The organism is Kitasatospora phosalacinea (assembly GCF_000716545.1).
In the GTDB taxonomy this organism is placed as follows: domain Bacteria; phylum Actinomycetota; class Actinomycetes; order Streptomycetales; family Streptomycetaceae; genus Kitasatospora; species Kitasatospora phosalacinea.
This window is the reverse complement of the sequence record NZ_JNWZ01000048.1, coordinates 1-50,079: the sequence shown is the minus strand read 5'-3', so window position 1 is coordinate 50,079 and position 50,079 is coordinate 1. Positions and strand designations below refer to the sequence as shown.

45 protein-coding genes and 1 riboswitch are annotated in these 50,079 nt (G+C 74.1%); of the genes, 17 read left to right on the top strand and 28 right to left on the bottom strand.

The window, feature by feature from the left end:
• Window positions 1-248 precede the first annotated feature (248 nt).
• On the top strand, window positions 249-944 hold the full coding sequence (locus tag OO48_RS23275; protein ID WP_033219417.1) for a nicotinamide mononucleotide transporter family protein: 696 nt from the start codon (window positions 249-251) through the stop codon (window positions 942-944).
• Window positions 945-1,442: 498 nt separating this feature from the next.
• On the opposite strand, the gene OO48_RS23270 is transcribed toward OO48_RS23275, so the two are convergent.
• A complete protein-coding gene (locus tag OO48_RS23270) occupies window positions 1,443-2,681 on the bottom strand; it encodes an erythromycin esterase family protein (RefSeq protein WP_033219415.1) in 1,239 nt (412 codons plus the stop codon).
• An 81-nt stretch (window positions 2,682-2,762) separates the two neighbouring features.
• On the opposite strand from OO48_RS23270, the gene OO48_RS23265 reads away from it, so the two are divergent.
• Window positions 2,763-3,458 (top strand): MerR family transcriptional regulator, encoded by a 696-nt coding sequence (locus OO48_RS23265; protein WP_033219413.1) that lies wholly within the window; start codon window positions 2,763-2,765, stop codon window positions 3,456-3,458.
• A 293-nt stretch (window positions 3,459-3,751) separates the two neighbouring features.
• Here the strand turns inward: OO48_RS23265 and OO48_RS23260 are convergent, their stop codons facing one another.
• Together OO48_RS23260 and OO48_RS23255 are read right to left on the bottom strand one after the other, a co-directional pair.
• Window positions 3,752-5,350, bottom strand: a complete 1,599-nt coding sequence (locus OO48_RS23260; protein ID WP_033219412.1) for an amidohydrolase — start codon at window positions 5,348-5,350, stop codon at window positions 3,752-3,754.
• 46 nt (window positions 5,351-5,396) lie between these two features.
• A complete protein-coding gene (locus OO48_RS23255; protein WP_033219410.1) occupies window positions 5,397-6,878 on the bottom strand; it encodes an APC family permease in 1,482 nt (493 codons plus the stop codon).
• Between the two features lie 175 nt (window positions 6,879-7,053).
• Here OO48_RS23255 and OO48_RS23250 point away from each other — a divergent pair, with 175 nt between their 5' ends.
• Together OO48_RS23250 and OO48_RS23245 are read left to right on the top strand one after the other, a co-directional pair.
• A complete protein-coding gene (locus OO48_RS23250; RefSeq protein WP_033219408.1) occupies window positions 7,054-7,650 on the top strand; it encodes a TetR/AcrR family transcriptional regulator in 597 nt (198 codons plus the stop codon).
• A gap of 170 nt (window positions 7,651-7,820) precedes the next feature.
• Window positions 7,821-9,038: a beta-ketoacyl-[acyl-carrier-protein] synthase family protein gene (locus OO48_RS23245; RefSeq protein WP_033219406.1), complete on the top strand. Its 1,218-nt coding sequence runs from the start codon at window positions 7,821-7,823 to the stop codon at window positions 9,036-9,038.
• 14 nt (window positions 9,039-9,052) lie between these two features.
• Here OO48_RS23245 and OO48_RS23240 read toward each other — a convergent pair whose 3' ends face one another.
• Window positions 9,053-10,027: a helix-turn-helix transcriptional regulator gene (locus tag OO48_RS23240; RefSeq protein WP_033219405.1), complete on the bottom strand. Its 975-nt coding sequence runs from the start codon at window positions 10,025-10,027 to the stop codon at window positions 9,053-9,055.
• Between the two features lie 63 nt (window positions 10,028-10,090).
• On the opposite strand from OO48_RS23240, the gene OO48_RS23235 reads away from it, so the two are divergent.
• From OO48_RS23235 to OO48_RS23225, 3 genes are all read left to right on the top strand, one after another.
• A complete protein-coding gene (locus OO48_RS23235) occupies window positions 10,091-10,477 on the top strand; it encodes a VOC family protein (protein WP_033219429.1) in 387 nt (128 codons plus the stop codon).
• A gap of 171 nt (window positions 10,478-10,648) precedes the next feature.
• Entirely contained in the window at window positions 10,649-11,803 is a 1,155-nt protein-coding gene (locus OO48_RS23230; RefSeq protein ID WP_033219404.1) for a methyltransferase, read from the top strand.
• A 188-nt stretch (window positions 11,804-11,991) separates the two neighbouring features.
• Window positions 11,992-12,924, top strand: coding sequence for a rhomboid family intramembrane serine protease (locus OO48_RS23225; RefSeq protein ID WP_033219403.1), 933 nt, complete (start codon window positions 11,992-11,994; stop codon window positions 12,922-12,924).
• Window positions 12,925-12,931: 7 nt separating this feature from the next.
• On the opposite strand, the gene pdxR is transcribed toward OO48_RS23225, so the two are convergent.
• Entirely contained in the window at window positions 12,932-14,302 is a 1,371-nt protein-coding gene (gene pdxR / locus OO48_RS23220) for a MocR-like pyridoxine biosynthesis transcription factor PdxR (protein ID WP_033219402.1), read from the bottom strand.
• A 206-nt stretch (window positions 14,303-14,508) separates the two neighbouring features.
• Here pdxR and OO48_RS23215 point away from each other — a divergent pair, with 206 nt between their 5' ends.
• The 3 genes from OO48_RS23215 to OO48_RS23205 all read left to right on the top strand — a co-directional run bounded on the left by OO48_RS23215 (window position 14,509) and on the right by OO48_RS23205 (window position 17,410).
• Window positions 14,509-15,384, top strand: a complete 876-nt coding sequence (locus OO48_RS23215) for a DMT family transporter (protein WP_033219400.1) — start codon at window positions 14,509-14,511, stop codon at window positions 15,382-15,384.
• A 147-nt stretch (window positions 15,385-15,531) separates the two neighbouring features.
• On the top strand, window positions 15,532-16,383 hold the full coding sequence (locus OO48_RS23210) for a polysaccharide deacetylase family protein (protein WP_033219399.1): 852 nt from the start codon (window positions 15,532-15,534) through the stop codon (window positions 16,381-16,383).
• Window positions 16,384-16,414: 31 nt separating this feature from the next.
• Complete coding sequence (locus OO48_RS23205; protein ID WP_033219397.1) at window positions 16,415-17,410, top strand: ketopantoate reductase family protein; 996 nt, start codon at window positions 16,415-16,417, stop codon at window positions 17,408-17,410.
• A gap of 54 nt (window positions 17,411-17,464) precedes the next feature.
• Here OO48_RS23205 and OO48_RS23200 read toward each other — a convergent pair whose 3' ends face one another.
• Window positions 17,465-18,283 (bottom strand): SDR family NAD(P)-dependent oxidoreductase, encoded by an 819-nt coding sequence (locus OO48_RS23200; RefSeq protein WP_033219395.1) that lies wholly within the window; start codon window positions 18,281-18,283, stop codon window positions 17,465-17,467.
• Window positions 18,284-18,526: 243 nt separating this feature from the next.
• Here OO48_RS23200 and OO48_RS23195 point away from each other — a divergent pair, with 243 nt between their 5' ends.
• Window positions 18,527-19,393: a 3-hydroxybutyryl-CoA dehydrogenase gene (locus tag OO48_RS23195; protein ID WP_081952316.1), complete on the top strand. Its 867-nt coding sequence runs from the start codon at window positions 18,527-18,529 to the stop codon at window positions 19,391-19,393.
• Window positions 19,394-19,514: 121 nt separating this feature from the next.
• Window positions 19,515-19,826: a hypothetical protein gene (locus tag OO48_RS23190; RefSeq protein ID WP_157845517.1), complete on the top strand. Its 312-nt coding sequence runs from the start codon at window positions 19,515-19,517 to the stop codon at window positions 19,824-19,826.
• On the opposite strand, the gene OO48_RS38485 is transcribed toward OO48_RS23190, so the two are convergent.
• Window positions 19,811-20,212, bottom strand: coding sequence for a hypothetical protein (locus OO48_RS38485; RefSeq protein WP_033219389.1), 402 nt, complete (start codon window positions 20,210-20,212; stop codon window positions 19,811-19,813). The two genes, OO48_RS23190 and OO48_RS38485, sit on opposite strands and share 16 nt — an antisense overlap.
• A 197-nt stretch (window positions 20,213-20,409) precedes the next feature.
• Window positions 20,410-21,279: a chitosanase gene (locus tag OO48_RS23180; protein ID WP_033219386.1), complete on the bottom strand. Its 870-nt coding sequence runs from the start codon at window positions 21,277-21,279 to the stop codon at window positions 20,410-20,412.
• A gap of 213 nt (window positions 21,280-21,492) precedes the next feature.
• Here OO48_RS23180 and OO48_RS23175 point away from each other — a divergent pair, with 213 nt between their 5' ends.
• A complete protein-coding gene (locus OO48_RS23175) occupies window positions 21,493-21,984 on the top strand; it encodes a GNAT family N-acetyltransferase (protein ID WP_033219384.1) in 492 nt (163 codons plus the stop codon).
• Here the strand turns inward: OO48_RS23175 and OO48_RS23170 are convergent.
• Window positions 21,965-23,170, bottom strand: a complete 1,206-nt coding sequence (locus OO48_RS23170; RefSeq protein WP_051732559.1) for an MFS transporter — start codon at window positions 23,168-23,170, stop codon at window positions 21,965-21,967. The genes OO48_RS23175 and OO48_RS23170 overlap by 20 nt on opposite strands.
• A gap of 172 nt (window positions 23,171-23,342) precedes the next feature.
• Between OO48_RS23170 and OO48_RS23165 the strand changes: the two genes are divergently transcribed.
• Complete coding sequence (locus OO48_RS23165; protein WP_157845516.1) at window positions 23,343-23,714, top strand: hypothetical protein; 372 nt, start codon at window positions 23,343-23,345, stop codon at window positions 23,712-23,714.
• Window positions 23,715-23,787: 73 nt separating this feature from the next.
• On the opposite strand, the gene pheT is transcribed toward OO48_RS23165, so the two are convergent.
• From pheT to infC, 7 genes are all read right to left on the bottom strand, one after another.
• Complete coding sequence (gene pheT / locus OO48_RS23160; protein ID WP_033219382.1) at window positions 23,788-26,298, bottom strand: phenylalanine--tRNA ligase subunit beta; 2,511 nt, start codon at window positions 26,296-26,298, stop codon at window positions 23,788-23,790.
• Window positions 26,298-27,419 carry a phenylalanine--tRNA ligase subunit alpha gene (gene pheS, locus OO48_RS23155; protein WP_033219381.1) on the bottom strand — a complete coding sequence of 374 codons (1,122 nt, stop codon included), beginning with the start codon at window positions 27,417-27,419 and terminating at the stop codon, window positions 26,298-26,300. Before pheS ends, pheT begins: the two co-directional genes overlap by 1 nt.
• Window positions 27,420-27,546: 127 nt before the next feature.
• On the bottom strand, window positions 27,547-28,635 hold the full coding sequence (locus OO48_RS23150; RefSeq protein ID WP_033219379.1) for a sensor histidine kinase: 1,089 nt from the start codon (window positions 28,633-28,635) through the stop codon (window positions 27,547-27,549).
• Between the two features lie 44 nt (window positions 28,636-28,679).
• The gene (locus OO48_RS23145; protein ID WP_033219378.1) at window positions 28,680-29,549 is read right to left on the bottom strand and encodes a TrmH family RNA methyltransferase; all 870 of its coding nucleotides are present in this window, start codon (window positions 29,547-29,549) and stop codon (window positions 28,680-28,682) included.
• Between the two features lie 103 nt (window positions 29,550-29,652).
• On the bottom strand, window positions 29,653-30,039 hold the full coding sequence (gene rplT, locus OO48_RS23140) for a 50S ribosomal protein L20 (protein WP_033219377.1): 387 nt from the start codon (window positions 30,037-30,039) through the stop codon (window positions 29,653-29,655).
• Between the two features lie 104 nt (window positions 30,040-30,143).
• Window positions 30,144-30,338: a 50S ribosomal protein L35 gene (rpmI, locus tag OO48_RS23135; RefSeq protein WP_030268653.1), complete on the bottom strand. Its 195-nt coding sequence runs from the start codon at window positions 30,336-30,338 to the stop codon at window positions 30,144-30,146.
• A 133-nt stretch (window positions 30,339-30,471) separates the two neighbouring features.
• Window positions 30,472-31,182 (bottom strand): translation initiation factor IF-3, encoded by a 711-nt coding sequence (gene infC / locus OO48_RS23130; protein ID WP_051732557.1) that lies wholly within the window; start codon window positions 31,180-31,182, stop codon window positions 30,472-30,474.
• Between the two features lie 456 nt (window positions 31,183-31,638).
• On the opposite strand from infC, the gene OO48_RS23125 reads away from it, so the two are divergent.
• The gene (locus OO48_RS23125) at window positions 31,639-32,013 is read left to right on the top strand and encodes a DUF1844 domain-containing protein (RefSeq protein ID WP_033219374.1); all 375 of its coding nucleotides are present in this window, start codon (window positions 31,639-31,641) and stop codon (window positions 32,011-32,013) included.
• 268 nt (window positions 32,014-32,281) lie between these two features.
• On the opposite strand, the gene gcvP is transcribed toward OO48_RS23125, so the two are convergent.
• Complete coding sequence (gene gcvP / locus OO48_RS23120) at window positions 32,282-35,152, bottom strand: aminomethyl-transferring glycine dehydrogenase (RefSeq protein WP_033219372.1); 2,871 nt, start codon at window positions 35,150-35,152, stop codon at window positions 32,282-32,284.
• 219 nt (window positions 35,153-35,371) lie between these two features.
• Window positions 35,372-35,475: riboswitch (glycine riboswitch) on the bottom strand.
• Window positions 35,476-35,662: 187 nt separating this feature from the next.
• Between gcvP and OO48_RS36560 the strand changes: the two genes are divergently transcribed.
• On the top strand, window positions 35,663-36,916 hold the full coding sequence (locus OO48_RS36560; RefSeq protein ID WP_081952315.1) for a PRC and DUF2382 domain-containing protein: 1,254 nt from the start codon (window positions 35,663-35,665) through the stop codon (window positions 36,914-36,916).
• A 164-nt stretch (window positions 36,917-37,080) separates the two neighbouring features.
• Window positions 37,081-38,550 (top strand): MFS transporter, encoded by a 1,470-nt coding sequence (locus tag OO48_RS23110; RefSeq protein ID WP_033219369.1) that lies wholly within the window; start codon window positions 37,081-37,083, stop codon window positions 38,548-38,550.
• 114 nt (window positions 38,551-38,664) lie between these two features.
• Here OO48_RS23110 and OO48_RS23105 read toward each other — a convergent pair whose 3' ends face one another.
• From OO48_RS23105 to clsA, 11 genes are all read right to left on the bottom strand, one after another.
• Window positions 38,665-40,044: a DNA polymerase IV gene (locus OO48_RS23105; protein ID WP_033219367.1), complete on the bottom strand. Its 1,380-nt coding sequence runs from the start codon at window positions 40,042-40,044 to the stop codon at window positions 38,665-38,667.
• Window positions 40,045-40,079: 35 nt separating this feature from the next.
• Window positions 40,080-40,811 carry a SanA/YdcF family protein gene (locus OO48_RS23100; RefSeq protein WP_081952314.1) on the bottom strand — a complete coding sequence of 244 codons (732 nt, stop codon included), beginning with the start codon at window positions 40,809-40,811 and terminating at the stop codon, window positions 40,080-40,082.
• 65 nt (window positions 40,812-40,876) lie between these two features.
• Window positions 40,877-41,554: a MerR family transcriptional regulator gene (locus OO48_RS23095; RefSeq protein WP_081952313.1), complete on the bottom strand. Its 678-nt coding sequence runs from the start codon at window positions 41,552-41,554 to the stop codon at window positions 40,877-40,879.
• A 272-nt stretch (window positions 41,555-41,826) separates the two neighbouring features.
• Window positions 41,827-42,300 (bottom strand): bifunctional nuclease family protein, encoded by a 474-nt coding sequence (locus tag OO48_RS23090; RefSeq protein ID WP_033219366.1) that lies wholly within the window; start codon window positions 42,298-42,300, stop codon window positions 41,827-41,829.
• Between the two features lie 96 nt (window positions 42,301-42,396).
• The gene (ftsR, locus tag OO48_RS23085) at window positions 42,397-43,143 is read right to left on the bottom strand and encodes a transcriptional regulator FtsR (protein WP_033219365.1); all 747 of its coding nucleotides are present in this window, start codon (window positions 43,141-43,143) and stop codon (window positions 42,397-42,399) included.
• Between the two features lie 65 nt (window positions 43,144-43,208).
• Window positions 43,209-44,069 carry a double zinc ribbon and FHA domain-containing protein gene (locus OO48_RS36555; RefSeq protein ID WP_081952312.1) on the bottom strand — a complete coding sequence of 287 codons (861 nt, stop codon included), beginning with the start codon at window positions 44,067-44,069 and terminating at the stop codon, window positions 43,209-43,211.
• Window positions 44,070-44,250: 181 nt separating this feature from the next.
• The gene (locus tag OO48_RS23075; RefSeq protein WP_033219361.1) at window positions 44,251-45,174 is read right to left on the bottom strand and encodes a DUF881 domain-containing protein; all 924 of its coding nucleotides are present in this window, start codon (window positions 45,172-45,174) and stop codon (window positions 44,251-44,253) included.
• 9 nt (window positions 45,175-45,183) lie between these two features.
• The gene (locus OO48_RS23070; protein WP_030463668.1) at window positions 45,184-45,516 is read right to left on the bottom strand and encodes a small basic family protein; all 333 of its coding nucleotides are present in this window, start codon (window positions 45,514-45,516) and stop codon (window positions 45,184-45,186) included.
• Window positions 45,513-46,565, bottom strand: a complete 1,053-nt coding sequence (locus OO48_RS23065; RefSeq protein ID WP_051732554.1) for a DUF881 domain-containing protein — start codon at window positions 46,563-46,565, stop codon at window positions 45,513-45,515. Before OO48_RS23065 ends, OO48_RS23070 begins: the two co-directional genes overlap by 4 nt.
• 128 nt (window positions 46,566-46,693) lie before the next feature.
• Window positions 46,694-49,189 carry a mannose-1-phosphate guanyltransferase gene (locus tag OO48_RS23060; RefSeq protein ID WP_033219357.1) on the bottom strand — a complete coding sequence of 832 codons (2,496 nt, stop codon included), beginning with the start codon at window positions 49,187-49,189 and terminating at the stop codon, window positions 46,694-46,696.
• A 125-nt stretch (window positions 49,190-49,314) separates the two neighbouring features.
• A complete protein-coding gene (clsA, locus tag OO48_RS23055; protein ID WP_033219355.1) occupies window positions 49,315-49,926 on the bottom strand; it encodes a cardiolipin synthase ClsA in 612 nt (203 codons plus the stop codon).
• Window positions 49,927-50,079 lie beyond the last annotated feature (153 nt).

Below are 50,079 nucleotides of genomic sequence, written 5' to 3'. Positions count from 1 at the left end.
CCGAGATCTACACAAGGAGTATCGTCGGCAGCGTCAGATGTGTATAAGAGACAGTCCCCACACAGGGCGGCCGCCCCTCCCCCACCACCTCGCTCCGCAACGAACCCTCCCCGACTCCCCGGCACGCACCCCCGCCCCCACCCCCACCACTGCGCCGATGCCCGCGTACCCGGCCGGCCTCCCCTTCCCCACACAGGTCGGCCGCCCCTCCCCCACCACCTCGCTCCGCACGAACAAAGGTGTGAGTCATGAGCGCATTCCACTGGCTGAACGAGCAGTTCAGCTTCTTCGGCCTCTTCCCCGTCTACTGGTCCGACTTCCTGGGCAACATCCTCGCGCTCGCCACCGTCTGGCTGGCCCTGCGCCGTTCGCTGGTCGCCTGGCCGGTGCAGATCCTCGGCTCGGTGTTCCTGCTGATCGCCAGCCTGAACGTGCACCTCGGCGGCAACGCCGCCCGGCAGGTGGTGATCATCGTCTCGGCGACCTGGGGCTGGGCGACCTGGAAGCGCAGCCGCGAGCAGGAAGGCACCATCAACGTCCGCTGGGCGAACTGGAACGAGCGCGCGGTGCTGGCAGCCGCGATGGTGTTCGGCACGATCGCGTTCGCGGCGGTGCTGAAGTGGCAGGACGCCTCGTTCTACCCGGGCGCGCCGATGTGGATGGTGAGCGCGGACGCCTGGATCTTCGTCGGCTCGATCATCGCGATGTACAGCCAGGCCCGGCGCTACATCGAGTTCTGGTTCGTCTGGCTGGCGGTCGACCTGGTCGGCGTGCCGCTGGCGGTGCACTCGAAGCTGTACTTCTCCGGCATCGTGTACTCGATCTTCTTCGTGATGGTGGTGCTCGGCATCCGCGACTGGGCCTCGCGCAGCAAGCCGCAGGAGATCGCCTCCCCGCTGGAGCCGGCCGTCCTGGTCGAGGGCCGCGAGGAGACCACCCGCTGAATCCCCTCCAGCCCGGCACGGGCCGTCCCACCCCGGGGGCGGCCCGTGCCGGCTCCGGCCCGTGAACCAGCCGTCCGCCCTTCCCGGCGAGCCCGTCCTGGCCGTGGCCGACCGGTCCCGCCGCCTGCTCGCCGCGGCCTGCGCCGACGCGTACGGCGAGGCCGCGGTCCTCTGCCTGCCCGAGACCGGCGCCCGGCAGCGGCTGCGGCTGCGGCTGCGGCTGCGGATCGACTTCGACCAGCCGGTGGGCACGCCGGCCCTCCACCCGGAACTTCCGCTGCCGGCCGCCGGGTCGGGCGAGTACGACGGGGGCTGCGCCGTCCTCCTCCACCGCACCGACTGGCAGACCCTCCCCGCCCGCTCCACCCGCCGGTGCGCCGGCACCGCCGAACCGCCGCGCCCGCTCCGCCGCGCCCGTCACTGCGGCGGCCTCAGGCTCCCTGCCGGAGGCCGGACGGCCGGATGCTGCTCTTCATCGAGACGTTCTGCCGAGCCCGCTCACGCCTCGTCCCCTCCCCCGCCCCCGAACAACCCCTGCTGCCGCGCGATGTCCCGGACGAACACCACCCCGTCCACCTGCCCCAACGCCTCCGGATCCAGCCCGAAGTAGGTGTGGTCGGCCGGCACCCGCGCCTTCACCGGCCCCGCCTCCCGCACCGCCGCTCCGAGCAGCACCGGGTCCAGGACGCTGCGCGGGTCGGGGAGGGCGGTGAGGAGACCTTCGAGGGTGTCGGGGGCGGGGCGGTCGTCGGGGGCGCGGTTGCCGAAGGTGGTGGCGAGGAAGGCGTAGCCGCCGTCGAGTCGGGAGTCGAGGAGGGATCCGGCGCTCCACCACAGGAGTTGGTGCTCGCCGAGCGGGATGCGGCTGGCCTCGCGCTGGAGGTGCCGGTTGTGGGCGAAGGCGAGGGTGGGGCCGCGGCGGGCCTCGCGGCGGAGGATCGCTTCGAGGTTGTCGGCGATCATCAGGTCCCGTTGCCGCATCAGGGAGTTGAGCCGGTCGGGGCCGTCCCCGGCGGTCGCCGCGTGGTAGCGGAGCAGCCCGGTGGCGGTGCGGGCGTCGAGTTCGGCCCGCCAGCGCAGGCCCTCGTCGTCGTGGAACTGCGGCCGGTGCGCGGCCAGCAGGGCGCCCAACTCGTCGGCGAGCAGCCGCAGTCGGGCGGCGTCTTCGGTGCGCCCCACCGAGCGGGTCGGGTCGAGGGCGGCGGCGGGTTCGGTCCAGCGGTCGTCCGGCCCGCAGAGTCGCAGCAACTCCCGCCGCTCGGGCAGGAGTTCGGCGGGGAGGCGTTCGGCCAGGAAGTCGTGCAGCCGGATCAGCGAGGGGCCCGGCGCGGCGGCCCCGGTCATCTCCAGCGGGCCGTCCGCCCCGTAGAACCTCAGCCGTTCACCCGGCTCCAGCCCGGCGTTGAACTCCCGCATCCAGCGGACGAGTTCGCGGTTCCCGGCGTACGCCCCGAAGCCGTGGCCGAATCCCTCCCGCAGCACGGCGTCCAACTCGCCCTCCCCGCCGCCGGTGTACGCGTCGACGGCGAGCGCGGCCAGGCAGTCGCTCTCCAGGGCGATCGAGCGGTAGCCGTGTTCGGCGACCAGGTGGCGGAAGAGTTCGTTGCGCAGGTCGAGGAACTCCTCGGCGCCGTGGGTGGGCTCGCCGAGGGCGAGCAGCCGGGTGCCGGCGGGGACGAGGGCGGCGAGGGCGGCGGCGGAGAAGGGACGGGCGGCGTTCCCGAGCGAGAGGGGCATGGGTTCCACCGTATCGTTGAAACCACGGTGTAAACTTTTCCGCTCTCAGCCCGGGAATCGACCAGAAAACCTTCAAACACCATGGCCTTCCGCCCGATCGACCTGGCCCGCGCGCACGGCCTGTCCACCCAGGCCGTGCGCAACTACGAGGCGGCGGGCGTCCTGCCGCCCGCCGGGCGCTCCGCGCACGGGTACCGGCGCTACGGCGAGCGCCATGCGGCGGCGCTGCGCGCCTTCCTGGCCCTCCTCCCGGGGTACGGCCACCCGGCCGCCACCGCGATCATGCGCGCCGTCAACGCGGACGACCTGCCCGAGGCGCTGCGCCTGGTCGACGCCGGCCACGCCCTGCTCGCCGAGGACCGCCGCACCCTGGAGGCCGTCCGCACCGCCCTCGACCACCTGCCGCCCGCCGGGACGGCCGAGGAGCCCGCCGCCGGGACGCACATCGGGCCGCTCGCCCACCGTCTCGGCCTGCGCCCGGCCACCCTCCGCGAGTGGGAGCGCGCGGGCCTGGTCACCCCGTCCCGGGACGCCCGCACCGGCTACCGCGTCTACACGTCCGGTCAGGTCCGCGAACTGCTGCTCGCCGAACAGCTCCGGCGCGGCGGCCACGGCCTGGCCCGCACCGCCGAGATCCTGCACCGCCTGCGCACCGCCGGCTCCCCCGAGGCCGTCCGCCCCACCCTGACCGCCTGGCAGGACCGCCTCACCGCCCGCGGCCGCGCCCTGCTCGCGGGCGCGGCCGCCCTGCACGCCTACCTGGACCCTCCGGCCTGAGCCCCCGGCCTGAGCCCCCGGCCTGAGCCCCGGCGAGGGGCCTGGGCATCACGGCGTCCGTCCGGCGCGGCGAGGCTCCGGACGGCGCGGCGAGGGCACGGCGCTGCGCGCGCCGCCGACCGGACTCGAGGCGTGCCGCGAGTCGCTGCCGTCGCGGGAGCGGATCCTCGCGGGAGCGGATCCTCGGGCACCGCCTCCAGCCCCGGGCCCCGCTGTCCGCCGAGGCGGTCGAGCAGGGCCCGGGGCTGGAGGCGGTGGCCTGCCGGACCGACGCCACCGCTCTCTGAACCCCTTTACACACCGGCCCGGTTGGTGACCACGCCGTTCGACATGGTGAGCGGCACCGCCGAGTCGGCGAACGCGTCCGGGTCGGCGGTGAGCGGGTCGAGGGCGAAGGCGGTGAGGTCGGCGCGCAGCCCGGGGGCGATCCGGCCGGTGTGCTCGGACTCCCCTGCCGCGCGGGCCGCGTGGGTGGTGTAGCCCTCCAGGGCCATCAGCGCGGTGAGCGCCTGGCCGGGGTTGACGGGTGCGGTGTCGGTGCCGGCGTGGCGGCGCAGTTGCGCGTAGGCGAGGACGCCGCGCGGGTCGTGGTGGGCGATCGGCCAGTCGGAGCCGAGGGCGAGGGTGGCGCCGGTGTCGCGCAGGGTACGGCAGATCCAGGCGCGTTCGGCGCGTTCGGTGCCGAGCCGGGTGGACCAGGCGTCGGTGTGGTCGGCCCTGGTGTAAGCGGAGTGGGTGGGCTGCATGGACGCGGGGACGCCCAACCGGGCGAAGCGGCGGGCCTGTTCGTCGCCGAGCGTCTCGATGTGCTCGATCCGGTGCCGGCCGCGCCCCTGGCCGGGCAGCGCGGCGACGGTGTCCAGCACGTGCCGGACGCCCGCGTCGCCGATCGCGTGGGTGGCGGTGCGCACCCCGTACGCGTCCAACTGGCGTACTACGTCGGTGTATTCGGCGGGGTCGAGCCAGAGCCCGGCGGTTCCCTCGCCGTGGCAGTCGGGGTGTTCCAGCCAGGCGGAGCCGCCCTCGACGGTGCCGTCCATGAACAGCTTGACGCCGCCGACCAGCCAGTTGCGCCCGGATTCCGCCTGCAGCGCGGCGAGTTCCTTCAGCCCCTCGGCGCCGGTGCCCGGCATGCACCAGGGCGCGATGCGCAGCCGCAGCGGCAGGTGGCGGGTGTCCTCGATGGCGCGGACGAGTTCCAGGATGTCGCCGCCGGCGTCCATCACGTGCGCCCCGGCGAGGCCGCCGGCGGCCATCCGGAGCAGCAACTCGTGGAGGGCGTCCCGGCGTCGGGCCAGCGGGAGGCCGGGCATGACGGCGGTGACCAGGTCCATCGCGGCGTGTTCGACCAGGTGGCCGGTGGGGGTGCCGTCGGGGTCGCAGACGACGGTGGCGCGCTGGGCGAAGGTGCGCGGCCCGGTGGCGCCGGCGGCGCGCAGGGCGGGGCCGGTGGCGAGGGCGGAGTGGCCGTCGTAGAGGCGGATGAAGGCGGGGGTGTCGGGGCCGAGCACGTCCTCGATCACCGAGCGGTGGACGGGGTGGTCGCCGAAGACGTTGTGGTCGAGGTTCCAGGCGAGCACCCACCCGTCGATCCGTTCGGTCCGGGCCAGGACGGCGCGCAGCCCGTCCAGGTCGCGGACGGCGGACAGGTCGGTGCCGGTGGAGAGTTCGAGCCCGAGCGCGGGGTGGCTGTGGCCGTCGACCAGCCCGGGGACGAGGACGGCGTCGCCGAGGTCGATCAGCTCGGTGCCGGGTCCGCGCCAGTCCCGGGCGTCGGCGGCGCTGCCGACGGCGGTGATCAGCCCGTCCGCGACGGCGACGGCGGTGACGGCACCCGGGTCGCCGTCGAGGGTGTGGACGGTGCGGGCGAGGACGATGCTGTCGGGTGACACGGTGAACTCCTGGTGGTACGAGGGTGTTTCGGGGGCCGGCCGGGCGTCAGACCGAGCTGGGCACCGGCGCGTCCGTGGCGGGCTGCGGGGGCTCGGCGCCGAACGCGGCGTACACCTCGGGCCGGCGGGCCCGGGTGCGCAGCGCGTACAGCACGCCGGCGGCGAAGACGACGGGGACGATCAGGACCAGGACGCGGTTGACGCCGGCGGAGGCGCCGGTCAGCAGCTCGATGTGGTCGACCACCAGCCAGAGCGCGCCGGTCAGCAGCACGGCGGCGACGGCGGGCGCCACGACGGTGCGCAGCGCCCCCTCGCCGTGGCCGCTGCGGCGGCGGAACCAGCAGGGCACGGCGACGGCGGCGAGCAGTTGCAGCGCGACCAGGGCGAGCATGCCGGGGGCGTTCACCCACAGCAGCAGCCGGGTGTACGGGTCGGCCCCGGCGGCGGCGAACGCCACGACGACCAGCAGGGCCAGGACGCTCTGGGCGATCCCCGAGACGTACGGGGAGCGGTGCCGGGGGTGGATCCGGCCGAGCGCGCGGGGCAGCAGGCCCTCCTCGGCGAGGGCGAGCCCGTAGCGGCTGGTGGCGTTGTGGAAGGCCAGCAGCGAGGCCAGGATGCTGGTGACGATCAGGACGTGCATCAGGTCGGCGGCCCAGGCGCCCACGTACTGGTCGATGGCGGTGAAGAACAGCCCGCCCGGGTCCTGGGCGGCGGCCGCGACCACCTCGCCGTCGCCGTACGCCTGGATGACCGTCCACACCACGAAGGCGTAGAACAGGCCGAGGAAGGCGACGGCCAGGTAGGTGGCGCGCGGGACGGTGCGGTCGGGGTCGCGGGCCTCGCGGCGGTAGATGACGGTGGACTCGAAGCCGGTGAACGCGGCGAAGGCCATCGCCAGGACGCCGGGCATGCCGCCGGTGAGGACGTTGCCGGGGGCGAAGGAGTGCAGGCTCAGGCCGTGCGCGCCGCCCTCGAGCAGCACGGCGGCGGCGAGCAGCACCAGGATGCCGGTCTCGGCGAGCAGCAGGACGCCGAGCAGCTTGGCGCCGAAGTCGATGGAGCGGAAGCCGCCGTACCAGATCACCACCAGCCCGATCAGCGCGGGCAGCAGCCAGGGGACCTCGTGGCCGGTGAGCGCCTGGACGGTGTCCCTGGTCGCGGAGCCGAGCAGGCCGAAGACGCCGATGTTCATGCCGAGGTAGCCGAGCAGGGCGAGCAGCGCGGCGCCGAACCCGGCGGGGCGGCCGAGGCCCTGGGTGACGTACGCGTAGAAGCCGCCGGCGTTGCGGACGTGCCGGCTCATGGTGGTGAAGCCGACCGCGAAGACGGTCAGCGTGACGCCCGCGGCGAGGTAGCCGACGGGGGCGCCGATGCCGCCGATCAGCAGGGCGAGCGGGGCGACGCCGGCCATCACGGTGAGCGGGGCGGCGGCGGAGACCACGAAGAAGGCGATGTCGGCGGTGCCGAGGCTGCCGCGGCGCAGCGTGGGTGCGCCGCCCGCGGCGGAGTGGGGGGTTTCGGTCATGGCGGAGCCCTTCTGGCGGCCGGGTGGGGAGTCCGGCTGGTGGTCCCGACTGCGGACGACCATAAACCTAAAGGTTGATGGTTTTGGCACCCTAGCCCGGCGCACTACCCTCTGGGAAGACCCGGAACCCGAGGTCACGGCGGTATCGGCACAGGACGCGACGGGGGCGGCAACGGTGGGACGGCCCAGCAAGGCCCTGCTCGACCGCGAGCGGATCGGCGCCACGGCGCTCGCGCTGGTCGACGAGAGCGGCGACTTCAGCGTCCCGCAGATCGCCCGCCGGCTCGGCGTGCAGACCGCCTCCGTCTACCACCACGTGGACGGCCGGGCCGGGATCGTCGAACTGCTGCGCGTCCAGGTCTCCGCCGCGATCGACCTCACCACCCTCGACCTGCGCCCCTGGGACACCGCCCTGGAGGCCTGGGCCCGCTCCTACCGGGCCGCGTTCGCCGCCCACCCGAGCACCGTCCTGCTGCTCACCACCAGCCAGGTGGCCGCCCCCGAGGTGCTCGAACAGTACGAGCGGGTCGTCGCCCTGCTGCTGGAGAGCGGCTTCCCGCCGCCCGTCGTGATGCCGCTGCTGTCCGCCGTGGAGAACGTGGTGCTGGGCTCCGTGCTCGACCTCGCCGCCCCCGGGACGGTCTGGGACCCGAACGCCGACACTCCCCGCCTCGCCGAGGCGCTGCACGCCGCCGGGCCGGGGCGCAGCGACGCCGCGTTCGACCTCGCGCTCACCGCCCTGCTGGCCCGGGCGCGCACCCTGCTGCGCTGATCATGCGTCAGCCGAATTTGTCGTAACCCCACAACCCCACCGGGCCCGAATCGGTCGCGCCCGGCAGCCCGTCATGCCCGTTCCCCTTGGCAGAGTGGGCCGCATCGGATCATCCGGCCCGATGCCGGAGAGCCCGTTCATTGTGCTGCCATCACAACGGGAGTATCGCCATGCGCACCGCCCACGACACCGTCGTCATCACCGGCCTCGGCGCCACCACCCCGCTCGGCGGGACCGCGCCCGCCACCTGGCGGGCCATGTGCGAAGGGCACAACGGCATCCGCGCCCTCGACCGCCCCTGGGCCGCCGACCTGCCGATCCGGATCGCCGGGCAGCTCGCCGTCGAACCCTCCGAGGTCCTCGACCGGATCGAGGCCCGCCGCCTCGACCGCAGCGAACAGCTCGCCCTGATCGCCGCCCGCGAGGCCTGGGCCGACGCCGGACGCCCCGGCGTGGACGGCGAGCGGCTCGCCGTGGTCATCGGCACCGGCACCGGCGGCGCGGTCACCATGCTCGACCAGGACGACGTCCTGGAGCGCTCCGGCGTCCGCAAGGTCTCCCCGCACACCGTCCCGATGCTGATGGCCAACGGGCCCGCCGCCTGGGTCTCCATCGACCTCGGCGCCCGGGCCGGCGCCCACACCCCCGTCAGCGCGTGCGCCTCCGGCGCCGAGGCCGTCGCGCTCGGCCTCGACCTGATCCGCCTCGGCCGGGCCGACGTCGTGGTGGCCGGCGGCACCGAGGCCTGCCTGCACCCCCTCCCGCTGGCCGGGTTCGCCCAGGCCCGCGCGCACTCCCTGCGCAACGACGACCCGGCCGGCGCCTCCCGCCCCTTCGACACCGGACGCGACGGCTTCGTCATCGCCGAGGGCGCCGCGGTGCTCGTCCTGGAACGCGCCGACCTCCGCCCGTCCCACCGCCGCTACGCCACCCTGGCGGGCGCCGCCGTCACCTCCGACGCCCACCACATCACCGCCGGCCACCCCGACGGCCAGACCCGCGCCGTCCGCCGCGCCCTCGCCGACGCCGGCCTGGCCCCCGAGGCCGTCGGCCTGGTCCACGCCCACGCCACCTCCACCCCCAAGGGCGACCTCACCGAGGCCGAGACGCTCACCCGCGTCTTCGGCGCCCACCGCCCCGCCGTCACCGCCACCAAGTCGATGACCGGCCACCTCTTCGGCGCCGCCGGGGCGCTGGCCGCCCTCGCCACCGCGTACTCCCTCCACCACCAGTACGCCCCGGCCGTCCGCAACCTCACCGACCAGGACCCGGAACTCCCCCCGCTGAACCTCCTCACCGCCTCCGGCCCGCTCCCGCACGCCGCCGCGCTCACCAACTCCTTCGGCTTCGGCGGCCACAACGCGAGCCTGCTCCTCACCCGCGCCTGACCCCGCCGCCGGGCTCACCCCGCGTCCTCCTCCCCGTCCTCGTTCTCCTCCGCCACGCTCCGCAGGAGGCCCAGCAGCGCCTGCCGCACCTCCTGCGGAGCCAGCACCCGCAGCGGGACGGCGAGGCCCAGCAGGTACCGGGCCAGCCCCTGCGCGTCGGGCCCGCCGATCTCCACCACGCAGGCCCCGGGCCCGTCCGGACGGTGGTCGCCGACGCTGGCCGGGACCAGCCGCAGCGCCTCCTCCACCGGCACCGGGAAGCGCACCGTCGCGTACACCGGGTACCGGCCGGTCCCGGTGTTCCGCGCGACCAGCAGCGCCGGGTCGGGCGGGTCCGACGGTCGCGCCGCCGGCTGCCCGGTCGCCCGCACCTGCACCACCCGGTCCGCCCGGAAGGTGCGCCACTCGCCCCGCGCCACGTCCAGCGCCACGAAGTACCAGCGCCGCCCGTTGTGCACCAGCCGGTACGGGTCGACCTCCCGGACGCTGTCCCGGCCCTCGCCGTCCCGGTACGACAGCCGGACGCGTTCCCCCCGCCGGCACGCCCCGGCCAGCTCCAGCAGCGTCCCGGGGGCGATCTGCGGCTCGCCCGGCCGCTGCGCGTGCACGAAGGTGGCGTCCATCCCGGCGAGCCGTTCCGCGATCCGCCGCGGCAGGGACTGCCGCAGCTTCAGCAGCGCCGACAGCGCGGCCTGGTCGCTGCCCAGCACCCCGCTGAACGCGGCCCCGCGCAGCGCCACCGCCACCGCCAGCGCCTCCTCGTCGTCCAGGACCAGCGGCAGCGCCCGGGCCCCGCCGCTGAGCCGGTACCCGCCCCAGGGCCCCGGCTCCGACTCGACGCCGTAACCGAGCTCCCGCAGCCGCGCGACGTCCCGGCGCACCGTGCGCTCGGTGACCTCCATCCGCTCCGCGAGCTCGCCGCAGGTCCACGACGGCCGCGAGGACAGCAGGGACACCAGGCGCAGCAGCCGGGCCGAAGTAGTGATCACGTCCGGAATCCTCCCCCACGACCAGGACCGAACCTGTCCTGGTCGGCTCCTAGCATCGTGGCCATGGACACCAACGCCGAAACCGCGCCCGCGATCCGCTACGTCGCCGTCACCTTCGACTGCCCCGACCCGGCCGAACTGGCCCGCTTCTACGGCGAGGCGCTCGACCTGCCCGCCCTCTACTCCAGCGACGACTTCATCCTGCTCGGCCGCGAGGGCGCCCCCGGCCTCGGCTTCTCCCGCATCGCCGACTACCGGCGCCCCACCTGGCCCGACCCCGCCCAGGAGAAGCGCGCCCACCTGGAACTGAGCGTCGACGACCTGGACGCCGCCACCGCCCGCATGCTGAAACTCGGCGCCACCGAACCCGACACCCAGCCCTCCCCCGACCGCTGGCGCGTCCTCCTCGACCCGTCCGGCCACCCGTTCTGCCTCACCACCCTGGCCTGACGCCGCTCCCCGGCACCCGGACGCGATCCCGCCGGGTCCGCCGCCCGCAGCACCCGCCCGGCCGGCGACCGCGGAACGTGCGGCGGCTCCAGCCACGCGTCCGGGACCGCGTCCGCCCCTCCTCCGTCACCGGCCGGTGACCCCTCCGTCCTCGGATAGCCTGGGGACACGATGAACTGTTTCACCACCGCCTGGGGCGAGTTCGAACTCGCCCGGTTCCCGGAGCACCCGCGCGAGCAGTTGCGGGCCTGGGACGCCGCCGACGAGTACCTGCTGCGGCACCTGGACGAGGCGGCGGTGCCGCTGGACGGGGCGGTCGCCGTCCTGGGCGACCGCTGGGGCGCGCTGTCCACCGCGCTGGCCGCGAAGGGGGCCGCCCCGACCTCGGTCACCGACTCGTACCTCTCCGCCCGGGCGGTCGCCGCGAACCTGGCCCGCAACGGCCTGGACCCGTCCGCCGTCGAGGTCCGCAGCACCCGCAACGCCCCGCCGGAGCGGGTCGACGTGCTGCTGGTGCGCGTCCCGAAGAGCCTGGCGCTGCTGGAGGACCAGCTGCACCGCCTCGCCCCGGCCGTGCACGCGGGCACCGTCGTCGCGGGCACCGGCATGGTCACCGAGATCCACACCTCCACCCTGCAGCTGTTCGAGCGGATCCTCGGCCCGACCCGCACCTCGCTGGCCGTCCGCAAGGCCCGCCTGATCCACACCGTGCCGGACACCGGGCTCGTCCGCCCGGCCAACCCGTGGCCGCTGCGCTACCGGCTCCCGGACGGCATCGGCGTCCTGTCGGGCCGCCAGGTCGCCAACCAGGCGGGCGTGTTCTGCGCGGACCGCCTCGACATCGGCACCCGCTTCTTCCTCCAGCACCTGCCGGAGCCGACCGGCGCCCCGCGCCGGATCGTCGACCTGGGCTGCGGCAACGGCGTCCTGGGCACCGCCGCCGCCCTCGCCGACCCGCACGCCGAACTCCTCTTCGTGGACGAGTCGTTCCAGGCGGTGGCCTCCGCCGAGGAGACCTTCCGCACCAACCTGGGCCCCGACCGCCGCGCCGAGTTCCTGGTCGGCGACGCCCTCGCCGACGTCCCGACCGCCTCCGCCGACCTGGTCCTGCTGAACCCCCCGTTCCACTCCCACCAGGCCACCACCGACACCATCGCCCACCGGATGTTCACCGGCGCCCGCCGCGTCCTGCGCCCGGGCGGCGAACTCCACGTGGTCGGCAACCGCCACCTCGGCTACCACCTGAAGCTGCGCCGCCTGTTCGGCAACTGCCGCACCGTGGCGGGCAGTCCGAAGTTCACCGTCCTCAGCGCCGTCCGCCGGTAACCCGGGCGCCGCCCCCGCCCCCGCCGCCTCCCGGAGGGATCACCACGAGGGGGCGCGGACGATGACGGCGGTCCGGACCACCCCCCCTCCCTGGCGCGCGCACCGTCCGCGCCGTGCTCTAGGGTGAGCGCCGTTTCGCCGTGGAGACCCCCGCGGCCACGCACCACCGCCCAGGGGAGGGCCCGTTCATGGCTGCCGCGCATCCCGTCCCGGGAGCCTCGGCTCCCGAGCCGCCGTCGCCGACCTGCTTCCGGCACGCCGACCGGGAGTCGTACGTCCGCTGCACCCGCTGCGACCGCAACGTCTGCCCGGACTGCCGGCGCGAGGCGGCGGTCGGCTACCAGTGCGTGGAGTGCGTCAAGTCCGGCCACCAGGGCGTCCGCCAGGCCCGGACGGCGTTCGGCGGCCGGATCACCTCCCGTCCGTACGCGACGATCGCCCTGATCGCGCTGAACGTGGCCGCGTACCTGGTCGAGCTGGTGCGGCCGGAGACGGTCGACCGCTTCGCGGTGCTGGGCTCCGGCGTCCTGCCGCCGCCCGAGGACGCCGACCCGTACACGTACGTGCCGCACCTGTCGGGCATCGCGCACGGCGAGTGGGAGCGGCTGATCACCGGCGCGTTCCTGCACCTCGGGCCGACCGCGTGGCCGATGGGCATCCTGCACATCGTGTTCAACATGTACTGGCTGTGGAACCTGGGCCGGGTGGTCGAGGGCCGGCTCGGCGTGCTGCGCTTCCTCGCGCTGTACCTGCTGTCCGCGCTGGGCTCCTCCGCCGTGATCTACCTGATCGACCCGCACTCGCTGGCGGTGGGCGCCTCCGGCGCGGTCTTCGGCCTGGCCGGCGGGTACTGGGTGCTCAGCCGCCGCCAGGGCTACGACCCGCTCGGCGGGAACCAGATGATGGTCACCCTGGTGCTGTGGATGGTGCTCTCGGCGGGCTTCGCCTCCTGGCAGGGCCACCTGGGCGGCCTGCTCACCGGCCTGGCCGCCGGCGCCGCCCTCGGCTACGCGCCGAAGCAGCAGCGCGGGCCGGTCCAGGCGATCAACCTGGTGGCGGTGCTCGCCGTGGTCGCGGTCGTGATCGTGATAGCCACCGACAACGCCTCGCCCTTCTCCTGACGGAGCGTCAACCCATCTCCCGGTACGCCGCGCCGAGCAGCGCCGCCGCCTCGCGCAACCGCTGCTCGGCGAGCCCGGCGTACCCGAGCGCGACGGCCGCCGGGCCGGGCGCCAGCCGCCCGGGCGCGACCGGCGCGACCCGCACGCCGTGCCGCAGCGCCGCCGCCGTCAGCTCCGACTCGCCCACGCCGGGCGGCAGTTCGGCGTACAGGTGCAGCCCGGCGGCGACGCCGCGCAGCCCGGCCCCCGGGAGGTGCGCGCGCAGGCCGGCGGCCAGCGCGTCGCGGCGGGCCCGGTAGCGGGGGCGGACGGCGCGCAGGTGGCGGTCGTAGCCGCCGCCCTCCAGCAGCGCGGCGAAGGCGAGTTGGTCGATCGCGCCGGTGCCGAGGTCGGCGTACCGCTTGGCCTCCCGGAAGTCCTCGACCAGCCAGGAGGGCAGCACCGCCCAGCCGAGCCGCAGTCCGGGCGCCAGGGTCTTGCTGAGCGAGCCCAGGTACACCGTCCGCTCGGGCGCCAACCCCTGGACGGCGCCCAGCGGTTCGCGGTCGTAGCGGAACTCGGCGTCGTAGTCGTCCTCCACCACCAGCCCGCCGGCCCTCGCCCAGGCGGCGAGTTCACCGCGCCGACGGGCCGACAGCGCGACGCCGGTCGGGTACTGGTGGGCGGGGGTGACCAGCACCGCGTCGGCCCCGCTCGCCGCCAACTCCCTTACCACCAGGCCCTCCTGGTCGACCGGGACGCCGACCGGGTCGACGCCGTGGGCGCGCAGCAGCTCCAGCGTGCCGGGCGAGCCCGGATCCTCCAGCGCGATCCGCCGCCGCCCGTGCCGGGCCAGCACCGGCACCAGCAGCGCCAGGCCCTGCCCGACCCCGCTGACCACGCTCACCCGCTCCGGCCGCGCCGCCACCGCCCGCACCCGGCCCAGGTACCCGGCCAACTCCCCGCGCAGCCGCGGCAGTCCGGCCGGATCGCCGTACCCCAGGTCCCGGTTCGCGGCCCCCTGCAGCGCCCGTCGCACCGCCCCGGCCCAGGCGGCCCGGGGGAACGCCCCCAGGTCGGGCGAGCCCGGCTTCAGGTCGTAGCGCGGATCCGCCGCCGGCGCCCGGACGCCCGCCTCGGGCTGCTCGGCCGCCACCCCCTCCGCGACCCGGGTGCCCGACCCCTGCCGCCCCACCAGGTAGCCCTCGGCGGCGAGTTGCTCGTACGCCTCGACCACCACCCCGCGCGAGACGCCCAACTGCGCGGCCAGCGCCCGGCTCGCGGGCAGCCGCTCCCCGGCCACCAGCCGCCCGTCCCGCACCGCCGCCCGCAGTTCCCTGGTCAGCCGCCCGGCCAGCTCGCCGCCGCCCTCCCCCAACGTGACCAGCAACTCCCGCACCCTGCTCCCCCTTCTTCTCCGCCGCGCCCCGTCAGCGGCCCGGGGACGGCGGGGCCGTGCCGCCACCGGCCGGAGCCCGTCGGAAGTCCGAGCCGCCGCGTGCCGTGACGGCAGGTCCTCCCCAACCTACCCGCCCCGATTGGTCCTCCCTGCCGCCCCCCGAGTGGTCCTGGGAACCGGACCACCCCTCTCCTAGCGTGGCTCCCATGGCAACCACCACCTCCACCACCGCCTCCACCCTGCCGCCGGGTTCCGCCCGCGCGGCCGCCGCGATGGCCCTGCTCGGCGCCTCCACCGGCGTGAGCGCCGCCTTCTCCTCCTACCCGGTGGCCGGCGGCCAGGCGCTGCGCTACACCCTGGCCGCGGCGGTGCTGCTGCCGCTGGCCCGCCGCGGGCCGCGGCTCGCGCACCGGCTGACGGCGCGCGAACTCGTCCTGCTGCTGGCCCTGTCCGGCACCGGCCTGTTCGGTTTCAACCTGCTGCTGGTCGCCGCGCTGCGGCACACCGACCCGGCGGTGGTCGGCAGCGTGGTCGGCTGCACCCCGCTGCTGCTGGGCGTCGCGGGCCCGCTGCTGGCCCGCCGCCGCCCGGCCGCCCGGCTGCTCGCGGCGGCCGCCGTGGTGGTGTGCGGCGCGGCGCTCACCCAGGGTTTCGGCCACGGCGACGCGCTCGGCCTGCTGCTGGCGACCGGCACCCTGCTGTGCGAGGCGGCCTTCTCGCTGCTGGCCGTCCCGCTGCTGCCGAGGCTCGGCCCGGTCCGGGTGTCCGCGTACACCACGGTGGTGGCGGTGCCGCTGTTCGCGGTGGCGGCCGCGTTCTCCCCGTCCGCGCTGCGGACGCCCACCGGCGGCGAGCTGCTGGCGCTGCTCTACCTGGGCCTGGTGCTGACCTGCGGCGCGTTCCTGCTCTGGTACTCGGCGCTGACGGTGCTCCCGGCCGACCGGGCGGGCCTGTTCGGCGGCCTGATCCCGCTCACCGCGACGTTCTCCGGCGCACTCCTGACCGGCACCGCCCCGACCGGACCGCAGCTGCTCGGTGCCGTCCTGGTCACCGCCGCCCTGCTCTTCGGCTCCACCGCCTGACACCCCGGCACCCCTCGCGCCGCCCCACGCCCCCTGCGCCCCTCACCCGCCGCCCCCTCACGCACCGTCACCTTTTCGCCGGGCGGCCACTCGTCCGGGCGGCAGCCGTTGCCCCCTCGCCGAGACGTCCGCTTAGGCTGGGCCGCGATGACAGTCGACCGCCGCAGTGTTCTGCGTTCCGCCTCCCGCCTGGCCGTGCTGAGCGCCGCCGGCGGCCTCGCCGCCGCTTGCGGCGACCCCTCCGGGGGCCAGGGTTCGAACGGCGCCTCGGTGGCGGCCCGTCCGCAGCCCGCCCACCTGACCGAGTCCCCGGGACCGAGCCCGAGCGCCTCCCCGCCGCCGTCCCCGTCCCCGTCCCCCACCGCCACCCCGTTCGCGCTGCCCCCGCTGGCCCCGGACACCCCGCAGGAGGTGGTGACCGGGCCGCGCAGCAGGCCGCAGCTGGCGCTGACCTTCCACGGCCAGGGCGATCCGGCCATCGCCACCGCGCTGCTGGAGGCCGCCGAACAGCGCGGCGCCCGGCTGACCGTGCTGGCGGTGGGCAGCTGGCTGGACGAGCAGCCGCAGATCGCGCAGCGGATCCTGTCCGGCGGCCACGAGTTGGGCAACCACACCCAGAACCACCTGGACATCTGCTCGATGCGCCCGGAGCAGGCGCGCGAGGAGATAGCGCAGTGCGCGCAGCGGTTGCGGGAGTTGACCGGTTCGATCGGCCGCTGGTTCCGGCCGTCCGCCGCGCAGTACGCCAACGCGATGGTCAAGGAGCAGGCGCAGCAGGTCGGTTACGCGCACGTGCTGTCCTTCGACGTCGATCCGCGCGACTACGCGGACCCTGGCGCGGAGACGGTGACCCGCCGGGTGCTGAAGTCGGCGGCGGCCGGCTCGGTGGTCGCCCTGCACATGGGCCACCCGGGCACGGTGACGGCGCTGCCGGACATCCTGGACGGCCTCGCGGAGAAGGGCCTGCACGCGGTGACGGCTTCCGAGCTCTGCGCCTGAACCGCTCCGCCGCCGTGGCATGCTCCTCCCCATGCGCTACCTCTTCCTGGGCGCCGGCGCGGTCGGCGGCACCATCGGCGGCCGTCTGCACCAGAGCGGCCGCGACGTCCTGCTGGTCGCCCGCGGCCCGCACCTGGCGGCGCTGCGCGCCGGCGGCCTGCGCCTGACCGTCCCGGACGGCACCCACCGGCTGGCGGTCCCGGCGGTGGGCGGCCCGGAGGAGGTCGAGCTGACGCCGGACGACGTGCTGGTGCTGGCGGTGAAGACCCAGCACTCGGCGGCCCTGCTCGACCGGTGGGCGCCCCGCCCGGTCGCGGGCGGCGGGACGGCGGGCGAGCGGCTGCCGCTGGTGTGCGCGCAGAACGGCGTGGAGAACGAGCGGCTGGCGCTGCGCCGCTTCGCCCGGGTGTACGGCATGTGCGTGTGGCTGCCCTCCTCCCACCTGGAGCCGGGCGCGGTCTCGGCGGCCGGCTCGCCCCGCTCGGGCGTGCTGCACCTGGGCCGCTACCCGCACGGCACGGACGGGACGGCCGCCCGGATCGTCGCCGACCTGGCCGACTCGCACTTCGACGGGTACGCCGCCCCGGACGTGATGGCCTGGAAGTACGCGAAGCTGCTGAGCAACCTGGGCAACGCGCTGGAGGCGGTGGCCGGTCCGATCGACGGCGAGCTGCGGACGCGGGTGTGGCGGCGGCTCGGGGCGGAGGGGCGGGCGGCATTGGCGGCCGCCGGGATCGCCCACCCGTCCGAGGAGGAGCAGCGGGCCCGGCGCGGCGACCGGGTGACGCTGGTGCCGCTGGCGGGCGCGGTGCGCGGCGGCGGTTCGTCCTGGCAGTCGCTGGCGCGCGGCACCGGCGACATCGAGGCGGACTACCTGAACGGCGAGGTCGTCCTGCTGGGCCGCCTGCACGGCGTCCCGACCCCGCTCAACGAGGCCCTGCAGCGCCTGGCCGCCGACTTCGCCCGCGCGGGCCGCCCGGCGGGCTCCCTCCCGGACGCCGACCTGGCCGCCCTGCTCGACCTCTGACCCGCCGGACGCGGACCTGGCCCCCGTCCGACCCGACCCGCCGCCGGGAGGGCCTCACGCCACCGGGTCGTCCGGCCCGTACGGGCGCAGCCGCAGCGTGCGGGCGTCGGTGGAGCGGATGGCCGGGGCGGAGGCCACCAGCGTCTCCAGGTTGTCGCGCCCGGCGTGCAGGAAGCGCCCGTGCAGGCCGTCGAAGCGGCCGCGGGCGGCGTCGACGGTGACGGCGACCATGTACGGGATGGAGCCCCAGGCCTTCATGTCCCGGAACACCGCCATGCCGGCGGTCATCTCGGTGGCGACCGCGCCGGGGCTGATGTCGAGCACCACGACACCGTGCCTGCCGACCGAGTCGGCGATGTTGTCGGAGAGTTGGAGCAGCGCGCCCTTGGAGGTGGCGTACGCGGTGTAGTGGCCGTCGGGGCGCAGCGCGAAGCCGCTGTTGAGGTTGATGACGCGACCGCTGCGGCGCCGCACCATGCCGGGCAGGACGTTGCGCAGCAAGTTGTAGGGGCCGCGCAGGTTGGTCTCGACGACCTGCCACCACTGGGCGGGGTCGGTCTCCCAGATCGGCACCTCGGCGTGGTCGACCTGCCCGGCGTTGTTGACCAGCAGGTCGACGGGGCCGAGGTCGCGCTCGATCGAGCGGACGGCCTCCCGGACGGCGCCGGGGCGGGTGACGTCGGCGGTGACGGCGACGCCGCGGGCGCCGTGCCGGACGCACTCCTTGAGGGTGGCGGTCAACGTGTCCTGGGTGCGGCCGACCAGACCGACGGCCATGCCCTCGGCGGCGAGCCCGATGGCGATCTCGCGGCCGATGCCGCGTCCGGCCCCCGTGACCAGTCCGACCTGTCCGGTGAGTGACCCCGTCCCCATCTGCCTGCTCCCTCCTCCGGCTGGACCTCCGCATTGTGGTCCCCGCCCGGAGGCGCACGGGGGGAGCGCGCGCGGCGCACCACGGTTGCCCACCCGTTCGGCTCAGCGCCCGGCGCGGCGCCGCCGACGGGACGCACCGATGTGAACGGGCGTTAAGGCAGGTAGTACCGTCGTCCGGGCGGGCCACGGCGCCCGCGAAACTCCCGGCCGGGTGACCCCCGGCTCAGTCCGAAGGGCATTTGAGTGAGCGACATCGCACGCGTCGGAGTAGTCGGCTGCGGCCTCATGGGATCGGGCATCGCCGAGGTCTTCGCCCGTTCCGGCCTGGACGTGCTGGTCTCGGAGGCCAACGGCGAGGCCCTGGAGCTCGGGCGGACCAGGCTGACCAACTCGCTGGAGACCGCGGTGCGGCGCGGCAAGCTGTCCGAGCCGGACCGGGACGCGGCGCTGTCCCGGCTGTCCTTCACCACCGAGCTCACCGACTTCCACGACCGGGACCTGGTGGTCGAGGCGGTCGCCGAGCGCGAGGACGTCAAGGTCAAGATCTTCCAGACCCTCGACCGGACGGTGACCCGGCGGGACGCCGTCCTGGCCTCCAACACCTCCTCCATCCCGATCGTGAAGCTCGCCGCCGCGACCGGCCGCCCCGAGCAGGTGATCGGCCTGCACTTCTTCAACCCGGCGCCGGTGCAGAAGCTGGTCGAGGTCATCCCGACCCTGACCACCTCCGCCGAGACCACCACCCGGGCCGAGCAGTTCGCCGTCGAGGTGCTCGGCAAGGAGCCGATCCGCGCCCGCGACCGGGCCGGCTTCGTGGTCAACGCCCTGCTGGTCCCCTACCTGCTCTCCGCCGTCCGGATGTTCGAGACCGGCGTGGCCACCGCCGCCGACATCGACAAGGGCATGGAGGCCGGCTGCGCCCACCCGATGGGCCCGCTGCGCCTGTGCGACCTGATCGGCCTGGACACCATCGTCTCGATCGCCGAGTCGATGTACGACGAGTACAAGGAGCCCCTGTACGCGGCGCCCCCGCTGCTGTCCCGGATGGTCGACGCGGGCCTGCTGGGCCGCAAGTCCGGCCGCGGCTTCTACGACTACACCGCCTCCTGAACCACCCGTACCTCCGGGGGAGTTGCGACCTCCCCCGCCCGGCCGGACGCTCGGCCGCCCCGGCTTCGTGACGGGGGCGGCCGACCGTCCGGTCCGGACCGGCGAGCCGTAGCCTCGGCGGGTGACAGAGACACTTCCCTCCCCCGCCCCCGGCTGGGACGCGCTGCTCCCGGCCCTCTCGGTGGACCGCCGGCTCTCCCCCGCGACGGTGTCCGCGCTGGTCGCCGGCCCCGACCCGGGGGTGCGGTACCGCGCCTGGAGCAACCCCGTGCTGCCGGTACCGGACCTGGTGGCGCTGCTGCTGGAGCCGAGGACGGCCGAGTACGCCGTGCGCGACCCGGCCGTCCCGCCCGCCGTGATGCACCGGATGCTCGCCCTGGCGACCCCGCACGCCGAGAACGCGCGCCAGGCAGGGCGTCAGGGGCTGGCGTAGCGGGCGACGTCGGCGATCCGGCAGCTGACCGGGCCGTGCGGGTCGGCGGTGCCCTGGGCCTGCTCGACGGCGTCCTGTCCGGGCGGGACGGGCCCGGCGGCGGCGACGCCGACGGTGACCTGCCGGCCGGTGCCGTCCTCGAAGGCGATCTGCACCACGTAGTTGCTGGTGGTGGCGGTGCGGTTGGTGATCCGGACGGTCGCGGCGGGCCACCGCAGTTCGTCGTCCACCCGGCAGGCGGTCACCTCGACGTCGCCGGCGGCGGCCCGCCCGGTGTCGTCCGCGCCCTGCGCCGCCGAACCACCGCCGCCGCCCGGTGCGCAGCCCGCCAGCACGAGCACCAGCACGGCGGTCGGGCAGGCGGTGGCACTCGCTCGGATGCGCATGGTTCCCCCTCGGGCCGGACACGGGTCGAGGCCGACGCTACGAGCCGCCGGGGCCGCCCGCCCCGAATGTGTCCGATCCGTAATAACCGTGCGGAGCAAGTGTGTTGACGGTACGTCAGCGAATCAACGCCGGCGCGGCGAACGGCCCGGCGCGTGCGGGCGCCGGGCCGTTCGGGCCGGAGGGGGAGGGGGCGGGGTCAGCCGTTGATCTGGTACGGGTCGCCGTAGACCTTCCACTTGAGCGGCGGGTTGAGGTCGAAGTTCTTGGCGTTGAGGAAGACCAGCTGCTCGGTGTCGACCCGGCTGGTGTCGGCGTGCGCCTCCTCCTGCTTCATGATCACCTTCCGGGCGTCCAGGAAGGCCTTCAGGTAGGTGGCCTCGTCGCCGCCCTGGGCGGGGGTCTTGGCCTTCTTCATGGCGGTGGCGCGGATCCCGCCGAAGCTGTCGGAGCTGCTGCCGGGGCCGTGCATCACGATGGCGTCGTAGTAGACGAACTGGCCGAGCGCGCGCAGCCCGTCCGCCTTGGCCTGCTTGACCGAGGGGTTGAAGTACACCCGGTCGCGCTCGTCGTTCTGGGCCCGCTGGAAGACGGTGTCCTTGGCGGCGGTCTTCCAGTCGTTGACGAAGGCGCTGCCGAGGCCGGAGTGCGAGTCGGTGCCGTCGACCCTCTCCAGCGCGGGCAGGTACTTGGCCAGGACGTTGCCGGGCTTGAGGTCGGTGTAGTGCTGGACGAGTTCGAGCATGTCACCGGTGCCGGAACAGAAGCCGATGACGCCCGCGGTGTAGCCGCGGCCGTCACCGATGTCCTCGATGTACTTGTACTGGGCCTTCCAGTCGAGCGAGGAGTTCTCCGCCGAGGAGACCAGCTCCATGGCGATCTCCTTCTTGGCCGGGTCGTCCAGCCCGACGGCCGCCACCGCCGCGGTGCGCACGGCGCCCGCCTCGGGGGCGGCGGCGTGGCCGGTCCCGGCCGCGGCCAGGGTCAGCGGGAGGGCGCCGACCAGGACCGCGAGGGCGGCCCGGGCGGTGCGGTTGGTGCGGGCGGTGCGGTGCTTGCTGAGGTGCATCTGACGCTCCGTCTGCCGGCTGCGGGCAAGGGGTGCCCGCAAGCGAGGGTTAGGAAAGTTTCCTAACCAAGATTGAAGCGTCCGCATCACGCCCGCGCAAGACGTACGACCGAATCGGCCCGGCACCCGCCGCCCCCGCCCGTCACCCCGTCCGCCGCCCCGCGCCCGGAAAACCGCTGGCCACCGGGCCCGCCGGCCGCCATCCTGGGCACGATGGAGATCCGTGAAGCCACCGCCGAGGACTGGGCCGCCGTCTGGCCGTTCTTCCACCGCATCGTCGCCGCCGGCGAGACGTTCACCTACCCGGCGGACCTGACGTCCGACACCGCCCGGGGCTGGTGGATGCTGCCCGCCCCCAACCGCACCGTGGTCGCCGTCGACGAGGCCACCGGCACCGTCCTCGGCACCGCCAAGATGAACAACAACCAGGCGGGCAACGGCGCCCACGTCGCCAGCGCCAGCTTCATGGTCGACCCGGAGCACGCCGGCCGCGGCACCGGCCGGGCCCTGTGCGCCGAAGCCCTCCGCTGGGCCCGCGAACGGGGCTTCCGCGCCATGCAGTTCAACGCCGTGGTCGCCACCAACACCCGGGCCGTCGGCCTCTACCGCTCACTCGGCTTCGAGATCCTCGGCACCGTCCCCGAGGGTTTCCACCACCCCCGCCTGGGCTACGTCGGCCTGCACGTCATGCACCGACCGCTGTAGCCGGCCGCGGCCCGGCCGCCCGGCCCTCCCGCACCACCGCCGGCCGCGACAGGACCGTCACCAGCAGCGACGCCCCGGCCAGCGCGCCGATCGCCCAGCGCACCTCCACCAGCTGCGCCAGTCCGCCCGCCAGCGCCGCGCCGAGGCCCTGCCAGGCGATCCGCCCCGCCGACTCCACCCCCTGCACCTGGCCCCGGACGGCGTCCGGCGTCAGCGCCAGCAGCCGCTCCTGCAACGGCAGCGTCGCCGCGAACCCGACGCCCGCCGCCCCCACCGCCAGCACCGCCGCCCACCCCGGCGGCCGCGCCGCCAGCAGCAGGAACGGGGCCGCCAGCAGCAGCCGCAGCCTGTACGCCAGCCGGGCCCGCCCCGCCGCGTCCAGCAGCCGGCCCACCAGCAGGTCGCCCGCCAGCATCCCGGCCGAACTCGCCGCCAGCAGCATCCCGGCGGCCCCCGGCGCGTACGGCAGGAACAGCGCCTCGCAGCCCACCACCAGCCCGTTGGGCACCCACAGGTTCAGCAGCAGCGCCCGCCGCCCGGGGCGGCCCAGCAGCTCGACGTTGCCCCGCCAGGTCTCCCGCAGCCCCGGCCGGCGCGGCGGCCGCACCGACCGCTCCCGCACCGTCGCCGCCACCACCGCCGTCGCCAGCGCCGTCAATGCCGCCGCCACGCCCATCAGTTGGTACGGCGTCAGCACCGCCAGCAGCGCCCCGCCCAGCGCGAAGCCCAGCACCGACGCCCCGCCCGCGGTGACGTTCATCAGCGACCGGGCGAGCGCGTAGCCCTCCGGCGGCACGATCTCCGCGAGCAGGCCCATCCGCGTCCCCGTGCCCAGCGACTGGAAGAACCCGACCAGCAGCAGCAGCCCGAACCGCGCCGCCAGCGGCAGGGCCGGCACCGCCTGCGCCGCCGCCGCGGCCAGCGCCAGCAGGTGCAGCGACACCAGCGTCCGGCGCGGCCGCTCCCCGTCCGCGACCGACATCAGCGTCAGCGCGCCCAGCAGGGCCGTGAACGACGACCCGTACATGCTCACCGCCGTGAGGAACGGCGACCCGGTGCGCTCCCGCACCAGCGCGCCCAGCGCGAAGCCGGACAGCGTCCCGGCCCCCGCCAGCAGCGTGAAACCGGCGTACAGCCCCGCGAACTCCCGCTGCCGCAGCAGCGCCCGATATCCGTGTTCAGTCATGAAAAAAGCCTCCGACGCTGCCGCGGGGGCGCGTTCGAAGGCTGACACCGAGAACGTAGCACCCTCGGGCCGGGCCGCGCAAAACCCCTCCCCCGCACGGGTTTTCGCCCCCTCGCCCGCCCGCACCTGCCCGCGCCCGCCCGCACCCGCCCGTTCTGGCACAGTGACCGCCATGCGCACGCGATCCGTCATCACGCGAACCGCCGCCGGCGGCCTGGCCGCCGGCCTCGCCCTCGCCCTCAGCTCCTGCGACTTCCCGGGCGGCGGCTCGAAGAGCGTCGACGCCGCAGCGGCCGCCTCCGCCTCCGCCTCCCCCTCCGAAGGCGACTGGGCCGAACTCGCCGACATCGACCCCGGCCTGGCCGCCGACCAGGAGAAGGCGATCGCCGCCGCCGACACGGTCTGCGAGGCCCTCAAGGCCGGCGAGGACGCGGACGAGGTCGCCCGCACCGCCGGCGCCGAGTTCACCGACGACCAGATCAAGCCCGGCCCCGGCGACGTCAGCCGGATCATCGAGGTCCTGAAGTCCACCACCTGCGGGTAGCCCCCGGACACGGCGGAGCCCCGCCGCTCCCCCACCCGGGGGCGCGACGGGGCTCCTGCCGTACGACGGGCCGTCAGGCCCCGCGCAGCACCGCGCCGGTCCGCTCGCCGGCCACCGCGACCGCCGACGCGCGGGCCGCCGACGCCTCGTCGGCCGTCAGCGTCCGGTCGGTGGCCCGGAAGCGCAGCGTGTACGCCAGCGACTTCTTGCCCGCGCCCGCCTGCTCGCCGGTGAACACGTCGAACAGCCGCAGCGACTCCAGCAGTTCGCCCGCGCCCTCGCGCAGCGCCGCCTCCACGTCCGCGGCGTGCACGCCCGCGTCCACGATCAGCGCCACGTCCTGGGTCGCCACCGGGTAGGCGGAGACCGGCGGGCCGGAGACCCGGCGGCCGTCCTCGAACAGCAGGTCCAGGTCGAGCTCCATCGCGCTGGTGCGCTCCGGCAGGTGCAGCGCCTTGACGACGCGCGGGTGCAGCTCGCCGGCGTGGCCGACGACCTCCTCGCCGACCAGCAGCTCGGCGCAGCGCCCCGGGTGCCACGGCGCGTGCTGCGCCTGGCGGACCGTCAGCTCCACGCCCGCGGCGGCGGCGACCACCCGGGCCGCCTCGACCGCGTCCGCCCAGCCGGACGGCGCGCCCTTGCCCCACCAGCCGGACGGCAGCCGCTCGCCGGTCAGCGCGACGGCGACCCGGCGCGGCTGGTCGGGGAGGGCGGCGTTCAGCTCGGCGAGCTGCTCCTCGGTCGGGCGGCGGTCCACCGGCAGCCGCGGCGCGACCTTCGGCTCGGCCTTGGGCAGGAACACCGTGCCGGTCTCGAACAGCGCCAGGTCGGTGTTGCCGCGCCCCACGTTGCGCCGCAGCGCGCCCAGCAGGCCCGGCAGCAGGGTGGTGCGCAGCGCCGGCTCGGCGTCGTTCAGCGGGTTGACCAGCTTCACGGTGCGCCGGCGCGCGTCGTCCGCGTCCAGCCCGAGGGCGTCGAACGCGGCCTCGCCGACGAACGGGTACGCGTTGATCTCCACGTAGCCCGCGCCGGCCAGCGCCACGCCGACCCGCCGGTGGAAGCGCTGCGCCTCGCTCAGGCCGCGCCCGGGCGGGGTGACCGGCATCCGGGCGGGGACGTTGTCGTAGCCCTCCAGCCGGATGACCTCCTCCGCGAGGTCGTACGGGTCGGTCAGGTCGGGCCGCCAGGACGGCGGGGTGACCTCCAGGACGTCCGTCCCGACGACGGTGCAGCCGACCTCCTGCAGGCGGCGGGTGACGGTCTCGCGGCCGTACTCGGCACCGGCGACGCGGTCGGGCAGGTCGGCGTCGATCGGGATGGTGCGCACCGGGTGCGGGGCGGCGATGTCGGTGACGCCGGCCTCGGCGGTGCCGCCGGCGATCAGCACCAGCAGGTCGACGGCGCGCTGCGCGGCGGCCCGGGCCGCCTCCGGGTCGACGCCGCGCTCGAAGCGCTTGGACGCCTCGGAGGGCAGCTTGTGGCGCTTGGCGGCGCGGGCGATGGCGACCGGCTCGAAGTGCGCGGCCTCGATGATGATGTCGGTGGTGCCGGAGGCCAGGCCGGTCCTGGCGTCGAAGACCGGGTCGAGGATCTCGGTGGTGGCACCGCCCATGACGCCGGCCAGGCCGATCGGGCCCGAGTCGTCGCAGATCAGCAGGTCCTCGGCGGACAGCTCGCGCCGCACGCCGTCCAGCGTGGTGAGCTCCTCGCCCCCCACCGCCCGGCGGACCTGGATCGGCCCGTCCACCCGGTTGCGGTCGTAGGCGTGCAGCGGCTGGCCGACCTCCAGCATCACGTAGTTGGTGATGTCGACGGCCAGCGAGATCGGGCGGATCCCGGCCTTCTGCAGGCGGCGCTGCAGCCAGATCGGCGACTTCGCGCCCGGGTCGACGCCGGTGACGGTGCGCGCCACGAAGCGGTCGCAGCCCACCGGGTCGGCGACCTTCACCGGGTAGCCGTAGGAGTTGGCCGGCGGCACGTCCAGCAGCGCCGGGTCGGCCAGCGGCAGGCCGTACGCGGCGGCGGCCTCGCGGGCCACGCCGCGCATCGAGAGGCAGTAGCCGCGGTCGGGGGTGACCGCGATGTCGAGCACCTCGTCGACCAGCTGCAGCAGTTCGAGGGCGTCGGTGCCGGCCTCGTACTCGGGCGGCAGCACGATGATGCCGTTGTGGTCGTCGCCCATGCCCAGCTCGCGGGCGGAGCAGATCATGCCGGCCGAGGTGTGGCCGTAGGTCTGCCGGGCGGAGATCGGGAACGGGCCGGGCAGCACGCCGCCGGGCAGGATCACCACGACCTTGTCGCCGACCTGGAAGTTGGTGGCGCCGCAGACGATCTCCTGCGGCTCGCCGGTGCCGTTGGCGGTGCCGACGTTGACGAAGCAGTGCCGGATCGGCTTCTTGAAGCCGGTCAGCTCCTCGATCGAGAGCACCTCGCCGACCACCAGCGGGCCCTTGATGTCGGCACCGACCTGCTCGACGGTCTCCACCTCGAGACCCGCGCGGACCAGCCGGGCCGCGACGTCCCGGCCGGTCTCGCCGGCCGGCAGGTCGACGTACTCGCGCAGCCAGGAAAGCGGGACGCGCATCAGATCTCCATCCCGAACGGGAGGGTGAAGCGGACGTCACCCTCGACCATGTCGCGCATGTCGGCGACGTTGTGACGGTTCATCAGGATCCGCTCCAGGCCCAGGCCGAAGGCGAATCCGCTGTAGCGGCCGGGGTCGATGCCCGCGGCGACCAGCACCCGCGGGTTGACCACGCCGCAGCCGCCCAGCTCGATCCAGCCCTCGGAGGAGCAGGTCCGGCACGGGCGGTCGGGGTTGCCCACCGAGGCGCCGCGGCACACGAAGCACTGGAGGTCGATCTCGGCGCTGGGCTCGGTGAACGGGAAGTACGAGGGGCGCCAGCGCAGTTCGAGGCCGCCGCCGATCAGCTTCTCGACCAGCACCTCGATGGTGCCCTTGAGGTGGCCGAAGGTGATGCCCTCGTCCACCGCGATCGCCTCGACCTGGCGGAACACCGGGGTGTGGGTGGCGTCCAGCTCGTCGGTGCGGTAGACCCGGCCGGGGCTGACCGCGTACAGCGGCGGCTCGCCGGCCAGCATCGCGCGGATCTGCACCGGGGAGGTCTGGGTGCGCAGCACCATGCCGGAGTCGGCGGTGCCGTCGGGGGCCTCGACGAAGAAGGTGTCCTGCATCGAGCGGGCCGGGTGGTCGGCGTGCAGGTTGAGCGCGTCGAAGTTCAGCCACTCCGCCTCGACCTCGGGGCCGGACGCCACCTGGTAGCCCATCGCGACGAAGGTGTCCTCGATGCGCTCGGCGAGCGTGGTCAGCGGGTGCCGGGCGCCGCGCGGCACCCGGCCGTACGGCAGGGTGACGTCCACCGCCTCCTCGACCAGCACCCGCGCGTCGCGCTCCGCCTCCAGCTCCACCTGGCGCTTGGCCAGGGCCTGGTTGACGGCTCCGCGGGCCTGGCCGATCAGCTTGCCCGCGGCGGCCTTGGCCTGCGGGGGCAGGGCGCCGATCTCGCGGTTGGCGAGCGAGAGCGGGGAGCGGTCGCCGGTGTGCGCGACCTTCGCCTGCTTGAGCTCGTCGAGGTCGGCGGCGGCGGCGAAGGCTGCGATCGCCTCGTCCCGGGCCTGTTCCACCACCTCGGGCTTGAGGGCCTCGACCTCGACCGGGTCGTACGACTTGTTGGGTGCCGACATCTCTATCTTTCCCGTGCTCCTGCTCGTGATCAGGTCTGCTGCGTCGCCGGGCGTCCAAGAACGCCAAGGGTCGAGTGTAGTCGCAGGCCGCGACCCCCCACGGCGGCGGACCGCGCCGCGCACCGGGTCAGAGCATGAAGTCGGGGACGCCCGCGGGCAGCACGAACCGGAACCTGGCGCCGCCGTCGTCGGCCCGGCTGATCCGGATCACCCCGCCGTGCGCCTCCACGATGCCCTTGACGATGTACAGGCCAAGGCCGGTGCCGCCGCGCTTGGAGCCCCGCCAGAACCGGGTGAACACCCGTGGCATCGCCTCCTCGGGGATGCCCGCGCCCTGGTCGCTGACGGTGACCGCGGTGCCCTGGACCACCCGCGGCGGGGTGCCCGGCACCTCCACCAGTTCCCTGCCCGGGCCGACCTCGATGGTCACGGTGCCCTCGCCGTGCCGCACCGCGTTCTCCAGCAGGTTCCCCAGCACCTGGTCGATCTTGTCCGGGTCGCCCCACTGCTCGGCGGGCGGCCCGGCCACCCGGATGTCGAAGCGCTCGGCGGGGATCCCGGCGGCGACCTTCCCGGCCACGTGCCGGTGCACGGCGGCCGCCAGGTCGATCCGCTGCCGGCGGATCTCCAGCCGGCCGGCGTCGATCCGGGAGATGTCCAGCAGCTCGGCGATCAGCCGCACCACCCGGTCGGCGTCCGCGTCGACGGTCTCCAGCATCACCCGCTTCTGGCCGTCGTTGAACCGCTCCCACTTGGCCAGCAGCGTCGCCGTGAAGCCCTTGACGCTGGTCAGCGGGGAGCGCAGCTCGTGCGCGACGGTGGCGATCAGCTCGGCGTGCGAGCGCTCGGTGCGCCGCCGCGCCTCGGTGCCGCGCAGCGTCACGACCACCTGCCGCACCGGCCCGCCGGGCGCCTCGCGCACGTACTTGGCGCACACCAGCACCTCGCGGCCGTCCAGCAGCAGGTTCCGCTCGGGCTGCCCGGTGCGCGTCGCGAGCCCGCCGTACGGGTCGGTGACCCGCCACCAGCGGCGGCCGTCCAGGTCCTCCAGCGGCAGCGCCCGGTCCAGTCCGACGCCGATCGCGTGGCGCGCGGAGCGGCCGGTGATCCGTTCCGCGGCCCGGTTGAAGACCACCACCCGGCCCTGCGCGTCCGCGACCACCAGCCCGTCCGGCAGGTCGTCAGGTCCGACCGGTGCCCAGTTGACGCCGCCCATGGGTGTCCTCCCCGCCCGCCCCCTCGCAGGCCCAGGAACCGACCCTAGCGCGCCCGGGCCTCGGCGCGACACCCGCCGCGGGAGCGCTGGGCGCGCGCGGAGGCGTACAGGCACACGGCGGCGGCGGTCGCGAGGTTCAGGCTCTCCGCGTGCCCGTGGATGGGCACCCGCACCACCTCGTCCGCCAGTGCGCGGGTCTCCTCCGGCAGGCCCCAGGCCTCGTTGCCGAACACCCAGGCGCACGGGCCCTGCAGGGTGCCCTCGTCCAGCTCCTGGTCGAGGTCGCGCTGCCCGGCCCCGTCCGCGGCCAGCACCCGCACCCCGGCCGCCCGCAGCCGCGCCACCGCCTCCTCCACCGGCACCCCGGTCGCCACCGGCAGGTGGAACAGGCTCCCGACGGACGCCCGCACCGCCTTCGGGTTGTACGGGTCCACCGAGGCGTCGGTCAGCACCACCGCGTCCGCCCCGGCCGCGTCCGCGGTGCGCAGCACGGTGCCCGCGTTGCCGGGGTCGCGCACGTGCGCGAGCACCGCGACCAGCTTCGGCCGGGCGGCCAGCACCTGCTCGAACGGGGTGTCGATGAACCGGCACAGCGCCACGATGCCCTGCGGGGTGACGGTGTCGCAGATGTCCGCGACGACCTCCTCGGTGGCGCTCAGCACCGGCACCCCGGCCGCCCGCGCGGCGGCCACGATCTCGGCGTGCCGCCCGGCGGCCTCCGGCGTCGCGTACACCTCGACCACCGCGTGCTCCCCGCCCGGCAGCCGTCCGAACGCCACCGCCTCCCGCACGGCCTGCGGGCCCTCGGCCAGGAAGCGCCGCTCCTTGCCGCGCTGGTTGCGCTTGGCGAGCCGGCGGGCGGCGACGACGCGCGGGGAGCGCAGGGAGGTCAGCAGGGGGGTCTCGGTGCTCATGCTCACGATCTTCGTCACGGAAGGGCAGGGGCGCGGTACGCCACGGACCCGCAGGCCGGGCGGCCTGCGGGTCCGGGGAACGCTTTCAGGGCGACGGCCTGGATCAGGCGGCGACCTTGGGGGCGTTGACGTCCGCCGGGAGCGCCTTCCGGGCGACCTCGACCAGGGCGTTGAACGCCACGGAGTCGTTCACCGCGAGGTCGGCCAGCATCTTGCGGTCGATCTCCACGCCCGCGGCCTTGAGGCCCTGGACGAAGCGGTTGTAGGTGATGCCGTTGGCACGGGCAGCGGCGTTGATGCGCTGGATCCAGAGCTGGCGGAAGTCGCCCTTGCGCTTCTTGCGGTCGTTGAAGTTGTAGACGAGCGAGTGGGTGACCTGCTCCTTGGCCTTGCGGTACAGGCGCGAACGCTGACCGCGGTAGCCGGAGGCCCGCTCGAGGATGACCCGGCGCTTCTTGTGGGCGTTCACTGCCCGCTTGACGCGTGCCACTTCATTACTCCTTGGTTCCGGACCTCGGGTCGTGCCGGCGGTCCGTTATTCGATTCGGTCGGAAAGGATCAGCGGGTGCCCGCGGCGCGGCCGCGGGCGGGCGATCACTTGCCGAGAAGCTTCTTGATCTTCTTCGCGTCGCCCGGGGCCATCTCGGCGTTGCCGGCCAGCTTGCGGGTCAGCGTCGAGGGCTTGTGCTCGAGCAGGTGGCGACGGCCGGCACGCTCGCGCAGCACCTTCCCGGAGCCAGTGATCTTGAAGCGCTTGCTGGCGCCGCTGTGCGTCTTCTGCTTCGGCATGTCGCCGTTTCTCCTCGTCGGTCCGTCCCGGCCCGCGCCGTGCGGCGCGGGCCGGGACTGGATGGATCTCGTCTCCAGGGCGGGACGCCCCGGAACCGGGTACCTCGGCCCCCGGTCACCCGAGCCCTGGGGCTCAGGCGTCCTGGGCGGCCTCGGCGGGCTGCTCGACCTCGGCGGTCTCGGTGGTGTCGTCCTCGGCGTCGGCGGTCTCGGTCTCCTCGACCTCGCCCACCTCGCCCTCGACGTCCTCCTCGTCCGTGGCCGGTCCGCGACCCTGCCGCTCCGCCTTGCGGGCGTCAGCGGCGGCGCGGGCCTCGGCCATGGCCTCGGTCTTCTTCTTGTGCGGGCCGAGAACCATGATCATGTTTCGGCCGTCCTGCTTCGGAGCGGACTCCACGAAGCCCAGGTCCTGGACGTCGTCCGCGAGCCGCTGCAGCAGTCGGAAGCCCAGCTCGGGGCGGGACTGCTCACGACCGCGGAACATGATCGTGATCTTGACCTTGTCACCCTGCTTGAGGAACCGAACGACGTGACCCTTCTTGGTGTCGTAGTCGTGCGGGTCGATCTTCGGCCGGAGCTTCATCTCCTTGATGACCGTGTGCGCCTGGTTCTTGCGCGCCTCACGGGCCTTCATGGCCGACTCGTACTTGAACTTGCCGTAGTCCATGAGCTTGCACACCGGCGGGCGCGCCGTGGCGGCGACCTCGACCAGGTCCAGGTCGTACTCCTGGGCAAGCTCCAGCGCCTTCGCGAGCGGGACGATGCCGACCTGCTCGCCACTGGGACCGACGAGTCGCACCTCGGGGACGCGGATCCGGTCGTTGATGCGGGGCTCGGTGCTGATGGGGCCTCCTCGGTTGCACCTTTTCCGATGCGGCCGTCGGGCGGCGGTCGCACGTAGTGGTTTCGACCACTGGGCGGGGCTTCATTCATGCTCCGCTGCCCCGGCGAAGGGCACCGAGCGCACGAAAAAAGCCCCGCACGGTACAGGCGGGGCTCCACACGTTCCGGAGTGCCCTGGCGGGCACCACTGTCGACGCACAATCCCCTGCGGGCGCTCGTCGCGGACCGGACCCGTCGGCCCTTCGGCCGCTCGGGTGGGAGACTTTCGCGGTTGCCCTCTCGGGCCTCCTGGAGTGGAGCCTCCACTTGCTGGCCGGGCAGCCTTGGGCAGCCGCCTGGCCGGTCAGTCTCGAATCATACCAGCGTTCCGGCACCGACCGGTATTCCGACCCGCCCGCGCCCGCCTTGTACGCTCCCTTCGTACTGCGCTTTCGCACCAGCCCCTCGGAGTGACACCTTGACCAGCCAGCCCGACCACGCGCACGAGTCCGAGCAGGCCCTCGGCTTCGACGACCTGACCCGCGACATCGCCGAGGTCCCCGCCGTCGAGGTGATCACCACCGTCGCCGTCCACCTGATGAGCGCCGCCGCCGTCAAGTGCGGCCTCGCCGAGGGCGGCGAGGCCGACAAGGACCTCGACGAGGCCCGCAAGCTCATCACCGCCCTGGCCGGCCTGGTCACCGCCGGGGCCCCCGAGATCTCCAACTTCCACGCCGCCCCCCTCCGCGACGGCCTGCGCTCCCTCCAGCTCGCCTTCCGCGAGGCCTCCGTCGTCCCCGACGCCCCCGGCACCGGCCCCGGCGAGAAGTTCACCGGCCCCGTCTACTCCTGACCCCGGCGCCCTCCCCGCCCCGCCGGGTGCGCGGGGAGCCGCGCACAGCGGAGGGCGCACGCGGAAGCCGCCCGACCGGGGGACCCTCCCCTCGGCGGGCGGCTTCCGCCTTTTCCCCTTCCCCGCCCCGCGGGTCCCCGCCGGAGGCGCCTCCCCGTCTTTCTCCTCCCCGCCCCGCCGGGTGCGCGGGGAGCCGCGCGCGGCGGAAGCGCACACGCGGAAGCCGCCCGCCGGGGGAATTCCCCCGACGGGCGGCTTCCGCTGTCCGCTACGCGTCGTACTCGTCCAGCGGCGGGCAGGAGCACACCAGGTTCCGGTCGCCGTACGCGCCGTCGATCCGCCGCACCGCCGGCCAGTACTTGTCCGCCGGGTTGACGCCCGCCGGGAAGACCGCCTCCTCGCGGGTGTACGGGTGCGCCCACTCGCCGGCCAGCATCGACGCGGTGTGCGGGGCGTTGCGCAGCGGGTTGTCGTCGGCGGCCCACTCGCCCGTGCCGACCTTCTCGATCTCGCCGCGGATGGCGATCATCGCCTCGCAGAACCGGTCGATCTCGTGCAGGTCCTCGGACTCGGTCGGCTCGATCATCAGCGTCCCGGCGACCGGGAACGACATGGTCGGCGCGTGGAAGCCGTAGTCGATGAGCCGCTTGGCGATGTCGTCGACGCTGACGCCGGTCTCCTTGCTGAGCGGCCGCAGGTCGATGATGCACTCGTGCGCGACCAGCCCACCGGGGCCGGTGTAGAGCACGGGGTAGTGCGGGGCGAGCCGCTTGGCGATGTAGTTGGCGTTCAGCACGGCCACCTGGGTGGCGCGCTTGAGGCCCTCGCCGCCCATCAGGCGGACGTACGACCAGGAGATCGGCAGGATCGCCGCCGAGCCCCAGGGCGCGGCCGAGATCGGTCCGACGCCGGTCGCGGGGCCGGCCTCGGCCTGCAGCGGGTGGTTGGGCAGGTAGGGGGCGAGGTGCTCGCGGACCGCGACCGGGCCGACGCCGGGGCCGCCGCCGCCGTGCGGGATGCAGAAGGTCTTGTGCAGGTTGAGGTGCGAGACGTCCGCCCCGAACTTGCCGGGCTTGGCGAGGCCGACCAGCGCGTTGAGGTTGGCGCCGTCGACGTACACCTGGCCGCCGGCCTCGTGGACGAGTTCGCAGATCCGGGTGATCTCGGTCTCGAACACGCCGTGGGTGGAGGGGTAGGTGACCATCAGCACGGAGAGCTGCTCGCGGTGCTGCTCGATCTTGGCCTTCAGGTCCTCGACGTCCACGTCGCCGTCGGCCAGCGTCTTCACCACGACGACCCGCATGCCGGCCATCGCCGCCGAGGCCGCGTTGGTGCCGTGCGCCGACGAGGGGATCAGGCAGACGTCGCGCTGGGTGTCGCCGTTGGCCCGGTGGTACGCCCGCACGGCCAGCAGGCCGGCCAGCTCGCCCTGCGAGCCCGCGTTCGGCTGGATCGACACCGCGTCGTACCCGGTGACCTCGACCAGCTGCTGCTCCAGCTCCCGGATCAGCGTCAGGTACCCGGCGGCCTGGTCGATCGGCGCGAACGGGTGCAACTGCCCGAACTCGGGCCAGGTGACCGGCTCCATCTCGGTGGTCGCGTTGAGCTTCATGGTGCAGGAGCCCAGCGGGATCATGCCGCGGTCGAGCGCGTAGTCGCGGTCGGAGAGCCGGCGCAGGTAGCGCAGCATGGCGGTCTCGGAGCGGTGGCTGTGGAAGACCGGGTGGGTGAGGTACTCGTCCTCGCGCAGCAGTCCGGCGGGCAGCGCGTCCGCGTCCTCGGCGACCTCCGCGACGACCCCGAACGCGGCGAACACGGCCGCCAGGTGCTCCCGGGTGGTGGTCTCGTCGCAGGAGACCGACACCCGGTCGCCGTCGACCCGGAACACGTTGACGCCGCCGGCCAGCGCCGCGGCGACGACCTCGTCGGCGCGGCCCGGCACCACGGCGGTGACGGTGTCGAAGAAGGCGTCGTGGGCGAGTTCGACGCCGCCCGCGCGCAGGCCGGCGGCGAGCGCGGCGGCGTAGCGGTGGGTGCGGCGGGCGATGTCGGCGAGGCCGTCGGGGCCGTGGTAGACGGCGTACATGGAGGCCATCACGGCGAGCAGCACCTGCGCGGTGCAGATGTTGGAGGTGGCCTTCTCGCGGCGGATGTGCTGCTCGCGGGTCTGCAGGGCGAGCCGGTAGGCGCGGTTGCCGTCGGCGTCGACGGAGACGCCGACCAGGCGGCCGGGCAGGTTGCGGGCGTACTCGGCGCGCACGGCCAGGTAGCCGGCGTGCGGTCCGCCGAAGCCCATCGGGACGCCGAAGCGCTGCGAGGTGCCGCAGGCGATGTCGGCGCCGAGCTCGCCGGGCGAGCGCAGCAGGGTGAGAGCGAGCAGGTCGGCGGCGACCGCGACGACCGCGCCGAGCCCGTGGGCCTGCTCGATGACGGGCTTGATGTCGCGCACCGCGCCGGACGCGCCGGGGTACTGGAGCAGCACGCCGAAGACGCCGCGCTCGGCGATCTCGGCGGGGATGCCGCCGGACAGGTCGGCGGTGACGACCTCGACGCCGGTCGGTTCGGCGCGGGTCTCGATCACGGCGAGGGTCTGCGGCAGGGTGTCGGCGTCGACCAGGAAGACGCCGGCCTTGTTCTTGGTGACGCGCCGGGCCAGGGCCATCGCCTCGGCGGCGGCGGTGCCCTCGTCGAGCAGCGAGGAGCCGGAGGTGTCCAGGCCGGTCAGGTCGGCGACCACGGTCTGGAAGTTGAGCAGCGCCTCCAGGCGGCCCTGCGAGATCTCCGGCTGGTACGGGGTGTAGGCGGTGTACCAGGCCGGGTTCTCCAGCACGTTGCGCAGGATGACCGGCGGGGTGAAGGTGCCGTAGTAGCCGAGGCCGATCATCGAGGTGAGGACCTGGTTGCGGCCGGCCAGCTCGCGCAGTTCGGCGAGTACCTGGGCCTCGCTGCGGCCGGCGGGCAGGCCGAGCGCGGTGAGGCTGCGGATGGCGTCGGGGACGGCGGCGTCGGACAGCTCGTCCAGGGAGGCGTATCCGACCTGGGCCAGCATCTTCTGCTGGGCGTCGCTGTCGGGGCCGATGTGACGGTGCTCGAAGGGGCTGGCCTGCTCAAGGTCGCTGAGCGTCGGCTGGGCGTTCATGGGGGTCGGGCCTCCTGGTCGCGGACCGGCGGTGGTACGCACGCCGACCGACTGCCGTGGAAGCCGGGCGGGCGCGCGGACCCGTCAGCCTCCCCCTCTGTCATCGGTACCTGAGAGCTTCACGCGGCCGGGCCGGGGCCCGGACGGCTTGCACCGTCGGCGAGGGCGGGGGCGGCCGGCTCCGATGCCGACGGTCCTGCCCTGCTTTCCAGAGTGACCTGTTCTCGCTCGGTACGGATGCCTGAGAGATTCCGGGGAGGGGTTGCTCCTTCGGCGTCCCGCACCCCTCGTTCGCGGGGCCGGGACTCTCCCGAGCGGGCTCGGCGGTCGCCTCCGAGGTTACCAGCGCGGGCCTCGAGGATCACCGGTGCGGGCCTGTGATCTGCCCCGGACGGCGGTGTCCGGAGTGCCGTCGTCCGTTACGTGCCGTTTGGTGTGAAGTGGCGGCCCGGCACGCTCCTCCGGCCGCCTCCCGGACGTCCCTGAGGAGCAGCAGGACTGGAGGACAGCGTGCAGACCGATATCGATCCGCGCGACCTGATCGGACACAAGGCGGTCGACCGGAACGGTGACAAGATCGGCACGGTCGACGAGGTGTACCTGGACGACGCCACCGGCGAACCGGAGTGGGCGGCCGTCCGTACCGGGATCTTCGGCCGGGACGCCTTCGTCCCGCTGACCACCAGCGAGTTCTCGGGCGACGAGCTGCGCGTCCCGTACGACAAGTCGCTGATCAAGGAGTCCCCGGACTTCGGCGTGGGCCAGCACCTCTCGCCGGCCCAGGAGCTGCAGCTGTACCGCTACTACGGGCTGGACACCGACGGCGACGCCGGTCCGGGCCCGACGGCGAAGGCGGCGGCGGCCGGGACGGCCGGGGCGGCCGGGGCGGCCGGGGCGGGCGCGAAGGAGCACCGCCGCCAGGAGCCCCCGGCGGACCGCGACTTCGGCACCGTCGCCTCCTCCCCCACCCCGGCGCCCGCCCCGACCCCGGCACCCGCGCCCGCCGCCCCGGCTCCGGCCGCCGCCGCCGACCCGGCCGCCTTCACGGCGGCGAAGGCCGCGCCCGCGCCGACGCAGCAGCACGCCCAGCCGCACAGCGCCCAGCCCCAGCCCCAGCAGCACACCCAGTCACACAGCACCCAGCCGCAGCAGCACCAGGCCCAGCAAGCCCAGCAGGCTCACCAACCTCAGTCCCAGGGCCAGGGCCAAGACCAGGACCAGGGCCAGGGCCAGGGCCACCGCCAGCAGCAGTCGACCCCGACCGCGCCGGTGGAGATCACCTGCCGCGAGGAGCGGATCGACATCAGCACCGAGTGGCACGAGGTGGGCACCACCCGGCTGCGCAAGTACGTCACCACCGAGCACGTGGAGCGCCGGGTGCCGGTGGTGCGCGAGCGGGTGCGGGTGGAGCGGATCCCGGTGTCGGACGCGGAGCGGGCGGCGCTGAGCGAGCAGGAGATCACCGAGGCCGTGGAGGAGATCACGCTGCGCGAGGAGCGTCCGGTGGTGCGCAAGTACCTGGCGCCGATCGAGAGGGTGCGCCTGGTGGTCGAGCGGTACACCGAGGAGGAGGTGGTCCGCGAGGAGCTGCGCCGCGAGCAGGTGGAGGTGCACGGCGCGACCGCCGACGGCGGGGAGGGCGGGGCGCCGCAGCACCGCCAGCCGTGGAACGCGCAGCCGCAGTCGCCGACGGCGGCGAATCCCCGGTCGGCCGCCGGGAGCGACGGCCCGGAGCACTCCCGTCCGGAGCCGCTGCGTCCCTGAGCGCGCGTCGGCCCGTCCGGCCCCGGTCCGCTCCGGCGGGCCGGGGCCGCCGCTTTACCAAAGCTTCACCAATCGATATTTGACAGGGTGAAGCATTTCCCGACATCGTTGCTTCAGTTCCTGCACTATCGCTTGTCTGAAGCAACATGACGGAGGAGTCCCCCGTGCGTGAGGCACCACAGCCCACCCCCACGGCCGCCGAGCCCACCAGTGCCCGGGTCCTGCCCGCCCTGATCCTGGCCATGCTGGCGTTCAGCGTGGTGCAGACCGCGGTCGTCCCGATCCTGCCGGGCCTGGCCCGCGAGCTGAACGTCTCGGGCTCCGACATCACCTGGCTGATGACCGCCAACCTGCTCTCCGCGGCGGTCCTCACCCCGCTGCTGGGCCGCTTCGGCGACCTGCGCGGACGCAAGCCCATGCTGCTGGTCTCGCTGGCCGGCCTGGTGCTCGGCTCCGGCCTCGCGGTGGCCACCCACTCCTTCACCTGGCTGGTGGTGGCCCGGGTGCTGCAGGGCGCGGGCGGCGGCGTGCTGCCGCTGGCGATCAGCATCGTCCGCGACGAGCTGCCCCGGCACAAGGTCACCGGCGGCGTCGCCGCGATCTCCGCCTCGATGGGCGTCGGCTCCGGCCTCGGCCTGGTCGCCACCGGCCTGCTGCTGGAGCACTGGAGCTACAAGTCGATCTTCTGGATGGGCCTGGTCTTCGGCCTGGTCGCGATCGCGCTGGTGGTCCTGCGGGTGCCCACCGACCCGGTCACCGACAAGGAGGGCGGCGCCGACCCGCTCGGCGCGCTCACCCTGGCCGGCTGGCTCTCCGCCCTGCTGGTCGCCGTCAGCCAGGGCAACCACTGGGGCTGGACGTCCACCCGCACCCTCGGCCTGTTCGCCGTCGCCGCCGTGGTCGCCCTGCTCTGGCTGCTGGTGGAGTCCAAGGTCTCCCACCCGCTGGTCGACCTGTCGATGATGGCCCGCCCCGCCGTCGCCTTCACCAACCTCTCCGGCCTGCTGATCGGCTTCGGCATGTACGGCTCGTTCATGGTGATCAGCAACTTCGCGCAGACCCCGGAGAAGCTCACCCACTACGGCTTCACCGCCACCGTCCTGCACGCCGGCGTGATGCTGCTGCCCTCCGCGATCGGCTCGATGGTCGCCGCCCCGCTGGGCGCCCTGCTGATCGCCCGCCGCGGCCCCCGCCTCCCGCTGGTCCTCGGCGGCTTCCTCGGCGCGGTCTCGATGGCCTACCTGGCGCTGCGCCACGGCGCCGAGTTCGACCTCTACTTCTCCTCCGCGGTCTTCGGCCTCGGCGTCGGCCTCGCCTACGCCGCGATGCCCGCCTACATCAACGGCGCCGTCCCCGCCGAGCAGTCCGGCATCGCCAACGGCATGAACGCCGTGCTGCGCACCGTCGGCGGCGCGGTCGGCACCGCCGTGATGAGCGCCATCCTCACCGGCGACACCCTCAAGCTGCCCGTCCCCGTGCAGCTCCCCACCGAGAACGCGTACCAGAACGCCTTCTGGGTGGCCGGCGCGATGTGCCTGGTGGCCGCCGCCGTCCCGTTCGCCATCCGCGCCGTCAAGTCCGCACCCGTCCCGGCCGAGCAGGCCGCCCCGGCCCTCTCCAAGACCGACGCCTGACGGCGTCCCCCTCGCGCCCCGGACAGGCGCGAGCAGCGAACGGCCCCCCGCGCCACGGGCATCGGCGCGGGGGGCCGTCCCCTTTCCCCCGGCGCCGACCGACGCCCAGCCCGCCTACCCCGCCCCCGCCGGGGGCCTGAGCGGCAGCGCCCCCGAAGCCTCCAGGTCCTCGTCCCCCACCGCGAACGTCCGCACCCGCCCGATTCCCGAGTACGGCGTCTCGAAGCGCACCGTCACCCGCCCGACCCCGCTGCCCTGCACCCAGCCGGGCCCGAACTCGCGGTGCGTGACGTCCTGCCCGGGCCACCACCGGCGGGCCGACGGGTCGGTCTCCACCGCCTCCACCACCGCCTCCTCGATCACCGCCGCCGCGCCCGACTCCCGTTCCTCCCGCTCCAGTTGGGCGAACAGGTCCTCCTGGGTGTAGTCCGCGAGCTGGGCCACGCCGACGCCCAGCAGCCGCACCCCGCCCGTCACGTCGACCTGCAGCGCCAGGCGCCGCGCCGTCGCCGCGACCACCTGCTCGTCGTCGGTCGGCCCGCGCAGCGTCTCGGAGCGGGTCAGCGTCGAGAAGTCGAACCGGCGGACCTTCAGCACCACCGTCCGCCCGGATCGGCCGGCCGCCCGCAGCCGGCGCACGCACCTCGCGGCCAGCTGCTCGATCTCGCGCAGGATGCGGTCCCGGTCGGCGAGGTCGACCTCGAAGGTGTCCTCCACCGACACCGACTTGGCGTCCCGGTCCGGCACCACCGGCCGCTCGTCCCAGCCGATCGCCATCTGGAACACGCCCGTGCCGTGCGCCTTGCCGAGCAGCCCGACCAGTTCCCCGGGCCCGGCCCCGGCCAGGTCCGCCACCGTGGTCAACCCGGCGCGGCGCAGCGCCTGTTCGGTGGCGGGGCCGATCCCGGGCAGCGCGCGCACCGGCATCGGGGCGAGCACCGACCGCTCGGAGCCGGGCTCGATCAGCACCAGCCCGTCCGGCTTGGCCCGCTCGGAGGCGATCTTGGCCATCAGCTTGGAGCCGGCCGCGCCGACGGAAGCGGTCAGCCCGGTGTGCTCCACGATGTCGGCCCGCAGGTCCTCGGCCAGCGCCAGCACCAGCTGCGCCCCCTCCTCGGGCGTCGTCGCGGCGGCCAGCGCGGGCCCGTAGGGACCGGCCTCCAGGTCGACGAACGCCTCGTCCAGGCTGAGCGGCTCGACCAGCGGGGAGCGCTCCCGCAACAGGCCCATGACGATCTCGCTGTTGGCCCGGTACGCGTCGAAGCGGCCGGTCAGGAACGCCGCGTTCGGGCACAGCCGGCGGGCCTGCGCCATCGGCATCGCCGAGTGGACGCCGAACTTCCGGGCCTCGTAGGAGGCGGTGGAGACCACGCCGCGCCCGCCGAGGCCGCCGACGATGACGGGCTTGCCGCGCAGGCTCGGCTTGGACGCCTGCTCCACCGCGGCGAAGAAGGCGTCCATGTCGAGGTGGATGATGCTCGGCACGGTCCGCACGGCTCGATCATCCCGCGCCCCACCGACAATCCCGCTCAACCCCCGGCGCCCTCCCCCGCCGCGTCCGCGAGCCCCCGCGCCACCCCGTCCTCGCGCGGCCCCAGGAACGTCGGGTCCGGCCGCAGCAGCACGTTCGCCGCGGCCTTCACCGCACCGCCGACCTCCCGCAGCCCGCCGTACTTCCAGGTGGTGTCGTGCCACTCCTCCACCCCGACCGCGTACGAGTCGATCCCGGCGGCCCCGCACAGCGCCAGCGCCCGCCGGACGTGGAAGGTCTGGCTGACCAGCACCGCCCGGTCGACGCCGAAGATCCGGTGCGCCCGGCTGCACGAGTCCCAGGTGTCGAAGCCCGCGTAGTCGCCCACCACCCGCACCGCGGGCACCCCGCGCCCGATCAGGTACGCGCGCATCGCGTCGGTCTCGTCGTACTGGACGGTGCCGTTGTCGCCGGTCACCAGGATCACCCGCACCTTGTGCGCCCGGTACAGCTCCAGCGCCGCGTCCAGCCGGTGCGCCAGGTACGGGGAGGGCTCGCCGTCCACCAGCCCGGCGCCGAACACCACCGCGACGGGGGCCTCGGGCGCGCTCGCCACCGTGCCGACCTTCGCGGACTCGGCCAGGTACAGCCAGCTGACCGGCGCCAGCCCGAGCGCGGAGCACAGCACCACCGCCTGGAACCAGCGCCGCTGCCGCCGCCGGTCCACCGGGCGCACCGCGCGCCACACCGACCGGACCCGCAGCCCCGCGCACCTCAAGATCGTCGACACGCGGACGAGGACGAACGGACCCCTCCCGCCGGTTCCCCGCCCCTCGGGGCCCGTCGGCCCCGCCGTCAGACCGCGCGGTTGCGGCGCTGCGCCAGCTCGTCGCCCGGGTCGTGGCCCACCAGCGTCTCGCCGGTGTCGGTGCGCTCGCCGTGCAGCCGGCCCAGGGTGGTCTCCAGCTCCTGCCAGACCGCGCCGACCGCGATGCCGAACACGCCCTGACCGCCGTTCAGCAGGTCCACCACCTGCTGCGGGGAGGTGCACTCGTAGACCGTCGCGCCGTCGCACATCAGGGTCAGCCCGGTGAGGCCCTCCTGGTCGGCGGACTGCAGGTGGGTGACGGCCACCCGGATGTTCTGTAGCGACACTCCGGCGTCCAGCAGCCGCTTGACGATCTTCAGCAGGAGGATGTCGCGGAAGCTGTACAACCGCTGCGCCCCGGCCGGGTACGCGGAGCGGACCGAAGGCTCCAGCAGGCCGGTGCGCGCCCAGTAGTCGAGCTGCCGGTAGGTGATGCCCGCGGCGGCGCAGGCCGTCGGGCCGCGGTAGCCGACCAGCGCGGACGTCGGGGCGAGCCGCTCGATCGCGGGCTGCCCGGGCTGGACGGCCGGGAAGCGGCCGAGCCGGGGCAGTTCCTCGGCCTCGGGTTCGGGCCGCCAGGGCCGCCCGATCAGCGCACGGCCGGCCCGCGGCACGTGCACCGCGCACAGCGCTCCGGAACGCGTCTCGTCGCCGGTGCCGCTCATCGCCAACCTCCGTCCGTTGCGCCCGAGGCCCCCCGGGACCCGCGGGGGCCCCGCCGGGACCCGGGCTGCGGGTGGCCCGTCCGGCGGGCCATCACCTGACGGTAGGCAGTCGCCCAAGCAGCGTCAACGATCGCCACGCCGGGGGCTTCCACAAACTTCACCCCATCGAGTGGTTATTCGTGCCCCATGTGCGGGTAGCAGGAAGGATTTCCGGACCAACCGAGTTGCGACCCGCCGCCGACCGGGCTAGCGCCGGAACCGTCGCACCGGAGCTACTGCGAGCCGCCCCCGAAGTCCTCCGGCGAGACCTGGTCCAGGAACTCCCGGAACTTCTCGACCTCGTCCTCCTGCTCGTCCGGGATCGAGATGCCGGCCTCCGCCAGCACCTCCTCGCTCCCGTAGATGGGCGTACCGGTGCGCAGCGCCAGCGCTATCGCGTCCGAGGGGCGCGCGCTCACCTCGACACCACCGGCGAACACCAGGTTCGCGTAGAACACCCCGTCCCGCAGGTCGTTGATCCGCACCTCGGTCAGCTGCTGCCCGAGCGCGCCGAGCACGTCCTTGAACAGGTCGTGCGTCAACGGCCGCACCGGGGTCATGCCCTGCTGGGCGAAGGCGATCGCGGTGGCCTCCCCCGGCCCGATCCAGATCGGCAGGTAGCGGTCACCGCCGACCTCCCGCAGCAGCACGATCGGCTGGTTTGAGGGCATCTCCACCCGGACACCCACGACGTCGAGCTCATTCACACCAGCAACCCTATGGCGCGCGCCCCCGATAGGAAAGCGCAGCAGGCAGCGGCCACCGTCATCCGGGCCGCCGCCCGCCCGTCCGCCACCGGCCGTTCAGGACCGGACCCGCAGCCCCGCCTGCACCATCGCCGCGTGCAGCCGCACCGACAGGGTGGCCAGTTCCCGCGCCGTCGCCTCCGCGTGCGCCCGGGTCTGCGGGTTGCGGTGGCGCCGCAGCGGCGCCACCACCTGCTCCACCAGCGCCACCTCGCGGTCGGCCGCCGCCTTCATCGCCCGCAGGTGCCGCGGCTCCAGGCCGAACCGGCCCAACTCCGCCACCAGCCGCGCGATCTGCAGCGCCTCGCCGTCGTACCCGCCGTCCGGGCCCGGCTGCACCAGGCCGTACGCCTCCCACTCGACGAGCTCGCGCTCCTGCGCCTCGGCCGCCGCGATCAGCTCGGCCCGGCCCAGCCGCACCCCGCCGGGCAGCACCGAAGCCGCGGCCGCCAGCTCCCGGTCCGCCTCCTCCAGCGGCCCCGGACGGGCCTCCGCCCCCGGCAGCGCCGGCGGCTGCTCGCCGCGCTCGATCGCGTCCAGGTGCTCGCGGATCACCCGCAGCGGCAGGTAGTGGTCGCGCTGCATCCGCAGCACGTACGCCAGGCGCTCCACGTCCGCCGCCGAGAACTTCCGGTAGCCGGACGGGGTGCGCTGCGGCTCGACCAGGCCTTCCGCCTCCAGGAAGCGGATCTTGGAGATCGTCACCTCCGGGAAGTCGTCCCGCAGGAAGGCCAGCACCGCGCCGATCGACAGCAGCTCGTCACCCCGCCGGCGCGCCTCGCCCGTGCGGCGCGAGGCCGGCACGGGCGAGGACCCGAGGGACGGGGTAGGAATCTGTGGGGTCACTCGGGCTCCAAACGGAGAAGTGGTCAGTACCCCCGGTGGTGGCTGGCGAAGAACACCAGCCGGTACTTCCCGATCTGCACCTCGTCGCCGTTGGCGAGCAGCACCTCGTCGATCCGCTCCCGGTTCACGTAGGTGCCGTTCAGGCTGCCCACGTCCGCGACCGAGAAGCCGCCGTCGCGCTGCCGACGGAACTCCACGTGCCGACGCGACACCGTCACGTCGTCCAGGAAGATGTCACCCTGCGGGTGCCGCCCCGCCGTGGTCACGTCCGAGTCCAGCAGGAACCGGCTGCCCGAGTTCGGGCCGCGCTGAACGATCAGCAGCGCCGAGCCCGGCGGCAGCGCGTCGATCGCCGCCATCACCTCGGCCGACAGCGCCGGGGTGGCGCCCGTCGAGGTCGCCGTCGGGTCGTACGACTCGATGCCGGAGATCGAGATGGTCGAGGTGGTCTCCACCGCGCCCTCGGCGAAACCGCCACGCAGCTGGGCGCCGCAGTTCGAGCAGAACCGGGCCTGCGCCGGGTTCTGGTTCCCGCACCGCGGGCACGGGCTGGTGCCAGCCATGTTCACAGCCTCCTGGCGCGGCACACCCGACTGGACGTGCCCGGCATAGGGGTCCGGGGCAAACCCTCCACCGGAGGTTGAGGGTCCTGACGCGAAACCTATGCGCGGCCCGCCCGACGGATCAACCGACGCGCCGTACGCCGCGTCGAACTGCCCGCTCGGCATCCCCGCGCCCTGGGTCACGTCGTCCCGGTACATCGGACGCTGCCCCTCCGGCGCCGGACGCATCGACGGCACCCCGGCGTCCTCCTGCCGGTAACGCGCGGTCGGCGCCTCGGTCGCCTTCTTGTTGCGGCCGAACAGCTTCGAGAAAAAACTCACGGGCGAATCCCCTTGCGTGTGACAGAACCGCCCGCGGGGCAGGGTTCAAGGCTCGGTGTGGCGGTGGGACCGGCATCGGACCGGAGACTGACGGACGGTAAGACCCAGTGTCGCCGACCCGCCGCGTGAACCCACCACCGGGGGTTGTCCGCGGCTGACGAACCGTACGGAGCGCGCCCCGTCACTTCGCCGCCGGCTTGCCGTACTGCAGCGGCTTCGGCGTGGCCAACGCGTCCACCAGCACCTTCTGCTGCTGGACGATGGTCGCCCGGGCCTGGTGGTTCTCCAGGCTGCGCACCACACCGCCGGGGATGTTCAGCGCCGGAGTCAGGTCCTGCGGATTGCCCACCACGGTGAAGCGGAACGGCTGCGAGACGCTCTTCCCGTCGATCCGCACGCCACCGCCCGACGAGTTGTCGGTGAAGTACGTACCGGCCACCACGCGCACGTCGTTGATCTGAATCGCCTCCGCCCCCGCCGCTCGGAGTTCCTGCAGGGTGTCCAGCAGCATATCCGCCTTCACCTGCCCTTGGGGATCATCGATCGTCAGCACGATCCCCGGGCCGGTCGCCTTCTCCGTCCCGGCCAGCACGCCGAGTTCGGCCGCCTTCTTCCGGGTCTGCTCCTGCGCCTCCTTGGCCTGGTTCGAGGAGTTCTCCAACTGGGCCAGGGACTGTTCCAACTGCGTCTTCTCCGACTGGAGACGCTGCTGCTTGTCATCCAGTTCGTCGAGGATCCGCACCAGGTCCTCCTGCCGGGCCCCGCGCAGCTCGCTGTGGTCGTTCGTCGAGCGCACCTGGATCGCCAGCGCCAGCCCCAGCGCGAACAGCAGCAGCGCCACCACCAGCTGGCCCCGCGACACCCGCGGCGGCCACAGCGCCGCCTTCAGCCGCGTCCGCCCCTCCGACGGCAGCCGCACCGGCTCCCGAGACGCGGCGGCCGCCACGGCCCCGCCCTCCCCGCCCCGCGGTGCCTGCCCGGTCTCCTCCGCCCCGGCCCCGGCGACGGCCTCGGCACCGGCCTCCGGCTCGGCTCCGGGCCCGCTCTCGGGCTCTCCGGCGGCCGCCTCCTCTTCCCGCTCCCGCGGCTCCCTCTCCTCGCTCACAGCCGCTCCCTACGCCCTGAACACGTGCCGGCGGATCGCCGCCGCGTTCGAGAAGATCCGGATGCCCAGCACCACCACCACGCCGGTGGACAGCTGCGACCCCACGCCCAGCTGGTCGCCGAGGAACACGATCAGCGCCGCCACCACGACGTTCGACAGGAACGACACCACGAAGACCTTGTCGTCGAAGATCCCGTCCAGCATCGCCCGCACACCGCCGAACACCGCGTCCAGCGCCGCCACCACCGCGATCGGCAGGTACGGCACCACCGCGTTCGGCACCTCGGGCTGCACGAACACGCCGACGATCACGCCGATCACCAGACCCAGTACGGCAATCACGGTGTAGCAGCTCCTGTTCCGGTGGAAGTGGACTTCGCGGACGGCCCCGCGGACTTCGAGGGCGCCCCGCTCCTCGTCGCGCCCGGCGAACCGGACGCGGAGCCGGACGGCGAGGACGACGGGCCGGGCCCGGCGGGCGGCTCGGGAGAGGCTTCCGGGGACGCCTCCGGTCCGGCCACCCGGAGCGTCACGCCCACCGCGGCCGGCAGCGTCAGCGACTTCTGCGTCGACAGCGTCGAGCGGATCCCGTAGCTGTCCTGGATGATCTTCAGGTACCGGCCGCCCTCGTTGTCCTGGAAGGCCTGCGCCAGCCGGGGCCCGTCCCCGATCGCCAGCACCGTGTACGGCGGCACCAGCGGCCGGTTGTCGACCAGGATCGCGTCGCCGGCCGCCCGGATCGCCGACAGCGCGGTCAGCCGCTGCCCGTTCACCGACACCCCCTCCGCGCCGGCCAGCCACAGGCCGTTCACCGCGTACTGCAGGTCGTGGTCCTTGACCCGCCCGTTCTTGCCGTGGGCACCGCTGTTGCGCGGATCGCTGACGTTGCCGCCGGAACCGCTCCCGGACGCGTCGTCGATCACCAGCTTCACGCCCGGGCCGGTCATCTCCCCCGTCCCGGTCGTCGCCGCCAGCAGCGCCGCCCCGCCGTCGTCCCCGGCCTGCAACGCCGCGTCCTGGGCCCGCTCGACCCGGTCGCGGTCCTCCTCGACCTGCCGCTGCAGGGCGTCCGCCGCCGCGCCGGCGTCCTTCACCCGGGTGACCAGGGCATCCCGCTCCTTCGCCAGGACGGGCGCCGCGGCGTGCGTGTTCACCGCCCCGACCGTCACCACGACGGCCGCCAGCGCCAGCCCCAGGGCCAGCACCAGCCGCCCCTTGGCCGTCGTCGGCAGCCGCGAGCTGCCTTCCGCCCCCCGCGCCCGGGCCGCTTCCGCGTACCCGTCGTCCAACGAGTGCTCCATGACGGTGGTCAGCAGGGACATCGAGGCGTCCGGGCGGCGGAAGCGCCCCTCCGGGTCGCTCGGCGTCGGCGTTGCTGGCATGCGGGACATCGTTTCACGACCGCACGGTGCCCCACGACCAGCTCCCGGCCCCGCAGGACGGTTTCGGCACAGGATCGTGACAAACACCGGCGGGGACGGGCCCGCAGGCCCGTCCCCGCCGGTGTCCCTCCGCGCTGCTACCTCCCGGCGCCGTCCACGACCGCGGCCCACTCGTCGAGCAGCCGCTCGGTCGCCTCGTCGTCCGGTCCCTCCGCCCACAGGTGCGTGACGGCCTCCGCCGGGTCCGGCAGGACCAGCGTCCACCGGCCGTCCGGCTCGACCACCCGCACGCCGTCCGTGGTGTCCAGCTTCCGGTTGCCGGCCGCCTCCACCACCGAGCGCATCACCATGCCCTTGGCGGCCCACGGCGTCGCGATGTCCCGCTTCTGGATGTGCGCCTGCGGGATCCGCGCGTCGATCTGGCTCAGCGTCAGCTGCGTCCGCGCCACCAGGCCGACCAGCCGCACGAACGCCGCCGCCCCGTCCAGCACCCCGGAGAACTCGGGCACCACGAAGCCGCCGCGCCCGTCGCCGCCGAAGACCGTGCCGTCCGCGGCCGCGGCCTTCGCCAGGTCGTCCGGCGAGGTCGTCGTCCAGGTCACCTGGGTGCCGTGGTACGCCGCCACCTGCTCGGCGATCCGCGTGGTCGTCACCGGCAGCGCCACCTGCCCGGAACGGCGCTCGGCCGCCACCAGGTCCAGCAGCACCAGCAGCGCCCGGTCGTCCTGGATCACCCGGCCGAGCTCGTCCACGAAGGACACCCGCTCACCCACCGGGTCGAACCGCACGCCGAACGCCGCCTGCGAGGACGCCACCAGCTCGCCCAGCCTGGCCAGCGCCGCCCGCCGCTCGTCCGCGCCCTCGGTCGGCCGCGACTCGTCCAGACCGCCGGCCACCGTCAGCGCCTCCACCCCGAGCCGCCCCAGGATGCTCGGCAGCACCAGCCCGGCACTGCCGTGCGCCGCGTCCACCACGACCTTCAGCCCGGCCTCCCGCACCCCCGAGGTGTCCACCGCCCGCAACAGGTTCGTCGCGTACGAGTCGAACACGCTCGCCGGGTGCAGCAGGTCGCCGATCTCGCCCGGGAACGCCCGCCGGAACTCCTGCCGCGAGTACACCCGGTCCAGCTTCCGCTGCCCGGCCTGCGACAGGTCCGCCCCGCGCTCGTCGAAGAACAGGATGTCCAGCGAGTCCGGCACCCCCGGTGTGGTCCGCAGGAAGATCCCGCCCGCGCTCCCCCGCGCCGTCGCCTGCCGGGCCACCGGCATCGGCACGTTCTCCAGGTCGCGGACGTCGATCGCACTGGTCTGCAGCGCCGAGATCATCGCCCGCTTCAACGCCCGCGCACCACGCGAGTGGTCACGCGCGATGGTGACCGTCGCGCCCTTCTTCAACGTGGTCGCGTACGCCCCCGCCAGCCGCACGGCCAGCTCCGGCGTGATCTCCACGTTCAGGATGCCCGAGACGCCGCGCACCCCGAACAGGTGCTCCTGGCCGCGGGACTCCCAGATCACCGAGGTGTTGACGAACGCGCCGGCCTCGATCGTCTTGAACGGGTAGACCCGGACGTTGCCCGCGATGATCGACTCTTCGCCGATCAGGCACTCGTCACCGATCACCGCCCCCTCGTCGATCCGCGCGGCCCGCATCACGTCGGTGTTCTTCCCGACCACGCACCCGCGCAGGTTGCTCTGCGGCCCCACGTACACGTTGTCGTGCACCACGGCCTTGTGCAGGAACGCGCCGCGCTTCACGACCACGTTCGACCCCAGCACGGTGTGCTCGCGCAACTCCACGCCGGCCTCGACCTTGGCGTAGTCACCGATGTACAGCGGCCCCCGCAGCACCGCCTCCGGATCCACCTCCGCGCCCTCGGCCACCCACACGCCCGGCGAGATCTCGAACCCGTCCAGCTCGACCTGGACCTTCCCCTCCAGGACGTCCGCCTGGGCCTTCAGGTAGCTCTCGTGCGTGCCCACGTCCTCCCAGTAGCCCTCGGCGACGTAGCCGAACACCGGCTTGCCCTCCTTGAGCAACTGCGGGAACACGTCGCTCGACCAGTCGACCGACTCGCCGGCCGCCACGTAGTCGAAGACCTCCGGCTCCATCACGTAGATGCCGGTGTTCACGGTGTCCGAGAACACCTGTCCCCAGGTCGGCTTCTCGAGGAAGCGCTCTACCTTCCCCTCCTCGTCCGTGATGGTGATACCGAATTCCAGTGGGTTCGGCACCCGGGTCAGGCACACCGTCACCAGTGCGCCCTTCTCCCGGTGAAAGGCAATCAGATCCGAAAGGTCGAAGTCCGTCAGCGCGTCGCCTGAGATCACCAGAAACGAATCGTCCCGCAGCGCGTCCTCGGCGTTCTTCACACTGCCGGCCGTCCCCAGCGGGGTTTCCTCGTTGGCATAGGTGAGGTGCATGCCCAGCTCCTCACCGTCGCCGAAGTAGTTCTTGACCAACGAGGCCAAGAACTGCACGGTCACCACGGTGTCATTGAGCCCGTGCCGCCTCAGCAAGCGAAGCACGTGCTCCATGATCGGCCGATTGGCCACCGGCAGCAGCGGCTTGGGCATGCTGGAAGTCATGGGGCGGAGTCGAGTGCCCTCCCCGCCCGCCATCACAACGGCTTTCATTACGGGTGCGTCCTCCTTCGCGGTGGTGAACCCCTGCGGGTCCATCAAACCGGTCCGACGCATCCCTACCCGGAAGAAAACGTCCGACTCACCGAGGAGGCCGTGTAAAACATCTCAGGCTGATCTCAAACGGCAGCCGAACGCTCCGCCTGCAGGATCTGCCGGGCCTGAACCGCATACAGGGCACCGGCCCACCAGTACAGCGTCGTCCCCCACCAGATGAACGCCCAACTCACCACTCCCGCAACCTGGTGCACCCACCCCTCGCCCACCCCCAGCAGCAGGAGCGGAAACGCGTACATCAGATTGAACGTCGCCGCCTTCCCCAGGAAACTCACGTTCAGCGGCCCGTGACCCGCCCGGTTGAGCCGCAACAGCACCACCCCGACGAACACTTCACGCGCCACCAGCAACGCCGTCAGCCACCACGGCAGGATCTCCCGCCAGGTCAGCCCCACCAGCGTCGACACGATGTACAACCGGTCCGCGGCCGGGTCCAGCAACTGCCCCAGCCGGCTGATCTGCCCCCACCGCCGAGCCAGCTTCCCGTCCAGGTAGTCGCTGACCCCGCTCAGCATCAGGATGACGATCGCCCAGCCGTCGTTCGTCGGCCCACCGAAGACCGGCCACAGCACCAACCACAGGAAGATCGGCACGCCCACCAGTCGAGCCATGCTCAGCAGGTTCGGAATCGTGAGGACCCGGTCGGTCTGAACGCGCGTCTCCTGGACCTCCACGGTGCGGAGCCTCCTGTATTAACCACCGACAAGTGTGCGGGACCGACCCTACAACAAGAAAGCCCCCCGACGTCCCGTCGGGGGGCTTTCCCACAATGATTGTTCGGCGGCGTCCTACTCTCCCACAGGGTCCCCCCTGCAGTACCATCGGCG

Bases quoted from the DNA above. Each gene is read 5' to 3' on its own strand.
- rpmI (WP_030268653.1), bottom strand. From the start codon at position 30,338: ATGCCGAAGCAGAAGACGCACAGCGGCGCCAGCAAGCGCTTCAAGATC.
- gcvP (WP_033219372.1), bottom strand. From the start codon at position 35,152: ATGAACGCCCAGCCGACGCTCAGCGACCTTGAGCAGGCCAGCCCCTTC.
- OO48_RS23095 (WP_081952313.1), bottom strand. From the start codon at position 41,554: ATGAGCGGCACCGGCGACGAGACGCGTTCCGGAGCGCTGTGCGCGGTG.
- OO48_RS23175 (WP_033219384.1), top strand. From the start codon at position 21,493: ATGGAGATCCGTGAAGCCACCGCCGAGGACTGGGCCGCCGTCTGGCCG.
- OO48_RS23210 (WP_033219399.1), top strand. From the start codon at position 15,532: ATGACAGTCGACCGCCGCAGTGTTCTGCGTTCCGCCTCCCGCCTGGCC.
- OO48_RS23180 (WP_033219386.1), bottom strand. From the start codon at position 21,279: ATGCACCTCAGCAAGCACCGCACCGCCCGCACCAACCGCACCGCCCGG.
- OO48_RS23145 (WP_033219378.1), bottom strand. From the start codon at position 29,549: ATGAGCACCGAGACCCCCCTGCTGACCTCCCTGCGCTCCCCGCGCGTC.
- OO48_RS23235 (WP_033219429.1), top strand. From the start codon at position 10,091: ATGGACACCAACGCCGAAACCGCGCCCGCGATCCGCTACGTCGCCGTC.
- OO48_RS23230 (WP_033219404.1), top strand. From the start codon at position 10,649: ATGAACTGTTTCACCACCGCCTGGGGCGAGTTCGAACTCGCCCGGTTC.
- OO48_RS23200 (WP_033219395.1), bottom strand. From the start codon at position 18,283: ATGGGGACGGGGTCACTCACCGGACAGGTCGGACTGGTCACGGGGGCC.
- OO48_RS38485 (WP_033219389.1), bottom strand. From the start codon at position 20,212: ATGCGCATCCGAGCGAGTGCCACCGCCTGCCCGACCGCCGTGCTGGTG.
- OO48_RS23270 (WP_033219415.1), bottom strand. From the start codon at position 2,681: ATGCCCCTCTCGCTCGGGAACGCCGCCCGTCCCTTCTCCGCCGCCGCC.
- OO48_RS23275 (WP_033219417.1), top strand. From the start codon at position 249: ATGAGCGCATTCCACTGGCTGAACGAGCAGTTCAGCTTCTTCGGCCTC.
- OO48_RS23170 (WP_051732559.1), bottom strand. From the start codon at position 23,170: ATGACTGAACACGGATATCGGGCGCTGCTGCGGCAGCGGGAGTTCGCG.
- OO48_RS23265 (WP_033219413.1), top strand. From the start codon at position 2,763: ATGGCCTTCCGCCCGATCGACCTGGCCCGCGCGCACGGCCTGTCCACC.
- OO48_RS23165 (WP_157845516.1), top strand. From the start codon at position 23,343: ATGCGCACGCGATCCGTCATCACGCGAACCGCCGCCGGCGGCCTGGCC.
- OO48_RS23245 (WP_033219406.1), top strand. From the start codon at position 7,821: ATGCGCACCGCCCACGACACCGTCGTCATCACCGGCCTCGGCGCCACC.
- OO48_RS23225 (WP_033219403.1), top strand. From the start codon at position 11,992: ATGGCTGCCGCGCATCCCGTCCCGGGAGCCTCGGCTCCCGAGCCGCCG.
- OO48_RS23255 (WP_033219410.1), bottom strand. From the start codon at position 6,878: ATGACCGAAACCCCCCACTCCGCCGCGGGCGGCGCACCCACGCTGCGC.
- pheS (WP_033219381.1), bottom strand. From the start codon at position 27,419: ATGTCGGCACCCAACAAGTCGTACGACCCGGTCGAGGTCGAGGCCCTC.
- OO48_RS23205 (WP_033219397.1), top strand. From the start codon at position 16,415: ATGCGCTACCTCTTCCTGGGCGCCGGCGCGGTCGGCGGCACCATCGGC.
- pheT (WP_033219382.1), bottom strand. From the start codon at position 26,298: ATGCGCGTCCCGCTTTCCTGGCTGCGCGAGTACGTCGACCTGCCGGCC.
- OO48_RS23150 (WP_033219379.1), bottom strand. From the start codon at position 28,635: ATGGGCGGCGTCAACTGGGCACCGGTCGGACCTGACGACCTGCCGGAC.
- OO48_RS23215 (WP_033219400.1), top strand. From the start codon at position 14,509: ATGGCAACCACCACCTCCACCACCGCCTCCACCCTGCCGCCGGGTTCC.
- OO48_RS23060 (WP_033219357.1), bottom strand. From the start codon at position 49,189: ATGAAAGCCGTTGTGATGGCGGGCGGGGAGGGCACTCGACTCCGCCCC.
- OO48_RS23065 (WP_051732554.1), bottom strand. From the start codon at position 46,565: ATGTCCCGCATGCCAGCAACGCCGACGCCGAGCGACCCGGAGGGGCGC.